Below are 56,921 nucleotides of genomic sequence, written 5' to 3'. Positions count from 1 at the left end.
CGCGACCTCGCCACGGCGGAGGACGCCTTGTCCGGCGCCTTCGAGGAGGCCCTGCGCCGCTGGCCCGAGGTCGGGGTCCCGACGAACCCCGAGGGGTGGCTGCTCACCGTGGCCCGCAACCGGCAGCGCGACGTGTGGCGGTCCGCCGCAGCCCGCCGCTCGGTGCCGCTCGCGCACCACGGCGGCGCCGTCGACCCGTTCGCGGACCTCGACCCCCTCGCCATCGGCGACCGGCGCCTCGAGCTGCTCTTCGTGTGCGCCCATCCCGCCATCGACGAGTCCCTCCGCGCGCCCCTCATGCTGCAGACGGTGCTCGGGTTCGACGCCGCCCAGATCGGCCGGGCCTTCGCGGTGCCGCCGGCCACGATGGCGCAGCGGCTGGTCCGCGCCAAGAGGCGCATCCGGGACGCCGGCATCCCGTTCGCCGTCCCGGACCGCCGCCTGATGCCCGAGCGCCTCCCGGCCGTCCTCGAGGCGGTCTACGGCTGCGCCGCCCTGTCCTGGCGAGGCGGGCGCGAGACGCTCGCAGGCGAGGCGCGCTACCTCGCGGTGACCCTGGCCACGCTGCTGGGCGACGAGCCCGAGGCGTGGTCCCTCGCGGCCCTCACCACCTTGACCCTCGCCCGGCGGGCCGAGGGCGTCTTCGTCCCGCTCGACGAGCAGGACGCGACCGGTTGGGACGAGGACCTGATCGCGGAGGGCGAGGGCTACCTGCGCCGCGCGCGGTCCGCCGCACCTCCCGGTCGGTTCCAGCTCGAGGCGGCGATCCAGGCGGTGCACTGCGAACGCCGCCGGACCGGCACGACGAGCTGGGCCGCGCTGCGGACCCTGTACGCCGCGCTCCTGGCGACGGCCCCGACGCTCGGCGCGCAGGTCGCCTCCGCCGTCGTCACGGGACGGATCGACGGCCCGGACGCCGGCCTCGCCGCCCTGCCCACCACCGCCGACGAATTCCAGCCGTACTGGGCGGCCCGAGCCGACCTCCTCGCGCGCGCCGGTCGCGACGCGGCCGAGGCGTACCGCCGGGCGGCCGACCTCGCAGCCGACCCGGGCGTCGCCGACTTCCTCCGCCACCGAAGCGACGCCCGCGCGGCGAGCGGTCCGCTGCACCGGCACGGCACCGAGCGCACCTAGCGCGTCGGGGCCACGGGCGGCGGCACGATCACCACCGGCTGGTCGGCGAACTCCAGGACGTGTCGTGACCGCGCGCCGATGTACGGCTCGCCGCTGGCCGAACGGGAGGACTTGCCCAGCACCACCAGGTCGGCCTGCCACTGCCGGGCCTCGTGCAGGATCGCCGGAGCGATCTCTCCGGTGAGCACCCGCGTCTGCAGCTCGAGACGTGCAGCCGCCGCGAGGGCGCCGACCCGGTGCAGCATCGCGACGCCCGCCTCAGCGAGACGCGCGTCGGCACCCGGTTCACCGCTCGCCGCCTGGACCACCTTGGGCAGGCCGTGGTCGATCTCGACGTGCACGGCCCGAAGCTCGGCGTGCAGGGCGGTGGCCAGCTCGATGGCCAACCGTGCGGCGGCCAACGAGTCGGATGTGTCGTCGATGGCGACCAGGATCCGTTCGATCATGGCTGCGACCTCCTGTCGACCGTGCCGCTGACGGCTCGGCGCAGCCGCATGCCGTCCTCCTGCTCCGTCTGCTCGAGAGTGAGCTCCAGGGCCGCGAGTCGCTCCCGCAGCCACGGCAGCCACCGCTTGTCGAGGGCCCGCATCCGGCGCCGGGTGACCGCGATCTCGGCGGCGAGCCGGTCCACGGCCTCACGGGCGGCGGCGGCGCGGGCACCGGCGAGCAGGGCAGCCTGGAAAGCGGCCGTCGCCGGGACGACGGCCGCGTTCCCCGCCAGGACCGCCCCGTCGCTCGGCGCGGTGCGGACCAGGACGTCATCCGGATAGCTCAGGCCCATCGCCGAGGTCCAGACCACCTCGACCTCCGCCGTCCCCGAGGGCGCGGCGCACCGCACCACGTCCTCACCGCCGAGCAGCACGGCTCGCAGCAGCCACGTCTGCGCCTCGGCGTACGCCTGCGACCAGGCTGCCTCGCGTCGCTCCAGCCGGGTCTGCAGGCGCTGGTGCTCGGGCAGGAGGATGCGCAGCTTGCGGTCGAGCTGGTCACGGCCCTTCTGCGCCGTGCCGAGGCGCGCGCGCAGCCACAGGCGCCCGGCGCGGCCGGGTGGGACGGAGCGGGCGACCGGCACGGGCTACCCCTCGGTCCGCGGATGCTGCGCGAGGAACCGGCGGGACAGCATCGTCAGCTCCCGCGCCGGCAGGACCGTGAGGACCTGCCAGCACCGTTCCAGGGTCTCGTCCAGCGTTCGTCGTTCTCCCTGGCCCTGGTCGGTCAGCACGCGCTCGAAGGCGGTGGCGAACTCCAGGTACAGCTGGTCCGTGCCGTTGAGCGCGGCCTCCCCCACGATCTCCGCCAGCTGCTGGACCTGGCGTGCGCGGGCCAGCCCCGCCAGCAGCTGGGCGGCGACCTCCAGGTGGTCCTCGCGCGTACGACCCGCACCGGCACCGCTGCGCATCAGCCGCGACAGGGACGACAAGGGGTCCACCGGCGGGTAGATGCCACGAGCGTGCACCTGCGGGGTGAGAACGATCTGGCCCTCGGTGATGTAGCCGGTGAGGTCAGGCACCGGGTGGGTGATGTCGCCCCCGGGCATGGTGAGCACCGGGACGACGGTCAGCGAGCCGGCGACCCCACGGATCTGGCCGCAGCGCTCGTACAGCGAGGCCAGGTCGCTGTAGAGGTACCCGGGGTACGCCCGGCGGCCGGGCATCTCGCCGCGGGCCGCGGCCACCTCACGAAGCGCCTCGGCATAGCTCGTCATGTCGGCCAGGACGACGAGCACGTGGCGGTGCTGCTCGAAGGCGAGGTCCTCGGCGACGGTCAAGGCGATCCGCGGGGTCAGGATCCGCTCGATCACGGGGTCGTCGGCGGTGTTGAGCAGCAGCACCAGCTCACCGGCCGCCGATCGCTCCTCCAGGCGCGCACGGACCGCGTCCGCATCGGGGTGCGTCAACCCCATCGCGGCGAAGACGACGCAGAAGGGCTCGTCGCCCGACGTGGACTGGGCGGCGATCTGCGCGGCCAGCTCGAGGTGCGGCAGGCCGGCGGCCGAGAAGATCGGGAGCTTCTGACCGCGGACGAGCGTCATCAGCGCGTCGATCGCGGAGATCCCGGTGAGCACCGGCTCCGCCGGCGGTCGTCGGTGCACCGGGTTCAGCGGGCTGCCCGCGACGGGCGCCGTCCTGGTCGCCACGATCGGCGGACCACCGTCGACCGGCTCCCCGCGCCCGTTGCAGACCCGGCCGAGCCACCCGGGACCGATCGGCACCCGCAGCGGTGCACCGGCGAACGCCACCTCCGTCCTGCCGGGCGCCAGCCCGTCCGTGCCCTCGAGGACCTGCACCACCGCGAGGTCGTGGTCGACCTCGAGCACCAGGCCGTGGCGCTCCGGCTCACCGGCCGAACCGACCACCCGGACGACGGCGAACTCGTCCCAGCCGACCCGCTCCACGCCGCGCACCACGAGGAGCGGTCCGCGCAGGTCCCGCACACCCGCGTAGCGGACGGGGAACCAGTCGGTGGTGCTCATGGCAGCGCCGCCAACCGGTCGAGCTGCTGCTGGCGACGGACCGCGATGCCGGCGGCCCCGTCGGGCGGGGTCTCCGGTGCCGCGCGCAGCAGCGGCGAGAAGTCGAGCTCCTCGATCTCCGTCGCGGTGCTGCCGCCCTCGATCGCCGCCTCGCACCGGTCGACGACGTCGAGCACCGCATCGATGAGCGCGGCCGTCTTCGCCGGTGCGCATCGCGCGTCGTTGTCCGAGAGCGCGTTCTGCTGCAGCACCCCTTCGCGCAGCAGGCGGCCCGCCAGCAGGACGACGCGCTCGTGGCCGGGCAGGGACCCGGCGCCGACCAGCTCGGCGAGCTCGCCCAGGCGGTCGGCCTCCGCCAGGAGGGTGGTGACCCGGGCGCGACGAGCGCCCCAGCCCGGGTCACCGTTGGTGGCGTACCAGGCAGCCAGCCCCTCGGCGTCCCGCGAGAAGGACCCCGACCACGCCACAGCGGGGTAGTGCCGGGCGTAGGCGAGGCCGCGGTCGAGGCTCCACAGGGCGCGGACGAAGCGCTCGGTCTGGGCGGTCACCGGTTCGGTGGTGTCCCCACCGGCGGGAGACACGGCGCCGATGATCGTCACGGACGCGGTGGCGCCACCGAGCGTCACCGCGCGACCCGCTCGTTCGTAGAAGGCAGCCAGCGCGGACGACAGGGACGCCGGGTACCCCTCCTCCGCGGGCAGTGCGCCCGAGCGGGAGCCGAGCTCCCGCAGGGCCTCCGCCCAGCGGGACGTCGAGTCGGCGATGACCACCGCGTGGTAGCCCATGTCGCGGAAGTGCTCGGCGACGGTGACCCCGCTGTAGATGCTCGCCTCGCGGGCCATCATCGGCATGTTCGAGGTGTTGGCGATGATCACCGTGCGGTCGGCGAGCAGTCGACCGGTCCGCGGGTCGGTCAGCTCGCCGAGCTCGTCGAGCACGTCCGCCATCTCGTTGCCGCGCTCGCCGCAGCCGATGTAGACGATCACGTCGGCGTCGCACCACTTGGCGATCTGCTGCAGCAGCATCGTCTTGCCCGTGCCGAAGCCGCCCGGCACCGCCGCAGTGCTGCCCTGCGCGAGGGGGAAGACCGCGTCGAGCACCCGCTGGCCCGTGACCAGCGGAGCTGCTGCCGCCAGGCGCTCGCGCACCGGTCGAGGGCGGCGGACCGGCCACCGCTGGCTCATCATGACCTCGACGCCGCCGACCACCGCGACCACGTCCTCCGTGCCGTGGGCACCGGCGGCCGCGACGTGCTCGACCGTGCCCGACACCCCCGGCGGTGCCAGGACCCGGTAGTCGAGCCCGCCCGCCGGCACCGTGCCCAGCAGGGCGCCGTCGCCGACGTGCTCGCCGACCGCGATCGCGGGGCGCCACTCCCGTTCGCTCCTCCCCGCCTCGTGGCGGGTGCGCGCACCGAGCCACGTCGGCGCGTCGGACAGCGGACGGAGCAGGCCGTCGAACACGCCACCCAGCAGCTGCGGACCGAGGGTGGCGGACAACGGGTGCCCCAACGCCTCGACCGGGTCCCCGACCGCCAGGCCGCCCGTGTACTCGTAGGCCTGCACCGAGACGACCCGGTCCTCGATCGCCACGACCTCGCCCGGCAGCCGCGCCTGTCCCAGCGCGACCACCTCGGCCATCGCGACGCCGTCCAGACCGTCCACCTCGACCAGTGGACCGCTGACCCGGGTCACCCGGCCGCTCATCGGTCGTCCCACAAGGCCGCCAGGTCGAGCCGGGCGAGAGCGTGCGCGACCAGCGCGTCGACCGAGGCGTCGACGCGACGTCCGTCCGCCGCCACGCCGACCACGCCGCCGGACGGGTGCGGCTCCAGCCGCACCTCGGTGCCGAGCCGGTCCACCACGAGCGCACCGAGCCGCGCCTGCCGGCCGGGCTCGGCCAGCAGCTCCTGCACCGCGGCACGCGCTGCCGTGCACAGCTGCTCGTACGCCGCGCGCTGCGCCGCCAGGACGATGTGCTGCGCCTCGCGACGTGCTCGGGCCAGGTCCAGGGCCTGCCGTCGCTCGGCATCCGCCTCGCCGGCGGCACGCGCCCGGTCCAGGACCTCGGCCGCCTGCGCGCGTGCCGCCGCCGTCTGCGTCCGCGCGGAGAGCTCGGCCTCCGCCCGGGCCGCGTCGGCATCGGCAGCCGCCCGGCGCAGCAGCGCCTGCTCGAGCGGTTCGAGCGGGTCCGCGGCCCGGATCTCACCGGGAGGGGTCGCCGTGCTGGCGGTCATGACGGCAGCCGCACGGTGAGGGGGGCGCCGCGAGCGCCGGTGGCCTCGCCGATGGCGTCCGCGGCCGCCGCGGACAGCAGCACGACGGCGACCGTCGGCGGCAGGTGCTGCCAGGTGGCCCGCGCCTCCTCGGCGTCCCGGACCGCGTAGGTGCGCGCACCGGCGAGCGCGAAGCCGCTGACCAGCTCCGGCGACCCGATGACCGCGACGTCGCTCATGCCTTGCCGATCAGGATGATCGACACGATGAGCCCGTAGATCGCGATTCCCTCGGCGAGCCCGACGATCACCATCGCCCGCCCGAACAGCTCGGGCCGCTCGCTGATCGCGGCGAGCGCGGCGGCGCCGGTGTACGCGACGGCGATCGCGGCGCCGATGGAGGACCCGGCCACCGCGATGGCCGCCCCGATCAGCGCGGAGCCGTTGGCGGCGGTCGATGCCGCCGCGGCGACGGCGCCGGGCGCGGGGGCGGCAGCGGACGGCCCCGCACCGGCCACCATCGCCACCACGACGAGGGCCGCGATCAGCAGCAGCCCATTGGCGGCCAGGACGACGCGCAGGGCGGGTCTGCCCCGACGTCGCAGCGCCCAGCTCGTGGCGAGCCCGACGACGAGGATCGCGGGCAGGCAGATCGTCCAGATGATCATCAGGCCTCCGTCGGTGCGAGCGGGACGTGCCAGGGCCGGAAGGGTCGGCCCTCGCCCTCGAAGATCCGTGAGAACAGCTCGTAGTACTCCAGCCGCAGCGCCTGGATGCCGGCGACCAAGCCCTCGAGGGCGAACGTCAGCGCGTTGCCGACCACGAAGACCAGCACGGCCGCCGTCACTCCCAGCACCCCGCGGTGCGCCAGCGCCGTCGCTCCCTGCCAGACCACCAGGCCCAGCGCGGCATGGGTGAGCCCGAAGGCGGCGAGCCGGGCGAAGCTGACGAGGTTCGAGCCGAGGCGCACGACCAGGTCGACCAGCTCGACCATCGCCTGGCTGGCACCGGCGGCGCCGCCTCCCGCCGCGGCGAGCAGCCCGACGTAGCCGACCACCAGCGCCGCCACGGCGACGACCGCTCCGGCGGCGGTCAGGGCCGTCAGGTGCAGGTACAGGCCGCCGGCCAGCATGCCGAGGCCGAGGAACAGGGACGCACCCGCCAGCCCTGACGGGGCGTACACCGCGCGTCGCCAGCCGCCCTCCCGGAACCGATTCACCGAGCCGAGGGCGTACGCCCCGGCGAGCAGCAGCGCACCGACCGCGATCGCGACCAGCAGCAGCGTCACCGCGTTCTCCAGCGGGGACAGCCAGATCACCGGGACCACGCCCGTCGGCCCGAAGAACTCGCCGTAGAGGACGCCGAACACCGTGCTGGCCAGGCCGGCGCCGGCCAGGAACCGCCAGTACGGCGCCAGCCGCTCGAGGCGCTGCCACCGCCGGGACCGGACAGCCAGCGCTGCGAGCAGCAGCAGCGCACCGTGACCGGCGTCCGCGAACATCATCCCGAACATCACCACGTAGGCGATGCCGGCGAGCAGCGACGGGTCGACGTCCCGGTACGGCACCGTCGCGTACGTCCGGACCAGCCCTGCGAAGTCGCGGCCGGGTCCACGCTCGGACAGCAGCGTGGGCGGGTCGACACCACGCGGGGCGGGCAGCACGAGGACCGAGGCGTCCACGGCCGCCAGCGCGGGAGCAAGCCGCTGCACGGCGTCGGCCGGCGCCCAGCCGGCGAGGGCCGCCACGCGTCCCCTCGTGACCGCGTCCGCGGCTCGGGCGTCGAGCTCGGTCTCGCCCGCGAGCAGGTCCGCACGGCCGCCCTGCTCCCACGCCGGGAGGTCGGGCCGGCGGCCGAGGAGCGGCGTCACCTGCCCGCTGCGGCCCAGACGCCGGAGCGCGGCCGCGGCACCCGACTCCTTCGTCGCGCCGAGGCTCCGGTCCCCCAGCTCGTCCAGCTCCACGCAGCCCTGGTCGGCGACCGTCACCAGCAGGTCCCGCAGCTGATCGACGGGTGCCAGCAGAGCCACCCGCTGCATCCCCACGGGGTTCAGGGCGTCATGCCACCGCACCGAAGTCCTCCGCGACGTGCCCACCCCGTGCTGCGAGCTCCAGCGCCGCTCGCACCCGCCACGCGTCGACCGCGAGCCGCGCGACGGTCCCGACGAGCGCCCCCGCACCGGCGGCATCTCGATCGGCCATCGCAGCGGCCTCCCGGTCGACGCGCGCCCACCAGCCCGCCTCAGCACGCCACAGCTGCTCCGGCGCGCTGACGTCGGCCAGCGCCCACCGAGCGGCGGGCGGCAGGGCGCCCGCCAGCTCCTGGAGCGAGAGGGCGCCGCCCGCGGCGGGTCCGAGCACCCGCGAGGCGAGGAAGCGCACGCGGGTGCGGGGTGGAGCAGCCCGGTACGCCAGCTCGCGGGCGAGGACGAGGGCGGCCGCAGCCGATGCCCACGTACGCGCCTTCGGGACGTCGACGAGGATCCGCCCGGCTGCGGACAGCCGGATCGCCACGGAGACGTCGTGGGGATCGTCGCTGCCGGGGTCGTCCCAGCTGGACTGCGCCAGCACGCTTCTGAGGGCCGGCACACCGGCCGTGGCCGCCAGGCGAGGCCAGGCGGTCGCGAGCGCGCCGAGCTGGTACGGCGCGGGAGGCACCGGTTCCCTCCCGCGCTGCAGGTGCTCGTCGATGTTGAGGGCCTCGACCGGTGCCGTCAGGGCGCGCAGCATCACCACCCCGTCCCGCGGTGCCCACCCGGCCAGGACACGTACGTTCCAGACGAAGGTGGCCACGACGGCGCGCTGCGCCTCGGCGAGCGTCTGGTCCGGACGCACGTCGTGGGCGTACGGCCCGGTGCCGAGCTCCGCCAGCGCCGCAGCCAACGAGGGCCGGGCCGCCAGAGCGCGGATCGCCTCCGGGCCGAGCCTGCGCCGTCGCATCGCCGTGGACCGGACCCCGACGGCGACCCACCCCGTGCTCATCGCCGGTCGTCCTCGGCCGCGTCGACCAGCTCGGTGACGGCTGCGGCGATCCGAGCGACGTAGTCCCCCATGCACTGCTCGGCGTGCGCACGCAGCCGTGCGGCGCGCGCTCGCGCGGCCGCAAGCTCGGCGTCCGACACCTGCCGACCGACCTCCTGGGCGCGTGCCGCCGCGTCGGCGCGCTCACCGGCCGCTCGCTGCTCCGCCGTGGCCGCGATGCTCCGGACCTCGTCCCCCGCACGCCTGCGCAGCTCCTCGACGTCCAGCCTGCCCCGCTCGACGATCCTGTCGCACAGCAGCTCCGTCGGTGCCAGCCGGGCGAACACGGGCTCGAGCTCGGCGATCGCGTCCGCGACGCGGTCCTGCGGCACGCCGGCGACGGCCGCCGGACCCGGAGCCCCGGCGGGGAGGAACCTCCGCAGCGGACCGGGAACGCGTGGCATCCCGAGCCTCCCTCCAGGACGGCTCTCTCGGCTCCTTCCACCCTGGTGCCGCTCTCCGGCCCTGGTACAGGGCCTAAAGACCGTGGTGGTCGCTCCCCGGTGCCTACCGCCACGAAGCTGGAGGCTTGTAGCGTCTCCGCGGCAGCGGAACGTTCGGACGGAGGTGGCGGTGAGCGGGTCGTCGAGCCGTCCGGCGTTCGACACGGCCGAGGCCCTGATGCGGTCGCGGTTCGCCGCGTTCCGCGACGGCGACGCGGCCTGGCTGCTCGACTCATGGCATCGGTCGACGCGCCCGACGTCGCTCGACCTGACCGACAACCCGGTGTGGCGCGGCCTGCAGGTCGTCGACGTCGTCGACGGCGGACCGGAGGACGACGCCGGCATAGTCGAGTTCCGGGCGACGTACGTCCTGCCGACCGGCGGCGTCGAGGTCATGCACGAGCGGTCCCGCTTCGTCCGCGAGCACGGACGCTGGTACTACGTCGCCCCGGCTGACTGAGCCGGGTGGGGCTCACACCCGCTCGACGCCGTCGGCCTGCGGCCCCCGGTCGCTCTGTCGCACCTTGTACCGGACGCGGTCGCCCTCCTGCAGCGCCTCCGCGCCCCTGACCACCGACACGTGCACGAAGAGGTCCGCACCACCGGCGTCCGGCGTGATGAAACCGAACCCCCGATCGGCGTCGTAGCGCGCCACGACGCCCTCACCGCCACGCGCCAGGCCGTCAGACGCCCTCGACCGACCCGACGTCGCCGGCGCGGCCGACCGGCCACGCGCCGCCACCGCCGAGGCACCCCGCGGTGCCGAGCCGCGCACGAGGCGGACGTTGCGGGCCTGTGGTCCCCGCTCGCTCTCGGCAACGTCGAAGGTGACGCGATCGCCCTCGGACAGCTCATCGATCCCGCCGGCGAGCGACCGGACGTGGACGAAGGCGTCCTCACCACCGGAGTCGGGGGTGACGAACCCGAAGCCCTTGTCCGCGTCGTACCAGGTCACGGTGCCGTCTGCCCCGTCGGACGCCACGACGCGCTGGGCCGCCTCGGCGCCGAGCGGCAGCAGGTGGTCCGCCTGCGGCCCCTTCTCCCCCTCGACCACCAGGAAGGCCACCCGCTGGCCCTGCGAGATCACGCCACCGGTCACGATGGCCGAGCTGTGCACGAAGATCTCCGCGCCGCCGCCGTCAGGCGCGACGAAGCCGTACCCCTTGCCCGGCTCGTACCAGGAGACGGTGCCGAGCAGGCCCACCGGCGCATCGGCGGCGAGGTCCCCGATCACGCGGACGTGGCGCGCCTGCGGGCCGCGGTCACCCTGACCCACCTCGAACTCGACGACCTGGCCCTCGCGCAGGGCGTTCGGCCCGCCGCCGGCCACCACCTCGGAGGCGTGGACGAACAGGTCGTCGGCCTCGTCGCCGAGCGCGAGGAAGCCGAAGCCCCGCTCCGCGTCGAACCAGCGGACAGTCGCCTGGGGCACGGTTGACTCCTTCTCGAACGGATGTTGCCGGCCCCCAGTCTCCCCCGGCCCGGCGCTCCCCACGGAACGGTGTTCGCCGCACGGGAGGCCTGGTGGCCCACCAACGTCGACGCGCGGGCGCTGGACGCCTTCGGGCCGCCGGTCGCCGGGGCCGTCAGGACGGGTCCCGACTGGGTGAGCTCGGGCAACGTCGCGTGCCTGGACTCCTGCTCCGTGCTGACGCGCTCGTTCACCGTCCCACCGGCCAGCAAGGTCGGTGAGGTCCTGTCCGAGGCGGAGACGACCGCGCACCGGGCCGGGTACACGATCCCGTTCGGCATCACCTGCATGGTCACCGTTCCCGCCGAGTCCCAGTTCATGTGCTCGGTGGACGGCCAGACGTCGGCGTCGAGTCTTGAGATCGAGGTGTACGGCGTCGACCCGACGGTCGTGACGCCACGCTCGTTGGCGGGCTACGGGCTGCCCCCGATGCCGAACGACACCGTGACCGGGGTCCGCATCGGCATCTCCGAACGGTGATCCGGGTCCCGTCTCCCCACTTCGCCACGACGGAAGAGCCGGCGGACCAGCTCGTGGCCGGTAGTGGTACGGGCACGAAGAAGGGGCCTGACCCGATCGCTCAGGCCAGGCCCCGCTGGTCGGGCTGACAGGATTTGAACCTGCGACCCCTTGACCCCCAGTCAAGTGCGCTACCAAGCTGCGCCACAGCCCGCCGGCCCCGCAGGACCGCGCGCAATGCTACCCCACGCGGTCGGCCGCCCTCCCCCGCCCGCCGGTCTCCGGCTGCGGGTCGCTGGCATGTCTCGGCGCGCTCCGCCCCACCGGAGGGCCTAGCGTGACCTGCAGGAGCGTCGCGAGGAGGCCCCCATGCGATTCGACTACGACTACGTGATCGTCGGCGGCGGGATGGCGGCTGACGCCGCCGCCCGTGGCATCCGGGAGCTCGACCCCACCGGGTCCATCGCGATCCTCGGGGACGATGCGGAGCCGCCGTACGAGCGGCCTCCGCTCTCCAAGGACCTGTGGCGCGAGCCGGAGGGTCCGGAGCCGTTCCTCCACACCGCGGCCGCAACGGGTGCGCAGGTGCACACGTCCACGCGCGTGACCGCCGTCCGTCGGGCGCAGCGCGTCGTCGTCGCCAACGACGACGACGAGTACGGGTACCGGGTGCTGCTCCTGGCGACCGGGGGCCGCCCTCGCGAGCTCAACCTCGGCCCGTCCCGCGAGGTGGTCTACTTCCGGACCCTCGGCGACTACCACCGTGCCCGAGCGCTGACCGGTGGCCCCGTCATCGTGGTCGGCGGCGGGTTCCTGGGAACCGAGATCGCCGCCGGCCTGGCCACCGCAGGCGCTGCGGTCACGCTGCTGACGCCGGACGCGGAGATCGGCGCGGGCGCCTATCCCCCCGGGGTCGTCCGCCGCATCCGGGCAGCGTTCGACCAGCACGGGGTGCAGGTGGTCACCCGGGCCCGCGCGAGGTGGCTCGAGCGTCCGGCAGCCGGTCGTGTGGCCGTGCACGCCGGGACGGACGACCACCCGATGGCGTTCGCGGCGGCCGGTGTCGTCCTCGCCCTCGGCATCGAGGTCAACGCCGAGCTCGCAGCGGCAGCGGGGCTCGTCGTCGACGACACCGGGGTGCGCGTCGACCAGCACCTGCGCACTCTCGACCCGTTCGTCTTCGCCGCCGGCGACATCGTGGACTACCCGGACGTGCGGCTGGGCCGCCGCCGCGTCGAGCACGTCGACCACGCGCAGAGCTCCGGCGCGTGCGCCGGCCGAGCGATGGCCGCCACGCTGACCGGCGGCGAGCTGCCGGTGTACGACCACACGCCGTTCTTCTGGTCGGACATCTTCGACCTCGGGTACGAGGCGGTCGGCCGGCTGGACGCGTCGATGCAGCTGGTCCAGGACTGGGCGCCCGGCCGCGAGGACGAGCACGGCATCGTCTACTACGTGAAGGACGAGGGTCTGCAGGGCGTGCTGCTCTGGGACGTGTACGGCAAGGTCGACGAGGCGAGCGCGTTGCTGGACGAGCTCCACGAGGCCGGGTCGCTGCCCGACCCCGAGTCGCTGCGCGGGCGCATCGCGTTCGACTGACCCACCACCGGCCGCCCGGCGCCCGGGGCCAGGTCCGTCAGCGCCGACGCTTCTCGCGCACCCGCACCGAGATCGCGATCGGCGAACCCTCGAAGCCGAACGTCTCCCGCAGCCGGCGCTCGATGTACCGGCGGTAACCGGCCTCGAGGAAGCCCGTCGCGAAGATGACGAACCGCGGCGGGCGGGACGACGCCTGGGTGGCGAACAGGATGCGCGGCTGCTTGCCACCCCGCAGGGGGTGCGGGTGCGCGGCCACCAGCTCGCCGAGGAACGCGTTGAGGCGGCCGGTGGGGATGCGCGTGTCCCACGACGCGAGCGACGTCTCCAGGGCAGGCACCAGCCGCTCGGCGTGCCAGCCGGTCTTCGCCGAGACGTTGACGCGCGGCGCCCACTGCACCTGCACCAGGTCCTGCTCGATCTCCCGCTCGAGGTAGGGCCGACGGTCGTCGTCCATCAGGTCCCACTTGTTGTAGGCGATCACCAGGGCGCGCCCGGCGTCGACCACCTGCGAGATCACGCGGGTGTCCTGCTCGGTCAGCGGCTGCGACGCGTCCACCAGGACGACGGCGACCTCGGCCTTCTCGATCGCGGCCTGCGTGCGCAGGGACGCGTAGAAGTCCGCTCCGCTGGTCTGGTGCACCCGGCGGCGGATGCCCGCGGTGTCGACGAACACGTAGGGCACACCCTTGAGCTGGACCAGCTCGTCGACCGGGTCGCGGGTGGTGCCGGCGACGTCGTCCACGACGACCCGCTCGGAGCCGGCGAGCTTGTTCAGCAGCGACGACTTGCCGACGTTCGGGCGCCCGACGAGAGCCACCCGGCGGGGACCCTCCGGGATCGCGGTGTCCCGGGCGGACCGAGTCGGCAGCACCTCCATCGCGGCGTCGAGCAGGTCGCCCGTGCCGCGGCCGTGCAGGGCCGAGATCGGGTGCGGCTCACCGAGGCCGAGCGCCCACAGCGCGGCGGCCTCCGGCTCCATGGACGGGCCGTCCACCTTGTTCGCCGCGAGCACCACCGGCTTGCCGGAGCGCCGCAGCAGGCGCACCACTCGCTCGTCGGTGTCCGTGGCACCCACGGTGGCGTCGACCACGAAGACCACCGCGTCCGCCAGGTCGATCGCCACCTCCGCCTGCTCGGCGACCCGCTTGTCGATCCCTGCGACGTCCACCTCCCAGCCGCCGGTGTCCACCAGCAGGAAGTCGCGGCCCGACCACTCGGCGGGATACGTCACCCGGTCGCGCGTCACGCCGGGCGTGTCCTCGACGACGGCCTCCCGGCGTCCCAGGATGCGGTTGACCAGGGTCGACTTGCCGACGTTCGGACGGCCGACCACCGCGAGGACGGGCAGCGCGAGGGGTGCGACGTCGGCGCCCTCGGCGCCCTCCTCGCCCTCGAGCAGCTGCAGGTCCTCGTCCTCGAGCTCGTACTCCTCGAGACCGGCGCGCAGCGCCCGCTCACGGGCGGCGTCCTCGGGCTGCGGCGCGACTGCCGCGGCGACCTGCTCGGCGGACGGCATCGTGCTCGGGGTCGTCGACTCGTCGGGCAGCTCGAGCTCAGGCGTCGGATCAATGGGGCTCACCGCACCATTGTCCCTGCCCGGCTGCCCGGCAGGGACCAGGACGGTTCGGTGTCCGGCCGGTACGCCGCGCGGGGTCCCGGGACCGCTGCCGTCAGGGTGCGAGCGTGTCGCGGCGCGGGTCGTCGGCCGGCAGGCGCATGCCGGACCGCTCCTGCAGGTCCGCGACCAGCGCCGCGAGGGCCAGGCGGAGCTGCGTCGAGGTGCGGTCGATCTGCTCCCGGCGCGACCCGACTGGCTCCACCGCGATCGGCTCGCCCGCCTCCATCACCAGGTGACGCCGAAGGCCGGGGACGTGACCGAACGTCTCGCCCGTCCGACGGGTGCCCAGGATGGCGACCGGCACGACGACCGCTCCCCCGTGCACCGCCAGCCACGCCGCACCTGCACGGGTGTCGTCCACGGCACCCCGCCCGCGGTTGCCCTCCGGGAAGATGCCGACCGCTCCGCCCCGGCGCAGCACGGCCAGACCGGCCTGGAGCGCCGACCGGCCGTTGGAGCGGTCCACCGGGATCTGGCCGGCGGCCCGCAGCACCGCACCGACCGGCCCGTGGAACATCTCCTGCTTCACCAGGATGTGCAGCGGCCGCGGTGCCATGCCGATCAGCAGCGGCCCGTCGATCACGCCCGTGTGGTTCGCGGCCAGCACGACGGGCCCCGTGCGCGGGACCCGCTCGGCCCCGATCAGGTGGGTGTCCCACACGACGCGGCCGAGGAACCGTCCGACCCAACGGGCCCACGCCGGCCCACCGGCCCAGGGCGCGAGCTCCGCCGTGACGGACGCGGTCACACCGCCCGTCCGCAGACGCGCGCCACCACCGCCAGGACCGCCGCGACGGTTCCCGGCAGGTCCAGGTCCGAGGAGTCCACCGTCACCACACCGTCCGCGGCCGTCTGGAACTCCACCACGGTCGAGTCGTCGGCGTCCCGGCGCAGCACCTGGTCGCGCGTCGCCTCGACGGCCGCGGCAGACGCGCTGCCGTGCAGCTCGCGCGCGCGGCGGGCGAGCCGTGCCTCCGCACTGGCCGTCAGCAGCACGCGGACGTCGGCGTCCGGCGCCACCACCGTGGTGATGTCCCGACCCTCGGCGACCACTCCACGGCCCTCCGCGAAGCCACCGGCGGCGCGCTCCGCGTCGATCAGGTCCCGCTGGCGCCGGTTCAGCTCGGCCCGCACCGCGAGGTTCGTCGCCACCGCGCTGACCGCCTCCGAGACCCACGTCTCGCGGATCGGCCCGGCCACGTCGACGCCGCCGACGTGCACGCCGGGCGTTGACGGGTCCATCCCCATCACCAGCGGCATCCGACGAACGAGGTCGGCCACAGAACCCTGGTCCTCCAGCCGGACACCCTCCTGCAGGCACCACCACGTCGCCGCCCGGTACATCGCGCCGGTGTCCAGGTACGCGAGCTGCAGGTGGCGGGCCACCAACCGGGACACGCTCGACTTGCCGGACCCGGACGGCCCGTCGATCGCCACCACCAGCGGCGCGTTCACCGGACCACCCTCCAGCCCCGGGCGGTCAGCTCGGCGTGCAGGTGCTCGGCGCTGCCGGGCAGCACCGAGATCTCCGCCACGCCCACCGGCCGGCCGGCAGCGTGCTCGATCTGCAGGTCCTCGAGGTTGACGCCGGCGGCCCCCACGTCGCCCAGCAGCCGGGCGAGCTCCCCCGGGCTGTCCGGGACCAGCACGCTGACCACCGAGTAGGCGCGCTGCGCACCACCGTGCTTGCCCGGGATCCGTGCGACGCCGGCGTTCCCGGCGGAGATCGCGCGGGCGATCGTGCTGAGGGCGCCCGGTGCCACGTCCTCCGGCCCGGTGGCCAGCGCGGCGTCGGTCAGCGCGGCGATCACGCCGTCGAGGTCCGACCGGACCTCCACCAGCACGGACCGGACCGCCAGGGCGTTCGCCGCCAGGATCGAGGTCCACAGCGCAGGGTCGCTCGCCGCGATCCGCGTGACGTCCCGGACCCCGGGACCGGCCAGCCCGAGCGCCGCGTCGTCCAGGTCCCGCAGCCGCGCCGCGACCAGGCTGGCCGCCAGCTGGGGCAGGTGCGACACGCTGGCCACCGCGGCATCGTGCTCGGCCGCGTCCATCGCCACGGGCAGGGCACCGAGGTCCACCGCCAGGGCCCGCACGGCGAGCACCGCGTCGGGGTGCGAGACGCCGGAGTCGGCGATCACCCACGGACGCCCGAGGAACAGGTCCGGGACGGCGGCGGACGGCCCGGATCGCTCGCGGCCGGCCATCGGGTGCGAGCCGACGTAGCGGCGCAGGTCGGCACGCGCACCACGCAGCTCGGCCAGGACGTACCCCTTGACGCTCGCGACGTCGGTGACCACCGCCGTCGGGTGCGCCACCAGCTCGGCACGCACCACGTCCGCCGTCACGTCCGGGGGTGCGGCGACGACGACGAGCGCGGGCTCCGGGTCGTCGGGACCCGCGGGTGTGCCCGCGCCGACGTCGCGGGCGAGCGCGAGGGCGGTGCGCGACGGGTCGGCCAGCTGCACCTCGACGCCGTGCCGGCGCAGTCCCAGGCCGACGGACGCGCCGAGCAGCCCGGTGCCGACCACGCGCACCGGGCCACGGGTCGCGATGCTCACATCCCCACCGCCGTCATCAGCGTGCCGAGCTCCACCCGCCCCAGCACCCGGGTGCGCCCCGGGGGCAGGTCGCCCAGCCGGATCGGCCCGATCCTCGTGCGGACCAGCCGGACGACCGGGTGCCCCACCTCGTCGAGCATCCGGCGCACCACGCGGTTGCGCCCCTCGTGCAGCTCGACCTCGACCAGGCTGGCCCGGGAGGTCGTCTGGAGGATCTGGAACCGGTCCACCTGCACCGGACCGTCCTCGAGCTCGACCCCGCGCAGCAGCACCCCGCCGAGCGAGGGCCGTACCTCACCCTCGACCTCGGCGACGTACGTCTTGGCGACCTCGTAGGACGGGTGGGCCAGCCGCTGGGCGAGCTCGCCGTCGTTGGTGAGCAGGATGAGGCCCTCGCTGTCGGCGTCGAGCCGGCCGACGTGGAACAGGCGCTCGGGGCGGTCGGCGACCAGCTCCTGCAACGAGGGACGGCCCTGAGGGTCGTGCATCGTGGAGACGACGCCGCGCGGCTTGTTCAGCGCGATGGTGACGAGGGTCGCATCCAGCTGCAGGCGCTCGCCGTCGACGTGCACCACGGCCTTCGTCGGGTCGATCCGCACGCCGAGCTCCCGTACGACGACACCGTCCACGCTGACCCGTCCGTCGGCGATCAGCTCCTCGCACGCGCGCCGGGAGCCGAGCCCGGCCCCGGCGAGCACCTTCTGCAGCCGGACGCCCTCGGGGTCGTGCACGTCCCGCTCGGGCACCGCGGGCGCCGCGGGGCGCCGGGCGCCGCCCCTGGCCGGCGCGCTGCGTCGACCGGCCGCGGACGCTCCCCGCCGCTCACCGGGAGCTGCTCCTCGCGGTGCACCGCCCCGACCGCGAGGTGCGCCACCGCCGGCGCCGCCACTGCCGCCCGATCCGCCTCGGCGTCCCGGCTGCGGCGACCGCCGTGCACGACCACCTCCGGTCGTCCCGTTGTCGCTCATACCGCTCCTCCGTTGCCGTCGAGGCCCTCCAGCGCGTCGATGTCCGGCAGGTAGGGCGCCAGCGGGGGCAGCTCGTCGAGGCTCGACAGGCCCATCCGCTCCAGGAAGTATCCCGTGGTCGCGTACAGCAGCGCACCGCTCGACGGGTCGGTGCCCACCTCGGCGACGAGTCCGCGCGCCGTGAGGGTGCGCACGACGCTGTCGACGTTCACGCCCCGCACGGCCGACACCTGCCCCCGGGTGACCGGTTGCCGGTACGCGATCACGGCGAGGGTCTCGAGCGCCGCCTGGGTCAGCCGCGCGGACTGCCCGTCGAGCACGAACCGACCCACCACGTCGGCGTACGCGGGCGCCGAGTAGATGCGCCAGCCGCCCGCCGCCGAGCGCAGCTCGAACCCGCGCGGGCGGCCCCCGTCCCGCCCGGCGTACTCGTCGGCGAGCTCGCGCAGCAGCCGCTCGACCTGGTCGACCGGCAGCGCGAGCACGGTGGCGAGGCGGACGGCCGGGACCGGCTCGTCGGCCACCATCAGGACGGCCTCGAGCGTCGCCGTCGCACCGCCGGGCAGCTGGTCGACGTCGAACGCGAGCTCGTCAGCCGCCGGCTGGGCGGCGCTGGAGGATGAGCCGGACGGGTCGACACCGTCCGGGACGGACGGGTCGGCCGTCGCACCGGGCGACTGCCGGTCGGTCTGGTCGTCCCCCTCCGCACCGTCGAGGTGGTCCTGGTTCATGCCGTGCCCTCCTCCGCAGAGCTCTGCTCCGGTCCGTCGTCCGCCTCGAGCTGGTCGAAGTCGCCGGCCACCGCGATCTCGCCCTCGTCGGCACCGGTCCACCGCACCGTCAGCTCGCCCAGCGGGACCACCTGCTCGAAGGCGACGGCCGACTCGCGGAACAGCTCGAGGAGCCCGAGGAACCGCGCGACGACGACGAGCGTCGACTCCGCGTCCTGCACCAGCGAGCGGAACGTCGCCGTGCTGTGCCGCCGCAGCCGGTCCACCAGCACCGCGGCCTGCTCCCGCACACTGACCGGTGGGGCGTGCAGGTGCGACAGGTCCACCTGAGGGACCGCACGCGGGGTCTGCGCCTTGGCCGCCAGGGCGGCGAGCTGCTCGGCGCCCAGCTGCCACACGAGCTCGGGCAGCAGCGCCGCCAGGTGCGGCTCCAGCTGGACGGCTCGGGGGAACCTCCGCCCCTCGGTCAGCAGCCGCTGGCCGATGTCGGCCGCCACGTCCTTGTACGCGCGGTACTGGAGCAGACGCGCGAACAGCAGGTCCCGGGCCTCGAGCAGCTCGAGGTCCTCCGCGTCCTCGACCTCACCCGTCGGCAGCAGCCTGGCGGCCTTGAGGTCCAGGAGGGTCGCGGCGACGACGAGGAACTCCGACGCCTGGCCCAGGTCCCAGTCGCGCCCCGCCTCGCGGATGTGCGCGATGAACTCGTCGGTCACCTGCGCGAGCGCCACCTCGGTGATGTCGAGCCGGTGCTTCGCGATCAGGCCGAGGAGCAGGTCGAACGGGCCGGAGAAGACGTCGAGGTGCACCTCGAACGCGCCGCGACCGCCCTGGACCACAGGTCCGTCGACCACGGGCGCGCCGACGTCGCCGACGGGCTGCGTCGGAGCGGCTGCGCCCTCAGGCGGCGTCGCCACGGGCGACGAGCTCGCGCGCCAGCTGTCGGTAGGCCGCCGCACCGGAGTGGGTCGGGGCGTACGTGGTGATCGGCTCGGCCGCGACGGTCGCGTCCGGGAACTTGACGGTGCGACCGATCACGGTCTGCAGCAGGGTGTCGCCGAACGCCTCGTGCACCCGCGCCACGACCTCACGGGCGTGCAGCGTCCGGGAGTCGTACATCGTCGCGAGGATGCCGTCGACCTGCAGGCGCGGGTTGAGCCGGTCGCGCACCTTCTCGATCGTCTCCACCAGCAGGGCGACACCACGCAGCGCGAAGAACTCGCACTCGAGCGGGATCAGCACGCCGTGCGCCGCCGTCAGGGCGTTCACGGTGAGCAGGCCGAGGGAGGGCTGGCAGTCGACCAGGATCACGTCGTACGCGTCGAGCGCGGGACGCAGCGCGCGGGCCAGGGCCGACTCACGGGCCACCTCACCGACCAGCTGCACCTCGGCAGCGGACAGGTCGATGTTCGCGGGGAGCAGGTCGAGGCCGGGGACCGATGTGGTCCGCAGGATGTCCTCGTAGCCGACGCCCCGGTCCATCAGCAGGTTGTAGACGGTGTGGTCCAGCTCGTGCGGGCTGATGCCCAGACCGACCGAGGCGGCACCCTGCGGGTCGAAGTCGACGACCAGGACCGTGCGGCCGTACTCGGCGAGCGCCGCGGCCAGGTTGATCGTGGTGGTCGTCTTGCCGACGCCACCCTTCTGGTTGCACATCGCGATGACACGAGCGGGACCGTGCGACGCCAGGGTCGTGGGGACCGGGAAGTCCGGCAGCGGACGCCCGACGGCGTCCCGTTGCGTGTCGGTCGTCTGGCTCACCGTGCGTTCACCACGCGGACAACCTACCGGAGGCCCTGCCGCGGGAGCCCGCGACAGACCGGCCACCGCGCACCTGCTCAGCGCGCACGCGGATGGCTCGCCGCGTAGACCTCGCGGAGCGTCTCCGGCGTGACCAGCGTGTAGATCTGCGTGGTGGTCACCGAGGCGTGGCCCAGCAGCTCCTGGACGACCCGCACGTCGGCACCGCCTGCCAGCAGGTGGGTCGCGAACGAGTGCCGCAGGGTGTGCGGCGACACGTGCGCGGCGGCCGGCAGCCCGGCACGCTCGGCGGCCGTACGCAGCGCTGACCAGGCACTCTGCCGGGACAGCCGGCTGCCCCGCGTGTTGAGGAAGATGGCCGGCGTCCCACGGCCCGCTGCGGCCAGCGCCGGTCTGCCCCGCACGAGGTACGCCTCGAGGGCCGCGGCCGCGAACCGCCCGACGGGCACGACCCGCTCCTTGGACCCCTTGCCGAGCACCCGGATCCAGGCACGACCGACGTCCAGCTCGAGGTCGTCGACGTCCGCACCGACGGCCTCGGAGATGCGGGCCCCAGTGGCGTAGAGCAGCTCCAGGAGTGCCCGGTCGCGCAGCGCGGCCGGCCCGTCGCCGAGCCCCGCTGCGTCGAGCAGCCGCCCCACCTCGTCGACCGAGAGCGCCTTGGGCAGGCGGCGGGGCTGTGCCGGTGGCCGGACGTCGTGCGCCACGTCCGCCGGCACCAGCCCCTCCAGCAGCCAGAAGCGGTGCAGGCCGCGGGCCGCGACCACGGCACGCGCCGCCGATGCGGCGGACAGGGCTGCGCCGCCGTCGGCACCGGTCCGCGCCGCCAGGACGTAGTCCTCCACGTCGCGCTCCGTCACGTCCTCCGGTCCCGTGCGCCCGCGCCCGGTCAGGAACGCCAGGTACCGGCTCAGGTCCCGCCGGTACGCCGCGAGGGTGTTGCGGGACAGGCCACGCTCGACCGTCAGGTGCGCCAGGTACGCGTCGAGCGACCCGGCCAGCGGACCCTCGCTCATCTGGCGCTCATCTGGGCGGCTCGGTGACCGCTAGAACGGCAGGAACACGTCGACCGAGACGGCGACGGACAGCAGGGTCAGGTACGTGATCGAGTGGTGGAACACCCGCATGGCGCGCATCCGGTGGTGCTCGGGGTCCCGGGCCGCGCGCAGCAGCGTCAGGCACGAGCCGACGAACCACAGGCCCAGCACCGCCGCCACGACGGTGTACACCCAGGTCAGGTGCGCCACCGGACCGAGCAGCAGGCTGCACGCCACCATCGCGACCGCGTAGCCCAGCATCTGGCGCGCGACCTTCAGGTCCGGTGCCACGACCGGCAGCATCGGGACGCCGGCGGCGGCGTAGTCCCGGCGGAACTTCATCGACAGCGGCCAGTAATGCGGCGGCGTCCAGAAGAACACCACGCCGAACAGCAGGGCCGCGGCCCACGAGACCCCACCCGTGACCGCGGACCAGCCGATGAGCACCGGGAAGCAGCCGGCGGCCCCGCCCCACACGATGTTCTGCGGGGTGCGCCGCTTCAGCAGCAGCGTGTACCCGACCACGTAGATCAGGATCGCGGCGGCGGTGAGCACGGCCGACGCGGGGTTGACCACGAGCCACAGGAACGTCAGCGACGCCGCGGCGAGCACCAGACCGAACGTCAGCGCTGCCCGTGGGCTGACGACCCCCGTGGCCGTCGCCCGCCGACGCGTCCGGTTCATCACCCGGTCGATGTCCCGGTCGATGTAGCAGTTCAGGACGTTCGCGGCGCCGGCCCCGCCCGCACCGCCCGCCAGCGTGGCGGCGATCAGCCACAGCGGCGGCAGCCCGCGCTGCGCCAGGAGCATCGTCGGCACGGTGGTGACCAGCAGCAGCTCGATCACGCGGGGCTTGGTCAGCGCCACGTAGAGGCCGATGCGGTGCCGCAGCCGCGCCCAGCGGCCCGAGCCCTGGGGCTCCGGCGGCAGGGCGACGAGCCCGTGCGGACCAGTGGGTCCCACGACGGCGCCGACGGCTCCCGGTCCCGACGGCGGCCGCCGCAGGCCGGCACCGCCCGCGGACGGGTGGTGGGGCGCTCCGGACGTCGCGGGCGCACCCGCCTGTTCCGCTGGGCTGGTCAGTCGCACGCGGTGCTGTCCGATCGTCGGCTCGTCGTCCTAGGGCGTTGTCATGCTACGCACCGCCCGTCGTGATTGGGACTTGAGTCCCGGGTGCCCCCGTCTCCGAGGTGCCGTCCCACCCCTCGCGCCCGCCCAGCGGTTGCTCAGAGGTGGGCGATAGGCTCGTGGCGCAGCACCCGTCGGCGCGACGCGCGCGGGGTGACTGCCGGTCCGAACGTCCCCGACGCGGGTCTCCGCGGGCCGCTCGACGTCGTCGTCCGGCCCTGCCCGGGCGGGAATGAGGTGTGGTGAACGCGAAGGCTCCCCTGGCCACCACCGTCGGCTGGACCGACCTGGACCGGAAGGCTGTCGACACCGTCCGGGTGCTCGCGGCGGATGCGGTCGAGAAGGTCGGCAACGGGCACCCCGGGACGGCGATCAGCCTCGCTCCCGCCGCCTACCTGCTCTACCACGACGTGATGCGGCACGACCCGGCGGACACCCACTGGCTCGGTCGGGACCGGTTCATCCTCTCCGCCGGCCACTCGAGCCTGACCCAGTACATCCAGCTCTACCTGGGCGGTTTCGGCCTCGAGCTGTCCGACATCGAGGCCCTGCGCACCTGGGGCTCCAAGACGCCCGGCCACCCCGAGTTCCGGCACACCAAGGGCGTGGAGATCACCACGGGGCCGCTCGGCCAGGGCATCGCGTCCTCCGTCGGCTTCGCGATGGCGGCTCGCCGCGAGCGTGGCCTGCTCGACCCCGACGCCGCACCCGGCACCAGCCCGTTCGACCACATGGTCTACGTGATCGCGTCCGACGGTGACCTCGAGGAGGGCATCAGCGGCGAGGCGTCCTCGATCGCCGGCACGCAGGACCTGGGCAACCTCGTCGTCATCTGGGACGACAACCACATCTCCATCGAGGGCGACACACAGATCGCGTTCAACGAGGACGTGCTGGCCCGCTACGCCGCCTACGGCTGGCACACCCAGCTGGTGGACTGGACCGTCGGTGGCGCCGACGGGTACGTCGAGGACGTCGACGCCCTGGCCGCGGCGATCGAGGCGGCCAAGGCCGTCACCGACCGGCCGTCGTTCATCGCGCTGCGCACGCTGATCGCGTGGCCGACGCCGGGCAAGACCAACTCGCACGCCGCCCACGGCTCCAAGCTCGGGGGCGACTCGGTCCGAGGCCTGAAGGAGGAGCTCGGGTTCGACCCGGACAAGAGCTTCGACGTCGACCCCGCCGTGCTCGAGCACACCCGTGGCTCCCTGGCCGAGAAGGCCAAGGCCGAGCGCGCCCGCTGGCAGGAGAAGCTGGACGCCTGGCGTGCCGCGAACCCCGACCGGGCCGCCTTGCTCGACCGCCTCTCGGCCCACGAGCTGCCCGAGGGCTGGACCGACGCCCTGCCGGTGTTCCCCTCCGGCAAGGCGGTCGCCACCCGCGCCGCGTCCGGCGACGTGCTCTCGGCTCTCGGTCCCGTGCTGCCCGAGCTCTGGGGCGGCTCCGCCGACCTCGCCGGCTCCAACAACACGACGATGAAGGGCGAGCCGAGCTTCATCCCGGCCAAGCGCTCCACCAAGGAGTTCTCCGGCGACGAGTACGGCAGGACCCTGCACTTCGGCATCCGCGAGCACGCGATGGGTGCGATCGTGTCCGGCATCGTGCTGCACGGTCTGACCCGCGCCTACGGCGGCACGTTCCTCCAGTTCTCGGACTACATGCGCGGCGCCGTCCGGCTGGCGTCCCTGATGGGCATCCCGACGGTCTACGTCTGGACGCACGACTCGATCGGCCTCGGCGAGGACGGCCCGACGCACCAGCCGGTGGAGCACCTGACCGCGCTGCGCGCGATCCCGGGCCTGGCCGTCGTCCGGCCCGCCGACGCCAACGAGACGGCTGCCGCCTGGCGGGCCACCCTCGAGCGCACCGACGGACCGGTCGGCCTGATCCTCACGCGGCAGAACGTGCCGACGTTCCCGCGCGGCGAGCAGGGCTTCGCGACCACCGACGGGGTGACGCGCGGCGCCTACACCCTGATCGAGGCGTCCACCGGGACACCCGACGTGATCCTGATCGGGACCGGTTCCGAGGTGCAGCTGGCCGTGGCCGCACGTGAGCAGCTCGAGGCGGACGGGGTGCCGACGCGCGTCGTCTCCGCGCCGTGCCTCGAGTGGTTCGCCGAGCAGGACGAGGAGTACCGCGAGTCGGTGCTGCCGTCCGCCGTGCGCGCACGGGTGTCCGTCGAGGCCGGGATCGCCATGTCCTGGTACAAGCTGCTCGGCGACGCCGGCCGCGCCGTCTCGCTCGAGCACTACGGCGCCTCCGCCGACTACGAGACGCTGTACCGCGAGTTCGGCATCACGGCGGAGACCGTGGCGGCCGCCGCCCACGAGTCGCTGGCCGCGGCGCGCGGCGACGGGGCGCCGTCGTCCACCGCCGGCTCCCCCACTGCGCAGGGCACGGGAGACCTGCCTGCGTGATCCTGGGGCGAGGCTCGCGCGCCACCGCCTGACGCGTACCACCGGAAGGGGAACGACCATGGCAACGAACGACTCTCACCGGGACCCGGCTCTGCAGCGGCTGGCAGATGCCGGGGTGGCCGTCTGGCTCGACGACCTGTCCCGGGAGCTGCTCCGCAGCGGTGAGCTCGCCGAGCTCGCCGCACGCGGGGTGGTCGGCGTGACGAGCAACCCCTCGATCTTCGCCACCGCCCTCTCCCACGGTGACGCCTACGACGCTCAGCTCGCCGAGCTGGCCGCCGACGGCGCCGCCGTGGAGGAGGCGGTGCTGCGGATCACCACGGACGACGTCCGCGACGCGTGCGACGTCCTCCGGCCCGCCTACGAGCGGACCGGAGGCGTCGACGGACGCGTCTCCATCGAGGTCGACCCGCGGCTGGCGCACGACACCGAGGGCACCATCACCTCGGCGCGCACGCTGTGGTCGGAGATCGAGCGGCCGAACCTGTTCATCAAGATCCCGGCGACCCCGGAGGGGCTGCCGGCCATCACGCAGGCGCTGTCCGAGGGGATCAGCGTCAACGTGACCCTGATCTTCTCCCTCGACAGGTACCGAGCCGTGCTGGACGCCTTCCTGACGGGGGTGGAGCGCGCGAAGGCCGCCGGCCTCGACCTGGCGCCGATCGCCTCGGTGGCCTCCTTCTTCGTCTCGCGCGTCGACACCGCCGTGGACGCCCAGCTGGACGCCCTCGGCACCCCCGAGGCGGGAGCGCTGCGCGGCCTGGCCGGCATCGCCAACGCGCGCCTGGCCTACGGCGTCTTCACCGAGGTCAGCGCCGGCCCACGCTGGCAGGCGCTGGCCGCGGCCGGGGCGCACCCCCAGCGGCCGCTGTGGGCCTCGACGGGCGTCAAGGACCCCGCCTACCGCGACACGATGTACGTCGAGGAGCTCGTCGCACCGGACGTGGTGAACACCATGCCCGGCAAGACGCTCGACGCGGTGTCCGACCACGGCGCCATCAAGCCGGACACCGTGACCGGTGCCCTGCCGGACGCGGCCGCCACGATCGAGCGCCTCGAGAAGCTCGGCGTGTCCATCGACGAGGTCACCGCTCGCCTCGAGACCGAAGGGGTGCAGAAGTTCGTGACTGCCTGGACGGAGCTGCTCGGCAGCGTGCAGCAGGGGCTCGACGCGGCCGCAGGTGAACCGACGGGCCGCGACGGCGAGGGGGTGCGGTGAGCCCCGCCAAGATCGCTGAGGGCGTCAACCCCCTGCGGGACCCGCGGGACCGGCGGCTCCGCCGCATCGCGGGCCCGTCGGGCCTGGTCATCTTCGGGGTGACGGGTGACCTCGCCCGCAAGAAGCTGATGCCCGCGGTGTACGACCTGACGAACCGCGGCCTGCTGCCCCCTGGCTTCGCCCTCACCGGCTTCGCCCGGCGCGACTGGGAGACGCAGGACTTCGCCCAGATCGTGCACGACTCGGTGAAGCAGTACGCCCGGACCCCGTTCCGGGAGGCGACCTGGCGGCAGCTCTCCGAGGGCATCCGCTTCGTGCAGGGCACGTTCGACGACCCGGTCGCCTTCGACCACCTCCGCGAGACGGTCGAGGACCTGGACGTCACCCGCGGCACGGGCGGCAACCACGCCTTCTACCTCTCGGTGCCGCCCAGCGCGTTCCCCCTGGTCTGCGAGCAGCTGGCCCGATCGGGCCTGTCGCAGCCCAAGGAGGGCACCTGGCGACGCGTGGTCATCGAGAAGCCTTTCGGCCACGACCTGCAGTCCGCGCGTGAGCTGAACGACATCGTCTCCCAGGCGTTCCGGCCGGACGACATCTTCCGGATCGACCACTACCTCGGCAAGGAGACGGTGCAGAACCTGCTGGCGCTGCGGTTCGCGAACCAGCTGTTCGAGCCGATCTGGAACAGCAACTACGTCGACCACGTGCAGATCACGATGGCCGAGGACATCGGCATCGCCGGGCGCGCCGGGTACTACGACGGCATCGGCGCCGCGCGCGACGTCATCCAGAACCACCTGATGCAGCTGCTGGCGCTGACGGCGATGGAGGAGCCGGTCTCCTTCGACGCCAAGGACCTGCGGGCGGAGAAGACCAAGGTGCTGTCGGCGCTGCGGCTGCCGCGTGACCTGGGCAAGCACACCGCGCGGGGGCAGTACACCGGCGGCTGGCAGGGTGGCGAGAAGGTCGTCGGCTACCTGGAGGAGGAAGGGTTCAACCCGAACTCCACCACCGAGACCTACGCCGCCATCCGGGTGGACATCGACACGCGCCGGTGGGCCGGGGTGCCGTTCTACCTGCGCACCGGCAAGCGGCTCGGCCGGCGGGTGACGGAGATCGCGGTCGTCTTCAAGAAGGCACCGCACCTGCCGTTCGACTCCACGGCCACCGAGGAGCTCGGCAAGAACGCGGTGGTGATCCGGGTGCAGCCCGACGAGGGCGTCACCGTGCGGTTCGGCGCCAAGGTCCCGGGCACCGCGATGGAGGTGCGCGACGTGACGATGGACTTCGGCTACGGCCACGCCTTCACCGAGTCGTCACCCGAGGCCTACGAGCGGCTGATCCTCGACGTGCTGCTCGGCGACCCGCCGCTGTTCCCGCAGCACGAAGAGGTCGAGCTCTCCTGGAAGATCCTCGACCCGATCATCGACTACTGGGCCGGCAAGGGCCGTCCTGACCCGTACCGCGCCGGCACCTGGGGACCAGAGTCGGCCGACGCGATGATGGCCCGCGACGGCAGGGCCTGGAGGCGGCCATGATCATCGACCTGCCCAGCACCACCACGCGGGAGATCAACCGCCGCCTGGTGCGCGAGCGCGACGAGGGCGGCGTCGTCGCCCTCGGCCGGGTGATGAACCTGCTGATCGACACCGGTGACCACGACCCGGAGGACGCCATCGCGGCGGCCAACCTCGCCAGCCGGGAGCACCCGTGCCGGATCATCGTGCTGTCCACCACCAGCCGGAAGCGGCGGCCGAACCTGGATGCGCAGATCCGGCTCGGCGGTGACGCCGGCGCCAGCGAGGTGATCCTGCTGTGGCCCGCCGGGGACATGGACCAGGAGATGGACACCCTGATCACACCCCTGCTGCTGCCGGACGCGCCCACGGTCGTCTGGTGGCCCAACGAGGTCCCGGAGAACCCCTCCGCGGCTCCGCTCGGGCGGATGGGTCGCCGTCGCATCACGGACACCACCCAGTGCACGTCGCCGTCGAAGACCCTCGAGCGACTGGCCGCCGTCTACCAGGACGGCGACACGGACCTCGCGTGGGCGCGCGCCACGCTGTGGCGCGGGCTGATCGCCGCGACCCTCGAGCAGCCGCCGTACGAGCCCGTGCACCGGGCCGTCGTCGTCGGCGAGAGCACGCACCCGTCGGTGGACCTGATGGCCGCCTGGCTCGCCTGGGCGCTGCGCTGCCCGGTGCACGTCGAGCGCGTCAAGGGCGCACCGGCCATCACCCAGGTCCGCCTCGAGCGCAGCAGCGGGCCGATCGTGCTCGACCGGCCCGACGGCAAGACCGCTGCCCTGCACCAGCCGGACCAGCCCGACCACCGCATCGCCCTGCCGATCCGCCAGCTCGGTGAGTGCCTGGTCGAGGAGCTGCGCCGGCTGGACCCGGACGAGGTGTACGGCGAGGTGCTGACGAAGGGCCTCGCCAGGATCGAGGGTTGACCAGGTGAACCGCGCACCGCACGTCGTCGTCCACCCGGATGCGGACGTCCTGGCCGAGGCGACCGCCGCACGGCTGCTGACCCGGCTGGTGGATCTGCAGTCGGACCACAGCCCGGTCCACGTCGTGCTGACCGGCGGCACCGTCGGCATCGCCGTGCTCCGTGCCGTCGCCGCGAGCCCGGTCCGGGGCGCGGTCGACTGGTCCGACGTGCACGTCTGGTGGGGTGACGAGCGGTTCCTGCCGGACGGCGACCCGGATCGCAACGAGGTCCAGGCCCGCGAGGCGCTGCTCGACGCGCTCGGCGACGCCCTCCCGGCCGACCACGTCCACGCGATGCCGGCGCGCACGGCGCAGGTACCGGACACCGACGCGGCGGCTCGGCTCTACGCCGCCGAGCTCGCTCGCCACGCACCTGCTGATGCCGACCTCGCGGTGCCGTCGTTCGACGTCCTGCTGCTCGGGATGGGCCCGGACGGCCACGTCGCCTCGTTGTTCCCCGGCCACGCGACCCTCTCCGTGTCGGACCGCACCGTCGTCGGTGAGGACGACTCCCCCAAGCCTCCGCCCCCGCGGGTGTCCTTGACCTTCCCGGCCATCCAGGCCGCCGCCGAGGTGTGGGTCGTCGCAGCCGGCGACGGCAAGGCCGATGCCGTGGCCGCTGCCCTGCGTGGGGCGCCGTCGACCGAGGTGCCGGCCGCGGGCGCCGTCGGCGCCGTCCGGACCCTCTGGCTGCTGGACGTCGCAGCGGCGTCGCACGTGGCCGTCGATGCCGGCGAGACGCGCTCCGAGCCGGGACCGGCGCGGCGCCAGACGGAGGGGCCCGGGTCCACCTGGGCCGAGGTCGACGAGCTCGTCGCTCCCCTGCTCGGCGACCTTACGGTCCCCGACTCGATCGCGTCGGCGGCGACGGCCGCTGCTCTGCCCGACATCGCGGTCAGCGCACCGCAGGGCCGCCTGCTCGAGCTGCTCACCCGGGCCACGGGCGCGCGCCGCGTGCTGGAGCTGGGAACGCTCGGCGGCTACTCGACGTGGTGGCTGGCGCGCGGCGCAGGCCCGGAGGGCGTCGTCGTGTCGCTCGAGCTCTCCGCCGACCACGCCGCCGTCGCCCGGCGCTCCCTCGATGCGACGGACATCGGCCATCGGGTGCAGATCGAGATCGGGCCGGCGACCGCCACGCTCGAGCGGATGATCCACGAGGGCACGGAGGCGTTCGACCTCGTCTTCGTCGACGCCGACAAGCAGTCCTTGGCGCGCTACCTCGACCTCGTCGTCGCGCTCTCGCGGCCCGGGACCGTCATCGTGGTGGACAACGTCGTGCGCGGCGGCGCGGTCCTCGAGGCCGACCACCCCGACGCGCGCGTCCAGGGCACCCGGCAGTTCCTCGAGCGCGTCGCGCAGCGTGCCGACGTCGAGGGGACCGTCATCCAGACCGTCGGCCGCAAGGGCTACGACGGGATGGCGATCCTGGTCGTGCGCTGAACTGAGCCCGCCTGCGGCGGTCAGCGACCGCGGCGAGCGTGGAGCGCCGCGAGGGCCTCGTCGAGGATCGCAGCCCCGTCCTCGTCCGAGCGGCGCTCCTTCACGTAGGCCAGGTGGGTCTTGTACGGCTCGTTGCGCACGGGCGACGGCGGGTTCGCCTGGTCCTGCCCGGCCGGGAAGCCGCACCGCGGGCAGTCCCAGGTCACCGGGGCCTCCGCGACCGCCTCCTCGGCGAAGCTCGGCCTGGTCTCGTGCCCGTTGGCGCACCAGTAGGAGATCCACACGCGCGGCGCGGCGTCGCCGCGCTCCGCCTCACCCATCGGACCCGCGCCGACGCGCGAGCCCCGGATAGCACTTCCGCTTGCCATGACTACTCAGCCCCCTCAGGACCAGCGCTGGACGAGCCCGAGCCCGACGATGACGAGCGACCACACGACGGCGACGCCGATCGTGATGCGGTTCAGGTTCCGCTCCGCGACGCCGGACGAGCCGGCGCTGCTGGTGATGCCCCCGCCGAACATGTCGGAGAGGCCACCGCCCTTGCCCTTGTGGAGCAGGACGAGCGGCACGAGCAGCAGGCTGGTCAGCACCAGTGCCACCTGAAGAGCGATGCGCAGGGCATTCACGGTGTGGGGTCGATCCTCACTCGTAGGACGGAGACAGGGCCGCAGGGCGAGGCCGCGTACAGGTTAGGCGACGCGACGGCCCTGATCCACCATCGCATCGCAGGACGACGACCGGCCCGGGCCTTAGGACCCGGGCCGGTCGCGTATGCAGGTCAGGCGCCGACGGCGTGCGACCGGTAGCGGGCGATCGCCGCGAACTCCTCCGGGTCGAGGCTCGCGCCTCCGACGAGGGCACCGTCGACGTCCGGCTTCGCCATGATCGAGGCGACGTTGCCGGACTTCACGGAACCGCCGTACAGGACACGCACGGCGTCCGCGGTCGCCTGGTCGTACAGCTCGACCAGCCGTGCACGGATGGCGCCGGCCATCTCCTGGGCGTCCTCCGGGGTCGCCGTCTCGCCCGTGCCGATGGCCCAGACGGGCTCGTACGCCACGACGAGCGTCGCCACCTGCTCGGCCGACAGGCCCTCGAGCGCCCCGTCCAGCTGGGCCAGCGTGTGCGCCACGTGCGTCCCGGCCTTCCGGATCTCGAGCTCCTCGCCGATGCACAGGATCGGCACCAGGCCGGCCGCCAGGGACGCCTTCACCTTGGCGTTGACCAGGGCGTCGTCCTCGGCGTGGTACTGCCGCCGCTCGGAGTGGCCGACGGCGACGTAGGTGCACCCGAGCTTGGTGAGGAACACCGGCGAGATCTCCCCGGTGTAGGCGCCCGACGTGTGCGCCGACACGTCCTGCGCGCCGTAGACGATGTCGAGCTTGTCGGCGTCCACCAGCGTCTGCACGGAGCGCAGGTCGGTGAACGGCGGCAGCACGGCCACCTCGACGGCGGTGTAGTCGTGCTTGGCGTCCTGGAGCAGCCAGGCCAGCTTCTGGACTGTCTGGATCGCCTGCTGGTGGTCCAGGTTCATCTTCCAGTTGCCCGCCATCAGCGGGGTGCGGTCAGCCATGCCTCAACCCTCCAGGACGGCGATGCCGGGGAGGGACTTGCCCTCGAGGAACTCGAGGGAGGCGCCGCCACCCGTCGAGATGTGGCCGAAGTCGGCCTCGTCGAAGCCGAGCTGACGCACGGCTGCGGCGGAGTCGCCACCACCGACGATGGTGAAGGCGCCGTTCTTGCCGGCGTCCACCAGCGCCTGCGCCACGGCGCGCGTGCCGGCCGCGAATGCCTCGAACTCGAACACGCCGGCCGGGCCGTTCCAGACCACGGTCTTGGCGTCGACGATCTTGGCGGCGAACAGCTCGCGGCTCTTCGGGCCGATGTCGAGACCCATCTGGTCCGCCGGGATGGCGTCCGAGTCGACCACCGTGGCAGGGGCGTCCGCAGCGAACGTCGGCGCGACCACCGTGTCCACCGGCAGCACGATCTCGACACCGGACGTCTCGGCCTGGGCGAGGTAGCCCTTCACCGTGTCCACCTGGTCCGCCTCGAGCAGCGACGTGCCGACCTGGTGGCCCTGGGCCACCAGGAACGTGTACGCCATGCCTCCGCCGATCACCAGGCGGTCGGCCTTGGTCAGCAGGTTCTCGATCACGCCGAGCTTGTCCGACACCTTGGCGCCACCGAGCACCACGACGTACGGCCGGGCCGGGTCGTCGGTCGCCTTGCGCAGCGACTCGACCTCCTTCAGCACCAGCTTGCCGACCGCGTGCGGCAGGCGCAGCGCGACGTCGTAGACCGACGCCTGCTTGCGGTGCACCACACCGAACCCGTCCGACACGAACGCGTCGGCCAGGGCGGCGAGCTCGTCGGCCAGCGCGCCGCGCTCGGCCTCGTCCTTGCTCGTCTCACGGGCGTCGAACCGGACGTTCTCCAGCAGCGCGACCTGTCCGTCCTCGAGCGCAGCGACCGTGGCCTTCGCGGAGGGGCCGACGAGGTCCTCCGCCAGCGCGACCGGCTGGCCGAGCAGCTCACCGAGGCGGGCCGCGACAGGCGCCAGGGAGTACTTGGGGTCCGGCGCACCCTTCGGGCGGCCGAGGTGCGCCATCACGACGACGCGCGCGCCCTTGGCGAGCAGCGCCTGCAGCGTCGGCAGCGCGGCGCGGATGCGGCCGTCGTCGGTGATCGTCGTGCCGTCGAGCGGCACGTTGAAGTCGGAGCGGACGAGCACGCGCTTGCCGCGCAGATCGCCCAGGTCGTCGATGGTCTTCATGGTCTCCTACCTACCTCGCAGGTGCGGCCGGTCGGCCGCTGGGGGGTACTGCACGGGCTGCAGACAGCAGCGTCCGCGTGCGCCGGGGCCTCAGGGCCGGGGCGCACGCGGACGCATGGCTGTGCTACCGGTGGTGCGGCGAGGTCAGAGCCGCTCGCCCACGTACGCGGTCAGCGCGACGAGGCTGTTGGAGTAGCCCCACTCGTTGTCGTACCAGGAGACGACCTTGACCTGGTCGCCGATCACCTTCGTCAGCTTGGAGTCGAAGATGCTCTGGTGCGGGTTGGTGACGATGTCGCTCGACACGATCTCGTCGTCCACGTACTCGAGGATGCCCTTGAGCGGGCCCTCCGCGGCTGCCTTCACCGCGGCGTTGACCTCGTCCACCGTGGTCTCCTTCGGAGCGGTGAAGGTGAGGTCCGTGGCCGAGCCGGTGATCACCGGGACGCGCAGGGCGTAGCCGTCCAGCTTGCCCTTCAGCTCGGGGAGCACCAGGGCGACGGCCTTGGCGGCACCGGTCGAGGTCGGGACGATGTTCTGCGCGGCGGCGCGGGCGCGACGCAGGTCGCGGTGCGGGCCGTCCTGCAGGTTCTGGTCGCCGGTGTACGCGTGGATCGTGGTCATCAGGCCACGCACGATGCCGATCGAGTCGTTCAGCGCCTTGGCCAGCGGGGCCAGGCAGTTGGTGGTGCACGACGCGTTCGAGATGATGTGCTGCGTCGCCGGGTCGTACGAGGTGTGGTTCACGCCGACGACGAAGGTGCCGTCCTCGTTCTTCGCCGGGGCGGAGATGATGACCTTCTTGGCGCCGGCCTCGATGTGGGCCTTCGCCTTCGTCGCGTCCGTGAAGAAGCCGGTCGACTCGATGACGATGTCCGCACCCAGCTCGGCCCAGGGCAGGTCGGCGGGGTTGCGCTCGGCGAGGGCACGGATCTTCTTGCCGTCGACGATGATGTTGTCGTCGTCGTAGTCCACGCTCAGCGGGAAACGGCCCAGGACGGTGTCGTACTTGAGCAGGTGCGCCAGCGTCTTGTTGTCCGTCAGGTCGTTGACGCCCACGATCTCGATGTCGGCGCCCGAGGCGATGATCGCCCGGTAGAAGTTGCGCCCGATCCGGCCGAAGCCGTTGATGCCGACCTTGATGGTCACTTGCCCTCCTCGGCACGCGCCGATCGCGTCGGCGCACACAATTGGTGGTGGGAACACTCGCACGCCGGTGTGCGGCCCGGCCGTCCTGACCGCCGCACGCGCTGCGTCCCTCGACGGTACTTCGTGGAGAGGAACGTGCCCAGCACGTGACGGTCGTGTGACGATCGGATGACACGACCCTATACCGTGCGCCTCCGGACTCGTGTGACGAAGGTCCGGCCGCCAGGCGTGCACAGGCACTCCCCGGCGGACCGCCCGGCAGAGGGTCTAGAGGTCGAGCAGCTCCGGGCTCAGACCCGCCTCGGTGTCCGGGACGCCGAGCTCGGCGGCCCGCTTGTCCGCCGTGGCGAGCAGACGCCGGATCCGTCCGGCGACCGCGTCCTTGGTCAGGGGCGGGTCGGCCAGCTTGCCCAGCTCCTCCAGCGACGCCTCCTTGTGGGCCAGCCGCAGCTCGCCGGCCTCACGGAGGTGCTCGGGCAGCTCCTCGCCGAGGATCTCGAAGGCCCTCTCGACCCGCGCCCCGGCGGCGACGGCCGCGCGTGCCGACCGACGCAGGTTGGCGTCGTCGAAGTTCGCCAGGCGGTTCGCCGTGCCACGGACCTCCCGGCGGACGCGCCGCTCCTCCCAGACCAGCATCGTCTCGTGCGCGCCCAGCCGCGTCAGCATCGCGCTGATCGCGTCGCCGTCACGGATCACCACACGGTCGATGCCCCGCACCTCTCGGGCCTTGGCGCCGATGCCGAGCCGCCGTGCGGCGCCGACCAGCGCGAGAGCGGCCTCCGGCCCGGGGCACGTCACCTCCAGCGACGACGACCGCCCCGGCTCGGTCAGCGACCCGTGCGCGAGGAAGGCGCCACGCCACGCGGCCTCTGCCTCCCCGACTCCGGACGAGACGACCTGCGGCGGCAGGCCGCGCACGGGGCGTCCGCGGTTGTCGAGCAGGCCGGTCTGCCGCGCGAGGGACTCGCCCTCCTTCACGACGCGCACGACGTACCGGCTGCCCCGGCGAAGGCCTCCACCGGACACGACGATGATGTCGCTCTCGTGGCCGTAGACCTCCGAGATGGCCTGCTTGAGGCGCCGGGCAGCCACCCCGGTGTCGAGCTCGGCCTCGATGACGATGCGGCCGGAGATGATGTGCAGGCCGCCGGCGAAGCGCAGCGTGGCGGCGACCTCGGCCTTCCGGCAGGACGTCCGGTCCACCTTCAGCCGGGCCAGCTCGTCCTTCACCTGTGCCGTCAACGCCATGCGGGTCATCCTGCCATCACCGCCGCTCCCACGGCCCGGCAGCCATCGGCACCGGCGGCCGGGCGCCTCGACGCAGCGACCGTCCGCCGAGCTCAGCTACGGACGCCGACGTCGCCGAAAGAGCCCTCGAGGATGTCCCGGTAGGCGGCCGCGAGCCGCAACGGGTCGTGCCGCGCGGTGCCGTCACCGCGGCGCACCTGCCGTACCAGGAGCCGCGCCCCCATGTCCGCGCACACCTGCGAGAGCCCGGCGACGTCGTCCACGGCCGCCGGGTCCGCGACGACGGCATCGATCCGCAGGTCGGGCGCGTGCTCGCGGAGCACGGCCACGTGCTCCTGGACGGGCAGGTCAGCCGTCTCGCCGGCCTCCTCGCGCTGCAGGTTCAGGGTGACGATGGTCCGGCCACGGTGCGCGACGAGCGCGTCGTGCAGCTCCGGCACCAGCAGGTGCGGGAGCACGGACGTGTACCAGGAGCCCGGCCCGAGCACCACCCAGTCGGCGTCCCGGACGGCTGCCACGGCCTCCGCGCACGCCGGCGGCGCCTCCGGCTCCAGACGCACCTGCTCGATCCGGCCCACGCTCGTCGCGACGGCGCTCTGGCCCTCGACGACCCGCCGCACACCGTCCGGGCCGACGACGTCCGCGGCGATGCGCAGCGGCACCGCCGCCATGGGCAGCACCCGGCCGCTGGCGTTGAGCAGCCGGCCGACCCAGTCCAGGCCCTGCACCGGGTCGCCGAGCAGCTCCCAGAGGGCGACGATCAGCAGGTTGCCGACGGCGTGCTGGTCCAGCGGGCCGTCGGACGAGTACCGGTGCTGCAGCACGTCCCGCCACGTGCGACCCCAGTCGGAGTCGTCGCACAGCGCCGACAGTGCCATCCGCAGGTCGCCGGGCGGCAGCACACCCAGCTCGTCGCGGAGCCGGCCCGACGAGCCGCCGTCGTCCGCCACCGTCACGACGGCGGTCAGGCGGTCGGTGAGGAGTCGGAGGGCCGAGAGGCTCGCAGAGAGCCCGTGACCGCCGCCGAGCGCCACCATCGAAGGGCCGCGGTGATGACGTCGGGCGGTCCCCGCGACCGCGCGGCCGCGGCCGGCCGACGGGCCGGACGTCATTCCTTGCCGAGGTCGCGAGCCGTCACGCTGACCCGCAGGCCCCGGTCCCGGAGGCGTGCCGCGAGAGCGTCGCTGATCGCCACCGACCTGTGCTTGCCCCCCGTGCACCCGACCGCGATCGTCACGTAGTGCTTGTCCTCGTGCCGGTAGCCCTCGAGCACGGGCTCGAGGGCGGCGACGTACCGGTCGACGAACTCCAGGGCGCCCGGCAGCCCGAGGACGTAGTCGCGCACCGGCTCGTCACGGCCGGACAGGTGGCGCAGCTCGCTGATCCAGTACGGGTTCGCCAGGAACCGCACGTCGACCACGTGGTCCGCGTCGAGCGGCAGGCCGTACTTGAAGCCGAAGGACACGATCGAGATGCGGAGGTCCGTCTCCTCCTCGCCGTGCACCGCCTCCCGCACGGTGCGGGCGAGGTCGTGGACGTTCAGCTCGGTCGTGTCGATCACCCAGTCGGCACGCTCGCGCAGGCTGGTCAGGAGGCGACGTTCCGCGGCGATCGCGTCCAGGATGCGCCCGCCGCCCTGCAGGGGGTGCGGCCGTCGCACCTGCTCGAACCTCCGCACCAGCGCCTCGTCCGACGCGTCCAGGAACAGGATCCGGAGGTCGACACCGGTGGCACGGAGGTTCTCCAGCGCGGTGTCGAGGTGACCGAAGAACTCGCCCCCGCGAACGTCGATCACCGCGGCGAGCCGCTGCGCGTGCTGCCCGGCGGTGCCGGACGTCAGCATCCCGACGAGGTGCACCAGCATCTGCGCCGGCAGGTTGTCCACGACGTACCAGTCGAGGTCCTCCAGCACCGCGGCCGCACGACTGCGGCCCGCGCCGGACATCCCGGTGATCACCAGGACCTGCGGCTGCTCCAGCACCGGGGCCGCCGTGGTGGCCTCGATGGCGGGGATCCCGTGCGGCACCGTCAGGGGCGAGGGCTCGTCCGTCATGGACCCAGGATGCCAGCGGGCTCCGAGGGCGGCGGGGTGAGGTCCGTCGACGCGCCGGGATGCGAGGGCGCCTCGACCGCCGCCGACGGCGCCGAGCCGCCCGCCAGCGCGTCGACCACCGCCCGCGCCGTGCGGTCACCCATGCCCGGCACGCTCGCGATCTCCTCGACGGTCGCCGCTCGAAGCCGGCGCACCGAGCCGAAGTGCTTGAGCAGCGCAGCACGGCGCGCGGGGCCCAGTCCCGGGACGTCGTCCAGCACGGACACCGTCATGCCCTTGCTGCGCCGGCGTCGGTGCGCGGTGATCGCGAACCGGTGCGCCTCGTCCCGCAGCCGCTGCAGCAGGTAGAGCCCCTCGGAGGAGCGCTGCAGGATCACGGGGTACTCCTCGCCCGGCAGCCACACCTCCTCGAGCCGCTTGGCGAGGCCGCAGAGCGCCACGTCGTCGACCCCGAGCTCCGCCATCGCGGCCGCGGCAGCGGCGACCTGCGGCGGCCCCCCGTCGACGACGACCAGGTTCGGCGGGTAGGCGAACCGCGCCGGCCGGCCCGTGCGCTCGTCGATCGGGCCCGATCGCGTCGGCACGTCCTCGTCGTCGTCCGACGACCCGTCGCCCAGCTCGACGTCCCCGGACTGGGAGCGCTCGGCGAGGTACCGCCGGAACCGCCGGGTGATCACCTCGTGCATCGCCGCCGTGTCGTCACGTGCGCCGTCGCCCTCGGGACCGCGCACCGTGAACAGGCGGTACTCGCTCTTGCGTGCCAGCCCGTCCTCGAACACCACCATCGACGCCGACTGGTACGTGCCCTGGTTGTGGGACACGTCGTAGCACTCGATCCGCAGCGGCGCCGACGGCAGGTCCAGCGCCTCCTGGATCTCGCGGAGAGCCTGGCTGCGGGTGGTCAGGTCGCCCGCCCGGCGGGTGCGGTGCAGGGCCAGAGCGTGCTCGGCGTTGCGACGGACCGTCTCGGCGAGCTCCCGCTTCTCGCCACGCTGAGGCACCCGCACGCTGACCCGCGCGCCGCGCAGACCGGTCAGCCACGTCTGGACCTGGTCGAGGTTGGTCGGCAGTGCCGGTACGAGCACCTCGCGCGGCACCGCGGCCGTGCCGCCGTCGAGCTCGGCCTCCGCGGTGCCGTACACCTGCTGCAGGAGACGCTCGACCAGGTCGGCGTCGTCCGCCTCCTCCACCTTCTCGACGACCCAGCCGCGCTGGCCGCGGATGCGGCCGTCACGGACGTGGAACACCTGGACCGCGGCCTCGAGCTCGTCGCCGACCAGGGCGAAGATGTCGCAGTCCGTCCCGTCGGGCAGCACGACGGCGTTCCGCTCGGTCGCCCGCTCGAGCGTGGCGATGTCGTCCCGCAGCCGCGCGGCGCGCTCGAAGTCCAGCTCTGCGGCAGCGGCCTTCATCGCCGCGGTCAGGCGGCGGGTGAAGCGCGCGGTGTCCCCCGCCATGAAGTCGCAGAAGTCCTGGGCCAGCCTCCGGTGGTCCTCCTCGGAGATGCGGCCGACGCATGGCGCCGAGCACTTGTCGATGTAGCCCAGCAGGCACGGCCTCCCCTGCTGGTGCGCCCGCTTGAAGACGCCGGCGGAGCAGGTGCGCACCGGGAACACGCGCAGCAGCAGGTCGACGGTCTCCCGGATCGCCCAGGCGTGCGCGTACGGCCCGAAGTACCGGGTGCCCTTGCGCTTCGCGCCGCGCATCACCTGGACTCGAGGCACCGCGTCCGCCATGGTCACCGCCAGGTACGGGTACGACTTGTCGTCCCGGTACTTGATGTTGAAGCGGGGGTCGAACTCCTTGATCCAGGAGTACTCCAGGGCCAGCGCCTCGACCTCGGTCCCCACGACGGTCCACTGCACCGAGGAGGCCGTGGTGACCATCTGGTACGTCCGCGGGTGCAGGTTGTACGGATCCTGGAAGTAGCTGTTCAGGCGCTGCCGCAGGCTCTTGGCCTTGCCGACGTAGATGACGCGACCGTGCTCGTCCCGGAAGCGGTACACGCCCGGCTGGTCCGGGATCTCACCCGGCGCGGGACGGTAGGAAGCGGGATCGGCCATGAGTTCGAGGGTAGTTCGCGGCGCCGACATCCCCGGTGACGGCCGGCCCGGCTAGCGTGGGCGGATGCCGCAGCTGCACACGTACACCGTGGACCTGAACTGGACCGGTGCCCGCGGGCACGGGACGACCTCGTACACCTCTTACGGCCGGGACCACGAGGTGCGCGCCGGTGAGCGTCCCGTGCTGCTCGGCACGTCCGACCCGCACTTCCGCGGCAGCCCGGACCGGTGGTCCCCGGAGGACCTGCTGGTCACGTCCCTGTCTCAGTGCCAGATGATGTGGTTGCTGCACCTCGCGGCGCGCGACGGCGTGGCCGTGCTCGGCTACAGCGACCGAGCGACGGGCACGATGCGGGTGTCGGGCGCATCGCAGGGCCAGTTCCAGGAGGTCGTGCTGCACCCGCGTGTCGTCGTCGCCGCCGATGCCACGCTGCCCGACGGGACCCCCGTGGACGACGAGGTCCTGGCGCACCTCCACCGGGAGGCGGCCGAGCACTGCTTCATCATGCGCAGCGTCAACTTCGCCGTGCGCGTTCAGCCGACACCGCTCGTGCGCGCCTGACACGCCTGCCACGGCCCCGGTCGGACTGACCGGTGGAGCGGGAGGAACGCCGCGCAGACCCGTCGGACGTCAGGCGGTGGCGCGCTCCCGTTCAGGCTCCAGCACCTCGGCGAGGAACCGCCCGGTGTGGCTCGCAGGAACGCCGGCGACGTGCTCCGGCGTGCCCTCGGCGACCACCAGGCCACCGCCGCTGCCCCCCTCGGGCCCGAGGTCGATCACCCAGTCCGCGTTCTTGATCACGTCGAGGTTGTGCTCGATCACGATCACCGAGTTGCCCTTGTCCACCAGCGACTGCAGCACGCCGAGCAGCTTGCGGATGTCCTCGAAGTGCAGCCCGGTGGTCGGCTCGTCGAGCACGTACACCGTGCGGCCGCTCGACCGGCGCTGCAGCTCCGCAGCGAGCTTGACGCGCTGCGCCTCGCCACCGGAGAGCGTCGGCGCGGGCTGCCCCAGCCTGACGTAGCCGAGCCCGACGTCGACGAGCGTGCGCAGGTGCCGCGCGATCGCCGGCACGGCGGCGAAGAACTCGGCCGCCTCCTCGATCGGCATCGCCAGGACGTCGGCCACCGTCTTGCCCTTGAAGTGCACCTCGAGCGTCTCGCGGTTGTACCGGGCACCGTGGCACACCTCGCACGGCACGTAGACGTCCGGCAGGAAGTTCATCTCGATCTTCAGGGTGCCGTCACCCGCGCAGGCCTCGCACCGCCCGCCCTTGACGTTGAAGGAGAAGCGGCCGGGCGTGTACCCGCGGACCTTCGCCTCCGAGGTCTCGGCGAACAGCCGCCGGACGTGGTCCCACACCCCGGTGTACGTCGCCGGGTTCGACCGCGGCGTGCGGCCGATCGGCCCCTGGTCCACGTGGACGACCTTGTCGAGGTGCTCCAGGCCCGTCACCTGCTTGTGCCTGCCGGCCACCTGGCGCGCGCCGTTGAGCTCGTTCGCGAGCACCGTGTACAGGATCGAGTTGACCAGCGTGGACTTCCCGGAGCCGGAGACACCCGTCACGGCGGTGAACACGCCCAGCGGGAACGCCACGTCCACGCCCCGCAGGTTGTGCTCGCGAGCACCGATCACCCGGAGCATGCGCCCCGGGTCCACCGGCCGGCGCTTGCCGGGCATCGGGATCGAACGACGCCCCGACAGGTAGGCGCCGGTGATCGAGTCCGGAGAGGCGAGCAGCCCCGGTAGGTCGCCGGAGTGGACCACGTGGCCACCGTGCTCACCGGCACCGGGTCCGATGTCGACGATCCAGTCGGCCGTGCGGATGGTGTCCTCGTCGTGCTCGACGACGATCAGCGTGTTGCCGAGGTCGCGGAGCCGGGTCAGCGTCTCGATCAGGCGTCGGTTGTCCCGCTGGTGCAGACCGATCGACGGCTCGTCGAGCACGTAGAGCACGCCGACGAGCCCCGAACCGATCTGGGTGGCCAGCCGGATCCGCTGCGCCTCGCCGCCGGAGAGCGTGGCCGCCGGTCGGGAGAGGCTCAGGTAGTCCAGCCCGACGTCCAGCAGGAAGCCGAGGCGCGCCTGGATCTCCTTGAGCACCTGAGTCGCGATCGCGCGCTCACGAGCGCCGAGCTCGAGGCCGTCGAGGAACGCCCGCGCCTCGCGGATGGGAAGCTGGCACACGTCGAAGATCGAACGGCCGCCCACCTTGACCGCGAGCACCTCCGGCTTCAGCCGCGCGCCCTGGCACACGGGGCACGGCACCTCCCGCATGTACGCCTCGTACTTCTCCTTGCTCCACTCGGAGTCGGTCTCGGAGTGGCGCCGCTCCAGGAACGTCAGCACCCCCTCGAAGCCGGTGGAGTACTGGCGCTCACGACCCCAGCGGTTGCGGTACCGGACCTTCACCTCGTGGTTCTCGCCGTGCAGCACCGCGTCCTTGGCGCGCTGGGGCAGCGCCCGCCACGGCGTCGTCATCGAGAAGCCGAGGTCGTCCGCCAGTGCGGTCAGGACGCGGGTGAAGTACTCGCCCGAGATCTGCGCCCACGGTGCGACCGCGCCGTCGGCCAGGGACAGGTCCTCGTTCGGGACGACGAGCTCGGGGTCGACCTCGAGGCGCGAGCCGATGCCCGTGCACTCCGGGCAGGCGCCGTACGGGGCGTTGAACGAGAACGTCCGCGGTTCCACCTCGTCGAGGGTGAGCACGTGGTCGTTCGGGCACGCCCGACGCTCCGAGAAGCGCCGCTCACGCTCGGGGTCGTCCGCCTCCGCATCGACCAGCTCGACGACGAGCAGGCCGCCGGCCAGGCCGAGCGCCGTCTCGACGGAGTCGGTGAGCCGGCGCTGCACGCCCTCCCGCGCCACGAGCCGGTCCACCACGACCTCGATGTCGTGCTTGAGCTTCTTCTCAAGGGTCGGCGGGCTGGTCAGCTGGACCACCTCACCGTCGACACGGGCGCGCGCGAAGCCCTTCGACTGCAGCTCCGCGAACAGGTCGGCGTACTCGCCCTTGCGACCGCGCACGACGGGGGCGAGCACCTGGTAGCGGGTGCCCTCCGGGAGCTCCAGCAGCCTGTCGACGATCTGCTGCGGAGTCTGAGCGGTGACCCGCTCGCCGCAGACCGGGCAGTGCTGCACGCCGGCCCGCGCGAACAGCAGCCGCAGGTAGTCGTAGACCTCGGTGATGGTGCCCACCGTCGACCGCGGGTTGCGGTTGGTCGACTTCTGGTCGATCGACACCGCCGGCGACAGGCCCTCGATGAAGTCGACGTCCGGCTTGTCCATCTGACCGAGGAACTGCCGGGCGTAGGCCGACAGCGACTCCACGTACCGGCGCTGACCCTCGGCGAAGATTGTGTCGAACGCCAAGGACGACTTGCCGGAGCCGGACAGGCCGGTGAACACGATCAGCCGATCGCGCGGCAGGTCGAGGTCGACGTTGCGCAGGTTGTGCTCGCGGGCTCCCCGGACCACCAGGCGGTCGTTCACGGTGGTCGAGTGTACGTGGCGCCACCGACATCTCGCACACATGTTCGATCCCGGCGAACGTGCGGGTCGATGCCTCGGGCGCGACGATGGGCTCGATGAGCAACGAGCTTCCGATCGACGAGTACGCCGTGCTCGGGGACGGCCGCACGGCCGCCCTCGTCTCCCGCCGGGGGTCCGTGGACTGGTTGTGCCTGCCACGGTTCGACTCGCGCGCCTGCTTCGCCGCCCTTCTGGGCGACGCGGACAACGGCCGCTGGGTCCTCACCGTCCCCGACGCCGAACGCGTGACCCGGTGCTACCTCGACGACTCGTTCGTGCTCGAGACGACGTACGAGGGTCCCGACGGCACCGCCGTGGTGCAGGAGTCGATGCCGCTCGGCGACGGACGGGCCGACCTCGTCCGGCGCATCACCTGCACGCGCGGTCAGGTGGAGGTCCTGCACGAGTGGGTCGTGCGGTTCGGCTACGGGCAGTACAGGCCGTGGGTCCAGCGCGTGACCGATCCCGACGGCAGGCCCGCCATCCACGCGATCGCCGGCCCGGACTCCCTGGTGCTCCACGGCGACCGCCTGCCCAACGCGGTGCACAACCGGCACGAGGACCGATTCACGCTGCGTTCCGGTGAGTCGGTCACCCTGACCCTGACGTGGTCGCCGTCGTGGCAGCCGGTCGCCCGCATCGGCGACGTCGCGGAGGGGCTGGCCGCGAGCGCCCGGGTCTGGCGCTCCTGGGCTGCCCGGGCGGACGTGCCGGGGCCGTACCGACAGGCGGTCGTGCGGTCGCTGCTCGTCCTGCGGCTGCTGACCCACGCGGAGACGGGCGGCATCGTCGCGGCCGTCACCACCTCGCTGCCGGAGACCTTCGGCGGAGGGCGCAACTGGGACTACCGGTTCACGTGGCTGCGTGACGCGGCACTGACCCTCGAGGCCCTCCTCGAGCACGGCTACCTGCACGAGACCGAGCACTGGCGCAGCTGGCTGCTGCGCGCCGTGGCCGGCGACGCCGCGGACATGCAGATCATGTACCGCCTCGACGGAGCGCGTGAGCTCAGCGAGCGGACGCTGGACCACCTTCCCGGCTACGCCGGCTCCAGGCCGGTCAGGGTGGGGAACGCCGCGTCGGGACAGGTGCAGCACGACGTGCTCGGCGAGGTGATGTGCGCCCTCGAGATGGCGCGTGCGGCGGGGATCGAGGAGACGCCGACCTCGTGGGCGCTCCAGCAGAACCTGATCGACCACCTCGTCAAGACCTGGCGCGAGCCGGACGCGGGCATCTGGGAGTCGCGCGGGCGACCCCGCGCCTTCACGCACTCGCGGGCCATGACCTGGGCCGCGCTGGACCGTGCGGTCAAGGCGGTGGAGACGCTCGGGGTCCCCGGCGACGTGGACCGGTGGCGGGCGGAGCGGGACGCCGCGCACGCCGACGTCCTGGCGAACGGGTGGTCGGACACGATCGGCAGCTTCGTGCAGTACCCGGGCGCCACCCACACGGATGCGTCGCTGCTGCAGATGTTCCAGGTCGACTTCCTGCCGCCAACGGACCCGCGCATGCTCGCCACGCTCGACGCCATCCGCAAGGAGCTGGAGGTCTCCCCCGGCCTGCTGCTGCGGTACCGGTCCGACAAGACGGACGACGGGGTGGGCGGACGGGAGAACCCGTTCCTCGCCTGCTCGTTCTGGCTGGCGGACGCGCTCGCACGGGCAGACCGGGCGGACGAGGCGCGCGCGGTTCTCGACGTCCTGGTCGGGTTGACCAACGACGTCGGGCTGCTCGCCGAGCAGTACGACCCCGAGCACCGGCGGATGGCCGGCAACACCCCGCAGGCGCTGTCGCACCTGGCGCTGGTCCGAGCGGTGCACCAGTACGAGCTCGCCCAGCGCCGGCGCACGCCATGAGCTACAGCGGCGACGTCCGGCCGGGCGGCCCCAGCGACGTGCGGGTGCTGGACGAGGTCGAGATCCGCAAGGCGTCGGTGGGGCCGATGGACAACAACGCCTACCTGGTCACCTGCCGCAGGACGGGAGCGCAGCTGCTGGTGGACGCGGCCGCCGATCCGGAGCGCCTGCTCGGCCTGATCCGTGAGGGCGCCGCGTCCGCCCGGCTCGACGGGATCGTCACGACCCACCGCCACCCCGACCACCTGTCGGCCCTGGCGTCCGTGGTGGCGGTCACGGGAGCGCCCCTGCTGGCGGGGGCGCCGGACGCCGACGCGGTCGCGGCGGCGGCCGACCGCCCTGTCGATCGTCGTCTGCAGGACGGTGACACGATCGCCGTCGGCCACGCCGTCCTCGAGGTGATCGCCCTGCGCGGCCACACGCCGGGCTCCGTCGCGCTCGTCTACCGCGAGCCGGAGCACGCCGACGAGGCGGACGCCGTCGCCGGGAGGGCGCACCTCTTCACCGGCGACAGCCTGTTCCCCGGTGGCGTCGGCGCGACCGGCAACGACAGGGTGCGGTTCGACCAGCTGTTCCGCGACGTGACGGAACGGGTCTTCGACCGGTTCGACGACACCGCCTGGGTCTATCCCGGGCACGGGCCCGACACGACCCTGGGCGCCGAGCGGCGCCAGCTGGACGCCTGGCGGGCGCGCGGCTGGTGAGCCACGGATCGCGCCCTCGACAGCCTCACTGCTCGGCGGGTAGCACCACCTGGGCCTTGGCGAGGTTGTCCCGGACCACTCGCCGGAGCACCTTGCCGACCTGCGACCTCGGGAGGTCCGGCAGCACCACGAGCCGACGCGGGACCGCGTAGCGGGCCAGCCGGGCCTCGCACCAGTGCCGCACCGCGTCGAGGTCGATGCCGTGCGCGCCCTCCTCGAGCACCACCGCCGCCACCACGCTCTCGCCGTGCTCCCCCGCCGGCTCGCCGACCACGGCCACGTCGGCGATGCCCGGCATCGTCCGCAGGTGGTCCTCCACCTGCGACGGGTAGACCTTGAACCCCCCGCTCACGATCATCTCCTTGAGCCGGTCGACCAGGACGACGAAGCCGTCGGGGTCCACGCGCACGATGTCGCCCGTGCGCAGCCACCCGCCGGCCAGCAGCTGGTGCGCCGTCTCCTCCGGCCGGTTCCAGTACCCGGCGAACACCTGCGGACCGGTCACCAGAAGCTCGCCCTGCTCACCGGGCAGCACGTCGCGCTCGGGGTCGTCCTGCGAGACGACGCGGATCCGCGTCGACGGGAACGGCGTGCCCAGCGCGCCGGGGCGCCGTGCCGGGCTCAGGGGGTTGCCGAGCGCGACCGGCGACGTCTCGGTCATGCCGTAGCCCTCCACGGCGAGGCCCCCGGTCAGCCGCTCCCACCGTTCGGCGGTCGCCCGGGGCAGCGCCATCGCGCCGCTGAGCGCGCACCGGAAGGACGTCAGGTCGGCACCCGTCCGCTCGGCCGCCACTCCGAGCCGCTCGAGCATCGGCGGCACGGCGGGCAGGAAGGTGCCGGGGCGGCGGCGCTGCGCGGCGAGCACGGTCGCCGGGTCGAACGACGGGAACACCACCTGGGTGGCCGCGATGCCGGTGCCGTAGAGCAGGCACAGGGTCATCCCGAACGCGTGGAAGTACGGCAGCACGGCGTACACGACCTCGACGCCGTCCCGCGCCCCGGTCCACGCGCGCCCCTGCGTCACATTGGCCACGAGGTTGCGGTGAGTGAGCACGGCACCCTTCGGGGTCCCCGTGGTGCCGCCCGTGTACTGCAGCAGCGCGACGTCCGACGGGTCCGCCGCCGGATGGTCCGCCGGCAGCGGCGCAGCCGCCGCGACGAGGCGGTGCCACGACGGGACGCCGCTCGGCACCGCCGGGCCGCAGAGGGCGGCACGCATCGCGCGCGCCTTGGGCACGGGGAGGTGCAGCGCCAGGCGGGAACGCAGCGGCAGGTCCTCGGCCAGGTCCACCGCCACGACGGTGCGCAGCGAGGGCCCGCGGGCCGCCAGCACCGACGGCACGGCCTTGCGCCAGACGAGGGCAACGCAGGCACCGCTGTCCGCCAGCTGGTGCCGCAACGACTCGACCGCGTACGTCGGGTTGTGCTCGACGACGACCGCACCGATCCGGAGCACCGCGTGCACCGCGACGACGTGCGAGGTGCTGTTCGGCAGGACCAGCGCGACGCGGTCCCCTCGGCGGACGCCGAGCTCGAGCAGCACCGCCGCCGCACGGGAGACCCGGTCGGCGAGCCGGCGGTAGGTCGTGGTCGCGCCGAGGAAGTCGACGGCGACCCGGTCGGGGAACGACGTGGCGGCACGGTCGAGCGCCGCGCTCAGAGGCTCGTCGGGGACGTCCACCTCTCGCGGGACCGACGTCGTGGGCGAGCTGTGAGTGGTCGGTCCTGACGTCGTCGGCACGGTACGAGCGTAAACCTACGGCCGCGTAACTTACGCGTCCGTAGGTCCTGTGCCGCGGACCTTCACCGAGCGTTCACCGGACCCAGCAGGGACTGGGCCACGGTCGCATGCGCCGACTCGTCGTCCGACGGGTGGTAGATGCCAGCGAGCACGTCCCGGTAGAGCCGGCTCAGCTCGTTGCCGGTGTAGTACGCCGCGCCGCCGCTGACCCGCAGGGCGAGGTCGACGACCGTCCGCGCTGACTCGGTGGCGCGCACCTTGAGCCCCACGAGCTGCGCGAACAGCCGTGCGCCGTGGTCGACCCGCTCGTCCACGTCCCGTGCCAGGGCGAACACCTGGAGCTCGGCACCGTCCTGAGCCAGTGCCGCATCGGCGACCTTCCACCGGATGTCCGGGTCGTCGGCGTAGCTGCGCCCGTCGTACTTCATCGACGTGCGGCGCCTGGCGTTGGCCGCACCGAGCTCGAGGGCACGCCGTCCGATGCCCGTGTACACAGCGGCGAGCAGGATCTCGAAGACGGAGAACAGCGCGACGATGTAGGGGTCGGCGCTCGGCCCGGGCGGCAGCCGCCGGACGATGCGGTCCGGCGGTGCGTAGGCGCCCTCCAGGTGCGTCGTCGCCGACTGGGTCGCGCGCATGCCCAGGGTGTCCCAGTCCTCACCTACGGTCACCCCGCCCTGCTCGCGGGCCACGACCCCGTGGACCAGACGGGGGTCCGAGGGGTCCGCGTCGTCGAGGCCGAAGGTCGCGAGGCGCGTCCAGACCGGCGACAACGACGTGAAGATCTTGGTGCCGACGTACCGGTAGCCGCCGTCGGTCGCGCGCTCGGCGCGAGTGCGTGAACCGAACATCACGAGGTCGTTGCCCGCCTCGGAGTTGCCGAACGCGAGCACCTCTCCGGCCGCAGCGTCCTGCAGCACGAACCGCATCGAGTCGTCGCCGTCCGCCATCAGCAGAGCGGCCATCCCCGTCACCACCAGGTGCATGTTCAGCGCCAGAGCGGTGGCCGGCGCAGCGGCCGCGAGACGCACCTGCTCGCGGGCGACCTCCTCGAGGGTCAGCCCGGCACCACCGAGCTCCGTGGGGACGAACGCCGTCAGGTACCCGGCGGCACGCAGGTCGGCGAGGTCGTCGTGCGGGAAGGTGTTGTCACGGTCGTGCACCGGAGCGCGGTCGTGGACCCGGGCGAGCAGGTCGTCGGTGAGCAACGTGCGGTGATGACGAGGCATGCGCGTCACTCTGCCATCCTCCCGGCCACCGACCACGGCCCCGGCTCGGGTCACCGTCCCGGCTGGGGCCACGCCACGAGCTCGGGCACGATAGGGCGATGACCACCTACGCCGTCCGCTACACGTACGACGAGCGCGCCGACGTGCGCGACCAGGTCCGCCCGGAGCACCGTGCCTGGCTGGCCGGTCAGGCCGACCGCGGCGCCCTGCTGGGCTCCGGTCCCTTCGCCGACGGCGAGCCCGGCGCCCTGCTGGTGTTCCGTGCCGCCGAGGCGGAGGCGCTGGCGCAGCTCCTCGCCCAGGACCCGTTCGCCCGCGAAGGCCTGGTCCGCTCGACGGACGTGCGCGCCTGGGACGTCATCCTCGGCCCCTGGTCCACGAGCCTCTGAGGCGGCTCGGCGCTCGGGGGCGGAGGGGCACCGGTCCCGCCGTCCCGCGGGAACCGTCAGCGCTCCAGCGCCCCGCTCTCGTCGGCCGCCGGCCCGGCAGCCTGGTCGCCGGCGGGCCGCCCGAGCCGCCCCGGCAGTCGGTGCCGGTTCGCATGGACGACGCTCGCGGCGGTGGCCGCCCCCAACGAACCGGCGATGACGACGAGTGACAGCCAGGTCGGCACCTCCGGCGCCCACCCGACCGGGCGGCCGCCGTTGACGAACGGCACGGCGTTGCTGCGGAGCGCCTCCGAGACCAGCTTCAGGCCGATGAAGCCGAGGATCGCGGCCAGCCCGTACGGCAGGTACACGATCCGGTCGAGCACACCCCCCAGCAGGAAGAACAGCTGGCGCAGCCCCATCAGCGCGAAGACGTTCGACGTGAAGACGATGAACGGGTCGTGCGTCAGACCGAAGATCGCCGGGATGGAGTCGAAGGCGAACAGCACGTCCGTGGTGCCGATCGCCAGGAACACCACCAGCAGCGGGGTGAACATCCGGCGACCGTCGACCACCGTGCGCACGGCGCCGCCGTCGTACTCCCGGGAGATCGGCCACAACCGGCGTGCCGCCCGGACGAGGACGTTCTCGTGGTACTCGTCGTCGCCGCTCTCGCCGCCGCGCAGCAGGTGCACCGCCGTGTACACCAGGAACGCGCCGAACACGTAGAACACCCAGCTGTACCGCGTGACCACCGCGGCCCCCGCGAGGATGAACCCGCCGCGCAGCACCAGGGCCACGATGATGCCGACCAGCAGCACCTTCTGCTGGTGGTCCCGTGGCACGGCGAACGCCGACATGATCAACACGAACACGAACAGGTTGTCGACGGACAGGCTGTACTCGGTCAGCCAGCCGGCGATGAACTCCCCCGCCGGCACCGCACCGGCCACCACGCCGACGAGGGCCGCGAACACCAGCGCGAGCACGACGTACACCGCCACCCACCGCAGGCTCTCGCGGGTGGACGGCACGTGCGGCCGGCGGCCGATCACCGCCAGGTCCGCCATGAGCAGGCCGACGACGGCGACGAGCGACACGACCTGGAACAGCACCGGCATCTGGTGGGTCATCGGGTGGGGTCCCCTTCGGTGTCGGCGACGCTGACGGTGCTCCGGTCACGCCCCGGGCGGTCCCGGGTGCTCAGCAGGGAGGCGGCGGTGGTCACAGCCAGGACGGCGACGATCACCACCAGGGAGGCGGCGGTCGGGATCTCGGGGACGGCGACATGCTCCCCGCCGTTGACGAACGGCACCTCGTTGGTGTGCAGCGCGTGCAGCACCAGCTTCGCGCCGATGAAGGCGAGGATCACGGCGAGGCCGTAGGACAGGTAGACCAGCTTGTCGAGGAGGCCGTCGACCAGGAAGTAGAGCTGCCGCAGCCCCAGGAGCGAGAACGCGTTGGCCGCGAAGACGAGGTACGTCTCCTGGGTCAGCCCGAAGATCGCCGGGATCGAGTCGACCGCGAACATCACGTCCGCCGAGCCGATCGCGATCATCACCACCAGCATCGGCGTGATCCAGCTGCGGCCGTCCCGACGGACGACCAGGTGGTCGCCCGCGTAGTCGTCGGTGACCCGGAACAGCCGACGCGTCAGCCGGAGCACCGCGTTCTCGTGGTACTCGCCGTCGTCCTCCCCGGCGCGCAGCTGCGTCCACGCCGCGTAGAGCAGGAAGGCACCGAAGACGTAGAACACCCAGGTCGCGTGGGCGATCAGTGCCGCGCCCAGGAAGATGAACGCGGTGCGCAGCACCAGGGCGACGGTGATGCCGGTCAGCAGCACCTTCTGCTGGTACTTCCGCGGGACGCGGAAGCTGGACATGATGAGGACGAAGACGAAGAGGTTGTCCACGGACAGGCTCTTCTCCGTCACGTAGCCCGCGAAGTACTCACCACCCGGGCCCGACCCCCACACGGCCCAGACCAGCGCGCCGAACGCGACGGCGATCCCGACGTAGGCCGCCGACCAGCGCGCCGCCTCGCGCAGCGACGGCTCGTGGACCGCCCGCACGTGCCCGACGTAGTCGGCGACGAGCATCGCGACGACGACGCCGACGGTCAGCGCCCACACCCAGCCTGGAACGTCCATGGAACTACCTCCGGTGCACATGACGAGATCACCGGAGGTCTTCTCTGCCGCGGGCGGTCGTTCTCAGCGTGCCCGGACCGACGTCACCGGGTCGACTTCGTCGGCGACCGTGATGACGATGACGTCGTAAGGGAGTACTCCCCTCCGCCGCCTAGTGTAGGCGACCCTTCCCGGAAGGCGCTCCGCGGGGCGTCGGGCGCGCCGGTCGACCCGTCGCGTCCCCCGCCACCCGGGCGGCGGTCAGGCCGTGGCGGCCTGCATCTGCCGCAGCTCCTTCTTCAGTCCGGAGATCTCGTCGCGCAGCCGGGCCGCGAGCTCGAACTGCAGCTCCGCGGCGGCCGCGTGCATCTGGTCGGTGAGGTCCTGGATCAGGTCCGCGAGCTCCCCGGCTGCCGCACCCACGAGCTTCGTGCGCTCGTCCTGCGGTCCGCGACGAGACCCGAAGCCCGGCACCGGCGCCTTGCCGCGACTGGCCTGCCGCCCCGCCCCACCCAGCAGCTCCGCGGTGTCCGCGTCCTCGCGCGCGAGCAGGTCGGTGATGTCGTTGATGCGCTTGCGGAGCGGGGTCGGGTCGATCCCGTGCTCCCGGTTGTAGGCCACCTGCTTCTCGCGCCGGCGGTTCGTCTCGTCGATCGCGGTGGCCATCCCGGCCGTGATGCGGTCGGCGTACATGTGCACCTCGCCGGACACGTTGCGGGCGGCACGGCCGATCGTCTGGATCAACGAGGTGGCCGACCGCAGGAAGCCCTCCTTGTCCGCGTCCAGGATGGCGACCAGCGACACCTCCGGCAGGTCGAGACCCTCACGCAGCAGGTTGATCCCGACCAGCACGTCGAACTCCCCGAGCCGCAGCTCCCGCAGCAGCTCGACACGCCGAAGCGTGTCGACCTCCGAGTGCAGGTAGCGCACCCGGACGCCCTTCTCCAGCAGGTAGTCCGTCAGGTCCTCCGCCATCTTCTTCGTCAGCGTGGTGACCAGGACGCGCTCGCCGCGGTCGACCCGGTCACGGATCTCGGCGAGCAGGTCGTCGATCTGCCCCTTGGTCGGCTTGACCACCACCTGCGGGTCCACCAGACCGGTGGGCCGGATGATCTGCTCCACCACGCCGTCGGACATCGACAGCTCGTAGCTGCCCGGCGTCGCGGAGAGGTAGACCGTCTGCCCGATGCGCTCGACGAACTCCTCCCAGCGCAGCGGCCGGTTGTCCACCGCGGACGGCAGGCGGAACCCGAAGTCCACCAGTGCGCGCTTGCGCGACATGTCGCCCTCGAACATGGCGCCGATCTGCGGCACCGTCACGTGCGACTCGTCGATCACCAGGAGGAAGTCCTCCGGGAAGTAGTCGAGCAGCGTGTTCGGCGCGGAGCCGGGTGCCCGGCCGTCGATGTGCCGGGAGTAGTTCTCGATCCCGGAGCAGGACCCGATCTGGCGCATCATCTCCAGGTCGTAGGTGGTGCGCATGCGGAGCCGCTGGGCCTCGAGGAGCTTGTTCTGCCGCTCCAGCTCGGCGAGCCGGTGCTCGAGCTCGGACTCGATGCCGGTGATGGCGCGCTCCATGCGCTCCGGACCGGCGACGTAGTGCGTCGCCGGGAACACGTGCACCTGCTGCTCGGAACGGACCACGTCGCCGGTCAGCGGGTGCAGCGTGGCGATCGCCTCGATCTCGTCCCCGAAGAACTCGATGCGGACCGCGAGCTCCTCGTACACCGGGATGATCTCCACGGTGTCGCCGCGCACCCGGAACGTCCCCCGGGTGAACGCCAGGTCGTTGCGCGTGTACTGCATGGTGACGAACCGGCGCAGCAGCTGGTCGCGGTCGACCTGGTCGCCGACGTTGAGCGTGACCATGCGGTCCACGTACTCCTGGGGCGTGCCGAGGCCGTAGATGCAGCTGACGGTCGCCACCACGACGACGTCGCGGCGGGTCAGCAGCGAGCTCGTGGCCGAGTGCCGCAGCCGTTCCACCTCGTCGTTGATCGACGAGTCCTTCTCGATGTAGGTGTCCGTCTGCGCGATGTACGCCTCGGGCTGGTAGTAGTCGTAGTACGAGACGAAGTACTCGACGGCGTTGTTGGGCAGCAGCTCACGGAACTCCGTGGCGAGCTGTGCCGCGAGGGTCTTGTTGGGCGCCATCACCAAGGTCGGTCGCTGCACCTGCTCGATCAGCCACGCCGTCGTGGCGGACTTGCCGGTGCCGGTGGCACCGAGCAGCACGACGTCCTTCTCCCCCGCCTTGAGCCGGCGGGTCAGCTCGGCGATCGCGGTCGGCTGGTCGCCGCTCGGGGTGTACTCGGAGATCACCTCGAACGGCGCGACCGTCCGCTGCAGGTCGGTGACGGGACGCATGCGCCCACCGTACGTCCGGCCACCGACACGGTCGCCGACGGCCCTGACACGGACCGCCGGCCCGCGCGGCCCGCGGCCTCAGCGGCCGCTGGTGAACGAGACCACCGAGTAGATGTCGTCCGCCTGCACCATCGCCGCGAAGCGCTCCATGAACGCCTGGTACGCGGAGAACCCGATCAGCCGTCGGTTGGCGACCGGGACCAGTCCCCCGACGCCGGAGTCCTTCACCGTGAAGGACTCGATGGCCGACCGAGCCGTCACCCGGCCCGCCGCGCGTTCCGCCTCGACCCGGAACCGCATGATCTCGCCGGCCTCCGGCCGGGCCAGGTCGCGCATCAGGAAGTCGACGCGGACCGGGGTCCGCGGGCCGACCGTCACCCAGCCGCGGTCGTCCTCGATGCCCCGCGCGCCGGCGGTCGCCAGCTCGAGCATGCGCGGGACGTCGATCGACGCGGAGGCGACGGACACCGATGCCTTGGACTGCCACGGCCGAGCCGCCCAGCCTCTGGTCCCCACCGACGACAAGGCCACCCCGCCCTCCGTTCACGTGCGGCCCGTTGCGGGCCGGAGAGGCGTCCTCGCCTCCTCGACTTCTTATCGGACGTTCGGTCCGCAGACTTGCGCCCGATCGCGCATCAGATTGGCAGATCGGCCCGGCGGCGCCAAGGTCCGTTCACCGGTGGGCGTACACGCCTCCGGCGACGGGGGTAGCGAGCAGCTGCGGGACTGTGACCAGGGTGAACCCGCGCGCGCGGAGCGCATCCACCAGGCCGGGCACCGCATCGACCGTCGACGGGTGGATGTCGTGCATCAGGATGATCGCCCCCGGGTGCGCACCGGCAAGAGCCCGCTCTGTGGTGACACCGGCATCGCGGTTCTTCCAGTCCTCCGTGTCGACGTCCCAGAGCACTCCCGCCATCCCGCGGCTCGCGAAGGCCTGGGTGACCGAGGGCGACAGGGAGCCGTAGGGAGGCCGTGCCAGGGTCGGAGCGGGCGCACCCTCCGCGACGATGGCCTGGGACGTTGTGTCGAGCTCCGCGGCGAGCGCCTCGTCGCTCAGGCTGGGGAGCATCGCGTGGTCCCAGGTGTGGTTGCCGACCACGTGTCCCGCGGCGACTTCGCGCGCCACCGCGCCGGGCTCCTTCGCGATCTGCCGGCCGACGACGAAGAACGTGGCGTGCACCGCCCGGGCCGCCAGCTCGTCCAGCAGCCGGCCCGTGTCCGGCCCCGGCCCGTCGTCGAACGTGAGGGCGACGCACGCCAGCGCCGCACAGTCGGGCGCTGCGGCGGGCGCCGCCACCGCTGGCTCGGGAGGTGGCTGGGGTGCCGCCGTGGGCGCCGGCGCGGGCTGCGCCTCGGGGGGTGACGACGTACCGCTCGGCGACCCACCGGCTCCGCGCCCGTCGTCCACGACCGCGCGCGGCGCGTCCGCGACGGCCGCCGGAACGGTGGTGACCGCGGGGCGTGGCAAGGCGGCCAGCCGCTCCGCCCCCAGCGCACCCGACGGGACGTCGTGCGCCTCCACGGCAGCACGTTCGGCGTGCGCCTGAGGCTCCTCGCGCAGCGCCACGGCGGACGTGCCGAGGGCCAGCGAGAGGAGCACGGACAGCGAAGCCGTCGCGAGTGCTGCGCCCCGCCGCATCCTGCACCACCCCATGTCCTGCCGATGTCCGGGGTGACGCTAGCGGTGCGTGCGGTCATGCCGGTGGACCCGCCGTGCGCGTGTCGGGCGCCACGGCCGGGGCAGGCGGGCGACTTCTAGCGCCGGCGATGCTCCTCGGCGGACGCCAGGTCCGCCTCCCGTTCGGCGGCGCGCTCCTGCGCGAGCCGGGACCAGAGGAGGTCCACCTGGTGCCGCAGCTCGTCGTCGGTACCCGCGCCGTCCAGCACGACGTCGGCGGCCGCGAGCCGCGCGTCGTCGTCGGCCTGCGCAGCAACCCGTGCCCGCGCCTCCGTCTCCGGCATACCGCGGCCGTCGACCAGCCGGCTGATCCGCTGTTCCTCGGGCGCGTGCACCACGACGACCATGCCGAAGGTCTCCGCCTGCCCCGTCTCCACCAGGAGCGGGATGTCGTGGACGACGACGGCGTCCGGGTCGATCGCCGCCGCGGCCGCCTCGCGCTCGGCCGCGAGCCGCCGGACCTGGGGGTGCAGCAGCGCCTCGAGCCGGCGCCGAGCCTCCGCGTCGTCGAAGACCCGCGCCGCCAGAGCGGCCCGGTCCAGGCTGCCGTCCGGCGCGAGCACCTCCGGGCCGAACGTCTCGACTACCTGCTCCAGGCCGAGCGTCCCCGGCGCGACCACCTCGCGCGCCAGGGCGTCGGCGTCGATCAGCACCGCGCCCAGCTCGATGAAGCGCCGCGCCGCGACGGACTTGCCTGCCGCGATCCCGCCGGTGAGCCCGATCCTCTGCATCAGCCCATCGTGCCCTGCCGCAGCCGTCGATGCGCCTGCCCGGGGCCCTCTCCCCGAGCGGAGCCTGCCGTCGGGAGCCCGCACGGCACGGCGGAGACGCCGACGGCCGGCCACCCCGAGAGGTGACCGGCCGTCGATCGACCGCAGGACCGGGTCAGTTGCCGGTCAGCTTCTCCCGCAGAGCGGCGAGCGCCTCGTCCGAGGCCAGCGTGCCGGTCGCCTCGTCGGACGCCGACGAGTAGGACGTCGGCACCGAGCCGGACGACGACTCGCCACCGGTGGCCGCCTCGGCGTCAGCCGCGGCAGCGGCTGCGACCTGCTTGCGGTGGGCCTCCCAGCGGTCGTGAGCGGCCGCGTACTGGGCCTCCCACGCCTCGCGCTGAGCCTCGTAGCCTTCGAGCCACTCGGAGGTGGTGGGGTCGAAGCCCTCGGGGTACTTGTAGTTGCCCTGCTCGTCGTACTCCGCCGCCATGCCGTACAGCGCGGGGTCGAAGTCCTCCGAGGTCGGGTCGAAGCCCTCGTTCGCCTGCTTGAGCGACAGGGAGATCCGGCGGCGCTCCAGGTCGATGTCGATGACCTTGACGAACACGTCGTCGCCGACCTGCACGACCTGCTCCGGGATCTCCACGTGGCGCACGGCCAGCTCGGAGATGTGCACGAGGCCCTCGATGCCGTCCTCGACGCGCACGAACGCACCGAACGGCACGAGCTTGGTGACCTTGCCGGGCACGACCTGGCCGATGGCGTGCGTGCGGGCGAAGGCCTGCCACGGGTCCTCCTGCGTCGCCTTCAGCGACAGGGAGACACGCTCGCGGTCGAAGTCGACGTCGAGCACCTCGACGGTGACCTCCTGGCCCACCTCGACGACCTCGGACGGGTGGTCGATGTGCTTCCACGACAGCTCGGAGACGTGCACGAGACCGTCCACGCCGCCCAGGTCGACGAACGCACCGAAGTTGACGATCGAGGACACGACACCCGGCCGGACCTGGCCCTTCTGCAGCGTCTGCAGGAAGGTGGAGCGGACCTCGGACTGCGTCTGCTCGAGCCACGCCCGGCGCGACAGGACCACGTTGTTGCGGTTCTTGTCGAGCTCGATGATCTTGGCCT

Annotated in this window: 53 protein-coding genes and 1 tRNA gene (2 of these 54 running past the window's edge); 13 read left to right on the top strand and 41 right to left on the bottom strand. The window is 73.2% G+C overall.

From position 1 onward, the window contains the following. A protein-coding gene (locus N0B34_RS06960; RefSeq protein WP_263730609.1) for an RNA polymerase sigma factor crosses the window boundary here: on the top strand, window positions 1–1,134 show its 3' portion. It extends 87 nt beyond the left edge of the window; 1,134 of the gene's 1,221 nt are visible here — the last part of the coding sequence; its start codon lies off the left edge, out of view; it ends in the stop codon at window positions 1,132–1,134. Here N0B34_RS06960 and N0B34_RS06955 read toward each other — a convergent pair. The 10 genes from N0B34_RS06955 to N0B34_RS06910 are packed head-to-tail and all read right to left on the bottom strand — an operon-like array spanning window position 1,131 to window position 9,245. Next, complete coding sequence (locus N0B34_RS06955) at window positions 1,131–1,580, bottom strand: universal stress protein (protein ID WP_263730608.1); 450 nt, start codon at window positions 1,578–1,580, stop codon at window positions 1,131–1,133. The two genes, N0B34_RS06960 and N0B34_RS06955, sit on opposite strands and share 4 nt — an antisense overlap. Then, entirely contained in the window at window positions 1,577–2,206 is a 630-nt protein-coding gene (locus N0B34_RS06950) for a V-type ATP synthase subunit D (RefSeq protein ID WP_263730607.1), read from the bottom strand. Before N0B34_RS06950 ends, N0B34_RS06955 begins: the two co-directional genes overlap by 4 nt. 3 nt (window positions 2,207–2,209) lie before the next feature. Further along, window positions 2,210–3,607 carry a V-type ATP synthase subunit B gene (locus N0B34_RS06945; protein ID WP_263730606.1) on the bottom strand — a complete coding sequence of 466 codons (1,398 nt, stop codon included), beginning with the start codon at window positions 3,605–3,607 and terminating at the stop codon, window positions 2,210–2,212. Continuing rightward, window positions 3,604–5,313, bottom strand: a complete 1,710-nt coding sequence (locus tag N0B34_RS06940; RefSeq protein ID WP_263730605.1) for a V-type ATP synthase subunit A — start codon at window positions 5,311–5,313, stop codon at window positions 3,604–3,606. The genes N0B34_RS06945 and N0B34_RS06940 overlap by 4 nt, the downstream gene beginning before the upstream one ends. Then, window positions 5,310–5,843 carry a hypothetical protein gene (locus N0B34_RS06935; RefSeq protein ID WP_263730604.1) on the bottom strand — a complete coding sequence of 178 codons (534 nt, stop codon included), beginning with the start codon at window positions 5,841–5,843 and terminating at the stop codon, window positions 5,310–5,312. The genes N0B34_RS06940 and N0B34_RS06935 overlap by 4 nt, the downstream gene beginning before the upstream one ends. Next, window positions 5,840–6,061 (bottom strand): V-type ATP synthase subunit F, encoded by a 222-nt coding sequence (locus tag N0B34_RS06930; RefSeq protein ID WP_263730603.1) that lies wholly within the window; start codon window positions 6,059–6,061, stop codon window positions 5,840–5,842. The genes N0B34_RS06935 and N0B34_RS06930 overlap by 4 nt, the downstream gene beginning before the upstream one ends. Further along, window positions 6,058–6,489: an ATP synthase subunit C gene (locus tag N0B34_RS06925; protein WP_263730602.1), complete on the bottom strand. Its 432-nt coding sequence runs from the start codon at window positions 6,487–6,489 to the stop codon at window positions 6,058–6,060. Before N0B34_RS06925 ends, N0B34_RS06930 begins: the two co-directional genes overlap by 4 nt. Beyond that, complete coding sequence (locus N0B34_RS06920) at window positions 6,489–7,892, bottom strand: V-type ATPase 116kDa subunit family protein (RefSeq protein ID WP_263730601.1); 1,404 nt, start codon at window positions 7,890–7,892, stop codon at window positions 6,489–6,491. The genes N0B34_RS06925 and N0B34_RS06920 overlap by 1 nt, the downstream gene beginning before the upstream one ends. After that, window positions 7,879–8,802 (bottom strand): hypothetical protein, encoded by a 924-nt coding sequence (locus N0B34_RS06915; RefSeq protein ID WP_263730600.1) that lies wholly within the window; start codon window positions 8,800–8,802, stop codon window positions 7,879–7,881. The genes N0B34_RS06920 and N0B34_RS06915 overlap by 14 nt, the downstream gene beginning before the upstream one ends. Next, window positions 8,799–9,245, bottom strand: coding sequence for a hypothetical protein (locus tag N0B34_RS06910; protein WP_263730599.1), 447 nt, complete (start codon window positions 9,243–9,245; stop codon window positions 8,799–8,801). Before N0B34_RS06910 ends, N0B34_RS06915 begins: the two co-directional genes overlap by 4 nt. 169 nt (window positions 9,246–9,414) lie before the next feature. On the opposite strand from N0B34_RS06910, the gene N0B34_RS06905 reads away from it, so the two are divergent. Then, window positions 9,415–9,744: a YchJ family protein gene (locus tag N0B34_RS06905; RefSeq protein WP_263730598.1), complete on the top strand. Its 330-nt coding sequence runs from the start codon at window positions 9,415–9,417 to the stop codon at window positions 9,742–9,744. A 12-nt stretch (window positions 9,745–9,756) separates the two neighbouring features. Here the strand turns inward: N0B34_RS06905 and N0B34_RS06900 are convergent, their stop codons facing one another. Then, entirely contained in the window at window positions 9,757–10,716 is a 960-nt protein-coding gene (locus N0B34_RS06900; RefSeq protein ID WP_263730597.1) for a cold-shock protein, read from the bottom strand. Between the two features lie 69 nt (window positions 10,717–10,785). Here N0B34_RS06900 and N0B34_RS06895 point away from each other — a divergent pair, with 69 nt between their 5' ends. Beyond that, window positions 10,786–11,235 carry a hypothetical protein gene (locus tag N0B34_RS06895; RefSeq protein WP_263730596.1) on the top strand — a complete coding sequence of 150 codons (450 nt, stop codon included), beginning with the start codon at window positions 10,786–10,788 and terminating at the stop codon, window positions 11,233–11,235. A gap of 116 nt (window positions 11,236–11,351) precedes the next feature. Here the strand turns inward: N0B34_RS06895 and N0B34_RS06890 are convergent. After that, a tRNA-Pro gene (locus N0B34_RS06890) sits at window positions 11,352–11,428 on the bottom strand. Window positions 11,429–11,583: 155 nt separating this feature from the next. Between N0B34_RS06890 and N0B34_RS06885 the strand changes: the two genes are divergently transcribed. Continuing rightward, a complete protein-coding gene (locus N0B34_RS06885; protein ID WP_263730595.1) occupies window positions 11,584–12,813 on the top strand; it encodes an NAD(P)/FAD-dependent oxidoreductase in 1,230 nt (409 codons plus the stop codon). Between the two features lie 37 nt (window positions 12,814–12,850). Here N0B34_RS06885 and der read toward each other — a convergent pair whose 3' ends face one another. From der to N0B34_RS06835, 10 genes are all read right to left on the bottom strand, one after another. Continuing rightward, a complete protein-coding gene (der, locus tag N0B34_RS06880; RefSeq protein WP_263730957.1) occupies window positions 12,851–14,329 on the bottom strand; it encodes a ribosome biogenesis GTPase Der in 1,479 nt (492 codons plus the stop codon). Between the two features lie 154 nt (window positions 14,330–14,483). Then, entirely contained in the window at window positions 14,484–15,179 is a 696-nt protein-coding gene (locus N0B34_RS06875) for a lysophospholipid acyltransferase family protein (RefSeq protein ID WP_263730594.1), read from the bottom strand. Beyond that, window positions 15,176–15,886 (bottom strand): (d)CMP kinase, encoded by a 711-nt coding sequence (gene cmk / locus N0B34_RS06870; protein WP_263730593.1) that lies wholly within the window; start codon window positions 15,884–15,886, stop codon window positions 15,176–15,178. The genes N0B34_RS06875 and cmk overlap by 4 nt, the downstream gene beginning before the upstream one ends. Next, entirely contained in the window at window positions 15,883–16,992 is a 1,110-nt protein-coding gene (locus tag N0B34_RS06865) for a prephenate dehydrogenase (RefSeq protein WP_263730592.1), read from the bottom strand. Before N0B34_RS06865 ends, cmk begins: the two co-directional genes overlap by 4 nt. Beyond that, on the bottom strand, window positions 16,989–17,738 hold the full coding sequence (locus tag N0B34_RS06860; protein WP_318529966.1) for a pseudouridine synthase: 750 nt from the start codon (window positions 17,736–17,738) through the stop codon (window positions 16,989–16,991). Before N0B34_RS06860 ends, N0B34_RS06865 begins: the two co-directional genes overlap by 4 nt. A gap of 218 nt (window positions 17,739–17,956) precedes the next feature. Next, entirely contained in the window at window positions 17,957–18,691 is a 735-nt protein-coding gene (scpB, locus tag N0B34_RS06855; protein ID WP_263730590.1) for an SMC-Scp complex subunit ScpB, read from the bottom strand. Continuing rightward, window positions 18,688–19,605, bottom strand: coding sequence for a segregation and condensation protein A (locus N0B34_RS06850; RefSeq protein WP_412175708.1), 918 nt, complete (start codon window positions 19,603–19,605; stop codon window positions 18,688–18,690). The genes scpB and N0B34_RS06850 overlap by 4 nt, the downstream gene beginning before the upstream one ends. After that, window positions 19,589–20,449: a ParA family protein gene (locus N0B34_RS06845; protein ID WP_263730589.1), complete on the bottom strand. Its 861-nt coding sequence runs from the start codon at window positions 20,447–20,449 to the stop codon at window positions 19,589–19,591. The genes N0B34_RS06850 and N0B34_RS06845 overlap by 17 nt, the downstream gene beginning before the upstream one ends. 77 nt (window positions 20,450–20,526) lie before the next feature. Continuing rightward, on the bottom strand, window positions 20,527–21,465 hold the full coding sequence (gene xerD, locus N0B34_RS06840) for a site-specific tyrosine recombinase XerD (protein ID WP_263730588.1): 939 nt from the start codon (window positions 21,463–21,465) through the stop codon (window positions 20,527–20,529). Window positions 21,466–21,495: 30 nt separating this feature from the next. After that, a complete protein-coding gene (locus N0B34_RS06835) occupies window positions 21,496–22,449 on the bottom strand; it encodes a heme o synthase (RefSeq protein WP_412175707.1) in 954 nt (317 codons plus the stop codon). Between the two features lie 407 nt (window positions 22,450–22,856). On the opposite strand from N0B34_RS06835, the gene tkt reads away from it, so the two are divergent. The 5 genes from tkt to pgl are packed head-to-tail and all read left to right on the top strand — an operon-like array spanning window position 22,857 to window position 30,185. Further along, window positions 22,857–25,034: a transketolase gene (gene tkt / locus N0B34_RS06830; protein ID WP_263730587.1), complete on the top strand. Its 2,178-nt coding sequence runs from the start codon at window positions 22,857–22,859 to the stop codon at window positions 25,032–25,034. Window positions 25,035–25,092: 58 nt separating this feature from the next. Next, complete coding sequence (gene tal / locus N0B34_RS06825; protein ID WP_263730586.1) at window positions 25,093–26,253, top strand: transaldolase; 1,161 nt, start codon at window positions 25,093–25,095, stop codon at window positions 26,251–26,253. Further along, window positions 26,250–27,791 carry a glucose-6-phosphate dehydrogenase gene (gene zwf, locus N0B34_RS06820; protein ID WP_263730585.1) on the top strand — a complete coding sequence of 514 codons (1,542 nt, stop codon included), beginning with the start codon at window positions 26,250–26,252 and terminating at the stop codon, window positions 27,789–27,791. Before tal ends, zwf begins: the two co-directional genes overlap by 4 nt. After that, complete coding sequence (locus N0B34_RS06815) at window positions 27,788–28,705, top strand: glucose-6-phosphate dehydrogenase assembly protein OpcA (RefSeq protein ID WP_263730584.1); 918 nt, start codon at window positions 27,788–27,790, stop codon at window positions 28,703–28,705. The genes zwf and N0B34_RS06815 overlap by 4 nt, the downstream gene beginning before the upstream one ends. A 4-nt stretch (window positions 28,706–28,709) precedes the next feature. Then, window positions 28,710–30,185, top strand: coding sequence for a 6-phosphogluconolactonase (gene pgl, locus N0B34_RS18040; RefSeq protein ID WP_318529965.1), 1,476 nt, complete (start codon window positions 28,710–28,712; stop codon window positions 30,183–30,185). Window positions 30,186–30,205: 20 nt separating this feature from the next. Here pgl and N0B34_RS06800 read toward each other — a convergent pair whose 3' ends face one another. The 9 genes from N0B34_RS06800 to uvrC all read right to left on the bottom strand — a co-directional run bounded on the left by N0B34_RS06800 (window position 30,206) and on the right by uvrC (window position 39,474). Next, window positions 30,206–30,553 (bottom strand): RNA polymerase-binding protein RbpA, encoded by a 348-nt coding sequence (locus tag N0B34_RS06800; RefSeq protein ID WP_263730583.1) that lies wholly within the window; start codon window positions 30,551–30,553, stop codon window positions 30,206–30,208. A gap of 15 nt (window positions 30,554–30,568) precedes the next feature. Further along, the gene (gene secG, locus N0B34_RS06795) at window positions 30,569–30,811 is read right to left on the bottom strand and encodes a preprotein translocase subunit SecG (RefSeq protein WP_263730582.1); all 243 of its coding nucleotides are present in this window, start codon (window positions 30,809–30,811) and stop codon (window positions 30,569–30,571) included. A 152-nt stretch (window positions 30,812–30,963) separates the two neighbouring features. Beyond that, window positions 30,964–31,758, bottom strand: a complete 795-nt coding sequence (gene tpiA, locus N0B34_RS06790) for a triose-phosphate isomerase (protein ID WP_263730581.1) — start codon at window positions 31,756–31,758, stop codon at window positions 30,964–30,966. A gap of 3 nt (window positions 31,759–31,761) precedes the next feature. Continuing rightward, window positions 31,762–32,961, bottom strand: coding sequence for a phosphoglycerate kinase (locus tag N0B34_RS06785; RefSeq protein ID WP_263730580.1), 1,200 nt, complete (start codon window positions 32,959–32,961; stop codon window positions 31,762–31,764). Between the two features lie 144 nt (window positions 32,962–33,105). Beyond that, a complete protein-coding gene (gene gap / locus N0B34_RS06780; RefSeq protein ID WP_263730579.1) occupies window positions 33,106–34,110 on the bottom strand; it encodes a type I glyceraldehyde-3-phosphate dehydrogenase in 1,005 nt (334 codons plus the stop codon). A gap of 267 nt (window positions 34,111–34,377) precedes the next feature. Beyond that, the gene (gene whiA / locus N0B34_RS06775) at window positions 34,378–35,358 is read right to left on the bottom strand and encodes a DNA-binding protein WhiA (RefSeq protein ID WP_263730578.1); all 981 of its coding nucleotides are present in this window, start codon (window positions 35,356–35,358) and stop codon (window positions 34,378–34,380) included. A gap of 92 nt (window positions 35,359–35,450) precedes the next feature. Beyond that, window positions 35,451–36,395: a gluconeogenesis factor YvcK family protein gene (locus N0B34_RS06770; protein WP_263730577.1), complete on the bottom strand. Its 945-nt coding sequence runs from the start codon at window positions 36,393–36,395 to the stop codon at window positions 35,451–35,453. Window positions 36,396–36,466: 71 nt separating this feature from the next. Beyond that, window positions 36,467–37,411 (bottom strand): RNase adapter RapZ, encoded by a 945-nt coding sequence (gene rapZ, locus N0B34_RS06765; protein ID WP_263730576.1) that lies wholly within the window; start codon window positions 37,409–37,411, stop codon window positions 36,467–36,469. Continuing rightward, complete coding sequence (uvrC, locus tag N0B34_RS06760) at window positions 37,408–39,474, bottom strand: excinuclease ABC subunit UvrC (protein ID WP_263730575.1); 2,067 nt, start codon at window positions 39,472–39,474, stop codon at window positions 37,408–37,410. Before uvrC ends, rapZ begins: the two co-directional genes overlap by 4 nt. A gap of 64 nt (window positions 39,475–39,538) precedes the next feature. On the opposite strand from uvrC, the gene N0B34_RS06755 reads away from it, so the two are divergent. Continuing rightward, window positions 39,539–40,036 carry an OsmC family protein gene (locus tag N0B34_RS06755; protein ID WP_263730574.1) on the top strand — a complete coding sequence of 166 codons (498 nt, stop codon included), beginning with the start codon at window positions 39,539–39,541 and terminating at the stop codon, window positions 40,034–40,036. 69 nt (window positions 40,037–40,105) lie between these two features. On the opposite strand, the gene uvrA is transcribed toward N0B34_RS06755, so the two are convergent. Next, window positions 40,106–42,967 (bottom strand): excinuclease ABC subunit UvrA, encoded by a 2,862-nt coding sequence (uvrA, locus tag N0B34_RS06750; RefSeq protein WP_263730573.1) that lies wholly within the window; start codon window positions 42,965–42,967, stop codon window positions 40,106–40,108. A 95-nt stretch (window positions 42,968–43,062) separates the two neighbouring features. Here uvrA and N0B34_RS06745 point away from each other — a divergent pair, with 95 nt between their 5' ends. Both N0B34_RS06745 and N0B34_RS06740 read left to right on the top strand, forming a co-directional pair. After that, window positions 43,063–44,862 carry a glycoside hydrolase family 15 protein gene (locus tag N0B34_RS06745; RefSeq protein WP_263730572.1) on the top strand — a complete coding sequence of 600 codons (1,800 nt, stop codon included), beginning with the start codon at window positions 43,063–43,065 and terminating at the stop codon, window positions 44,860–44,862. Next, window positions 44,859–45,566, top strand: coding sequence for an MBL fold metallo-hydrolase (locus tag N0B34_RS06740; RefSeq protein WP_263730571.1), 708 nt, complete (start codon window positions 44,859–44,861; stop codon window positions 45,564–45,566). The genes N0B34_RS06745 and N0B34_RS06740 overlap by 4 nt, the downstream gene beginning before the upstream one ends. Before the next feature lie 25 nt (window positions 45,567–45,591). Here the strand turns inward: N0B34_RS06740 and N0B34_RS06735 are convergent, their stop codons facing one another. Together N0B34_RS06735 and N0B34_RS06730 are read right to left on the bottom strand one after the other, a co-directional pair. Further along, window positions 45,592–47,307 (bottom strand): AMP-binding protein, encoded by a 1,716-nt coding sequence (locus N0B34_RS06735; RefSeq protein WP_263730570.1) that lies wholly within the window; start codon window positions 47,305–47,307, stop codon window positions 45,592–45,594. A gap of 62 nt (window positions 47,308–47,369) precedes the next feature. Beyond that, window positions 47,370–48,536 carry an acyl-CoA dehydrogenase family protein gene (locus N0B34_RS06730; RefSeq protein ID WP_263730569.1) on the bottom strand — a complete coding sequence of 389 codons (1,167 nt, stop codon included), beginning with the start codon at window positions 48,534–48,536 and terminating at the stop codon, window positions 47,370–47,372. Window positions 48,537–48,634: 98 nt separating this feature from the next. Between N0B34_RS06730 and N0B34_RS06725 the strand changes: the two genes are divergently transcribed. Further along, entirely contained in the window at window positions 48,635–48,925 is a 291-nt protein-coding gene (locus N0B34_RS06725; RefSeq protein ID WP_263730568.1) for a YciI family protein, read from the top strand. 56 nt (window positions 48,926–48,981) lie between these two features. Here N0B34_RS06725 and N0B34_RS06720 read toward each other — a convergent pair whose 3' ends face one another. From N0B34_RS06720 to rpsA, 7 genes are all read right to left on the bottom strand, one after another. Continuing rightward, window positions 48,982–50,037 carry a TerC family protein gene (locus N0B34_RS06720; protein ID WP_263730567.1) on the bottom strand — a complete coding sequence of 352 codons (1,056 nt, stop codon included), beginning with the start codon at window positions 50,035–50,037 and terminating at the stop codon, window positions 48,982–48,984. Further along, window positions 50,034–51,053 carry a TerC family protein gene (locus tag N0B34_RS06715; RefSeq protein WP_263730566.1) on the bottom strand — a complete coding sequence of 340 codons (1,020 nt, stop codon included), beginning with the start codon at window positions 51,051–51,053 and terminating at the stop codon, window positions 50,034–50,036. The genes N0B34_RS06720 and N0B34_RS06715 overlap by 4 nt, the downstream gene beginning before the upstream one ends. A gap of 240 nt (window positions 51,054–51,293) precedes the next feature. Then, entirely contained in the window at window positions 51,294–53,399 is a 2,106-nt protein-coding gene (gene uvrB, locus N0B34_RS06710; protein WP_263730565.1) for an excinuclease ABC subunit UvrB, read from the bottom strand. 78 nt (window positions 53,400–53,477) lie between these two features. Then, on the bottom strand, window positions 53,478–53,930 hold the full coding sequence (locus N0B34_RS06705) for a hypothetical protein (RefSeq protein ID WP_263730564.1): 453 nt from the start codon (window positions 53,928–53,930) through the stop codon (window positions 53,478–53,480). A 142-nt stretch (window positions 53,931–54,072) separates the two neighbouring features. Then, window positions 54,073–55,041 (bottom strand): polysaccharide deacetylase family protein, encoded by a 969-nt coding sequence (locus N0B34_RS06700; protein ID WP_263730563.1) that lies wholly within the window; start codon window positions 55,039–55,041, stop codon window positions 54,073–54,075. A 116-nt stretch (window positions 55,042–55,157) separates the two neighbouring features. Further along, on the bottom strand, window positions 55,158–55,811 hold the full coding sequence (gene coaE / locus N0B34_RS06695) for a dephospho-CoA kinase (RefSeq protein WP_263730562.1): 654 nt from the start codon (window positions 55,809–55,811) through the stop codon (window positions 55,158–55,160). Between the two features lie 154 nt (window positions 55,812–55,965). Next, window positions 55,966–56,921: the 3' portion of a 30S ribosomal protein S1 gene (gene rpsA, locus N0B34_RS06690; protein WP_263730561.1), read on the bottom strand. The gene runs 517 nt beyond the window's last position; 956 of the gene's 1,473 nt are visible here — the last part of the coding sequence; the start codon falls outside the window, past its right edge — the gene reads right to left on this strand; its stop codon occupies window positions 55,966–55,968.

Source organism: Cellulomonas sp. SG140, from assembly GCF_025770785.1.
Lineage (GTDB): Bacteria > Actinomycetota > Actinomycetes > Actinomycetales > Cellulomonadaceae > Cellulomonas.
Note: the sequence above shows the minus strand (reverse complement) of the source record. Positions and strands in the feature narration are given on the sequence as shown.

Bases quoted from the DNA above. Each gene is read 5' to 3' on its own strand.
- coaE (WP_263730562.1), bottom strand. From the start codon at position 55,811: ATGCAGAGGATCGGGCTCACCGGCGGGATCGCGGCAGGCAAGTCCGTC.
- N0B34_RS06885 (WP_263730595.1), top strand. From the start codon at position 11,584: ATGCGATTCGACTACGACTACGTGATCGTCGGCGGCGGGATGGCGGCT.
- uvrC (WP_263730575.1), bottom strand. From the start codon at position 39,474: ATGGCCGATCCCGCTTCCTACCGTCCCGCGCCGGGTGAGATCCCGGAC.
- N0B34_RS06925 (WP_263730602.1), bottom strand. From the start codon at position 6,489: ATGATCATCTGGACGATCTGCCTGCCCGCGATCCTCGTCGTCGGGCTC.
- N0B34_RS06745 (WP_263730572.1), top strand. From the start codon at position 43,063: ATGAGCAACGAGCTTCCGATCGACGAGTACGCCGTGCTCGGGGACGGC.
- N0B34_RS06910 (WP_263730599.1), bottom strand. From the start codon at position 9,245: ATGCCACGCGTTCCCGGTCCGCTGCGGAGGTTCCTCCCCGCCGGGGCT.
- N0B34_RS06700 (WP_263730563.1), bottom strand. From the start codon at position 55,041: ATGCGGCGGGGCGCAGCACTCGCGACGGCTTCGCTGTCCGTGCTCCTC.
- N0B34_RS06930 (WP_263730603.1), bottom strand. From the start codon at position 6,061: ATGAGCGACGTCGCGGTCATCGGGTCGCCGGAGCTGGTCAGCGGCTTC.
- N0B34_RS06740 (WP_263730571.1), top strand. From the start codon at position 44,859: ATGAGCTACAGCGGCGACGTCCGGCCGGGCGGCCCCAGCGACGTGCGG.
- N0B34_RS06785 (WP_263730580.1), bottom strand. From the start codon at position 32,961: ATGAAGACCATCGACGACCTGGGCGATCTGCGCGGCAAGCGCGTGCTC.
- N0B34_RS06940 (WP_263730605.1), bottom strand. From the start codon at position 5,313: ATGAGCGGCCGGGTGACCCGGGTCAGCGGTCCACTGGTCGAGGTGGAC.
- N0B34_RS06935 (WP_263730604.1), bottom strand. From the start codon at position 5,843: ATGACCGCCAGCACGGCGACCCCTCCCGGTGAGATCCGGGCCGCGGAC.
- N0B34_RS06755 (WP_263730574.1), top strand. From the start codon at position 39,539: ATGCCGCAGCTGCACACGTACACCGTGGACCTGAACTGGACCGGTGCC.
- N0B34_RS06945 (WP_263730606.1), bottom strand. From the start codon at position 3,607: ATGAGCACCACCGACTGGTTCCCCGTCCGCTACGCGGGTGTGCGGGAC.
- N0B34_RS06725 (WP_263730568.1), top strand. From the start codon at position 48,635: ATGACCACCTACGCCGTCCGCTACACGTACGACGAGCGCGCCGACGTG.
- N0B34_RS06955 (WP_263730608.1), bottom strand. From the start codon at position 1,580: ATGATCGAACGGATCCTGGTCGCCATCGACGACACATCCGACTCGTTG.
- N0B34_RS06770 (WP_263730577.1), bottom strand. From the start codon at position 36,395: ATGGTGGCGCTCGGCGGCGGTCACGGGCTCTCTGCGAGCCTCTCGGCC.
- N0B34_RS06720 (WP_263730567.1), bottom strand. From the start codon at position 50,037: ATGACCCACCAGATGCCGGTGCTGTTCCAGGTCGTGTCGCTCGTCGCC.
- N0B34_RS06715 (WP_263730566.1), bottom strand. From the start codon at position 51,053: ATGGACGTTCCAGGCTGGGTGTGGGCGCTGACCGTCGGCGTCGTCGTC.
- xerD (WP_263730588.1), bottom strand. From the start codon at position 21,465: ATGAGCGAGGGTCCGCTGGCCGGGTCGCTCGACGCGTACCTGGCGCAC.
- der (WP_263730957.1), bottom strand. From the start codon at position 14,329: ATGCCGTCCGCCGAGCAGGTCGCCGCGGCAGTCGCGCCGCAGCCCGAG.
- tal (WP_263730586.1), top strand. From the start codon at position 25,093: ATGGCAACGAACGACTCTCACCGGGACCCGGCTCTGCAGCGGCTGGCA.
- tpiA (WP_263730581.1), bottom strand. From the start codon at position 31,758: ATGGCTGACCGCACCCCGCTGATGGCGGGCAACTGGAAGATGAACCTG.
- N0B34_RS06815 (WP_263730584.1), top strand. From the start codon at position 27,788: ATGATCATCGACCTGCCCAGCACCACCACGCGGGAGATCAACCGCCGC.
- rapZ (WP_263730576.1), bottom strand. From the start codon at position 37,411: ATGACGGACGAGCCCTCGCCCCTGACGGTGCCGCACGGGATCCCCGCC.
- N0B34_RS06730 (WP_263730569.1), bottom strand. From the start codon at position 48,536: ATGCCTCGTCATCACCGCACGTTGCTCACCGACGACCTGCTCGCCCGG.
- scpB (WP_263730590.1), bottom strand. From the start codon at position 18,691: ATGAACCAGGACCACCTCGACGGTGCGGAGGGGGACGACCAGACCGAC.
- N0B34_RS06915 (WP_263730600.1), bottom strand. From the start codon at position 8,802: ATGAGCACGGGGTGGGTCGCCGTCGGGGTCCGGTCCACGGCGATGCGA.
- uvrB (WP_263730565.1), bottom strand. From the start codon at position 53,399: ATGCGTCCCGTCACCGACCTGCAGCGGACGGTCGCGCCGTTCGAGGTG.
- whiA (WP_263730578.1), bottom strand. From the start codon at position 35,358: ATGGCGTTGACGGCACAGGTGAAGGACGAGCTGGCCCGGCTGAAGGTG.
- N0B34_RS06800 (WP_263730583.1), bottom strand. From the start codon at position 30,553: ATGGCAAGCGGAAGTGCTATCCGGGGCTCGCGCGTCGGCGCGGGTCCG.